The organism is Agrobacterium sp. ST15.13.015, assembly GCF_027871645.1.
Classification (GTDB): Bacteria; Pseudomonadota; Alphaproteobacteria; order Rhizobiales; family Rhizobiaceae; genus Agrobacterium; species Agrobacterium leguminum.
This window is the reverse complement of sequence record NZ_JAQAHF010000014.1, coordinates 56,623-112,913: the sequence shown is the minus strand read 5'-3', so window position 1 is coordinate 112,913 and position 56,291 is coordinate 56,623. Positions and strand designations below refer to the sequence as shown.

Genomic DNA, 56,291 nt, shown 5'->3' with positions numbered 1-56,291 from the left:
AAGGTAAAATCGGCAAGGCGCAGCACAGGAGTAAGAATGCCCGTCGTCCGTGGAAAAAACATCGAGCCGCTTTATACCGCCGAGCAGATCGCCGAGCGCAATCGCGACATGGCCAAGCACATCGCCAGCGGCCCGACCAAGGATTTACTGGTCATTGCCGTGCTCAAGGGATCGTTCATTTTCGCGGCCGATCTTATCCGCGCGCTGCATGACAGCGGCCTTGCCCCTGAAGTCGAGTTCATCACGCTTTCGAGCTACGGCACTGGCACGGTTTCGCAAGGCGTCAGGATCGTCAAGGATATCGACAGCGACGTGAAGGACCGCGATGTCCTCCTGATCGACGATATTCTCGAATCCGGCCGCACGCTGCGTTTCGCCAAGGAACTGCTTTACGAGCGTGGCGCCCGCAACGTCACCATCGCCGTGCTGCTCGACAAGAAGGTCAAGCGCAAGGAGGATCTGGAGGCCGATTATGTCGGTTTCGAATGTCCGGATTATTTCGTCGTGGGTTACGGCATGGATGTCGCTTATGCCTTCCGCGAACTGCCCTTTGTCGGCGTCGTGACCGGCGACGCCTGAGTACTTTGCCGTGCCGGAACGGCACAGGACGGAGACGCCTCATTAACCATTCACCCAGCGAAGGGCTGGGTGTTTACCTCTTGAAAAGAGGAGCCTGCGATGTTGCTCACGGCTGGAAATGATGCCCAGGAGCAATGAGTAATGGCGAAGATTCTGATTACCGAAGACGAGGATGCATTGCGGGCTTTCGTCGCTCGCGCGCTGCGTCTCGACGGTCACGAGACCCATGAGGCGGCGGATGGCGAGCAGGGGCTGGAAAAGCTTCAGGAAACCAGTTTCGATCTTCTTCTCTCGGATATCCGCATGCCGGTCATGGATGGCATCGAGCTGGCGCACCGCGCCGCCGAACGCTTCCCGGCCATGCGCATTTTGCTGATGACGGGTTATGCCGAGCAGCGCGAACGGGCTGACGATCTGGCGACGAAGATTGTGGACGTGGTTTCCAAACCCTTTGCGCTTCCCGATATTCGCAAGGCCGTGGCGCGGGCGCTTGCGGCCTGAGCTACAGGATTGCAGAGATTAAAGGGCGGCCGTCGGGCCGCCTTTTTTGTTGATCAGCCCCCTGGCTCAGCGCAGTTCCTGCCTCCGTCATTCCGGCCTTGAGCCGGAATCCAGCCAGCCCAAGTCCTTGGGCTGAAAGAACTCTTTCCGCCGCGCAGACGCGCGTCTGCTGGATGCCGGATCAAGTCCGGCATGACGGAAACTTCAGCTTCTGAAACAGGATGTAACGAGGCACGCCATTAGTTGTGCGAACCCTCACTGTATATCCAGCAACCGCTCCAGATAACGCCGCTCCACCTCGCCCGGCGGATTGTTGCCGAGCTTCTCACGGATCGCCTCGAGGATTTCGCGGGCGCGCTGCACGTCGATTTCGTCCGGCACCTTCACCTGATCGCCGAAATCCGGGCCGGTGGTGCTGCGCGGACGGCCAAGCGGATCACGGCCGTTCTGGCCGCCCTGGCCCGCCATGCCCTCCTGACCCTGTCCGGGTTGTTGGCCCTGCTGGCGCATGGCCTGCATGATCTGGCCCATCATGTCCTGTGCGCCCTGCCGCAGCGCATTCAGCGCATTGCCCTGTCCTTCGACAGCCTGTTCGCCCTGGCCCTTGCCCAGCGCCTCGCCGGCGCCTTGCATTTCCTGTTGCGCCTTGCCGAAGTTTTCACCCGGTTCCATACCGAGATCGCGCAGCCCCTGCTGCAATTCGCCCAGCTGCTTGCCGAGCGCATCCTGCTGCGCCCGCAGGTTTTTCAGCGCCTCGCGTAGCTGTTCAGCGGTCATCTGGTCGCTCGGCTGTTGTCCGCCCTGCTGACCATTTTGACCCTGTTCGCCTTGCTGACCCTGCTGCGGTTGTTGGCCATTTTCGCCCATCTGCTGGTCGTTTTCGCCTTCGCCGCCCTGTTGCGGGTCGCCGCGCTGCATGCGGTCGCGCAGCGCCTGATCGAGCTTGAAGGTCTCATCCATCAGCTTCTGCTGCTGTTGCAGGATTTCGCCCAGCTTGTCGATCTGCTGGCGCATCTTGCTGCTCTGCTGCTGCCCCTGCTGGCCCTGACGCTGCGGGCGGCCCGCCTGCAGATTGTTCATCATGCGCTGCAGCTGCGATAGCATTTCCTGCGCCGCGTCGCGATTGCCCGAACGGGCGAGGTTTTCGATCTGGTTCATCATGTTTTCCAGATCGCGCTGGCGCAACACGTTCTGCGTCTGCTGGTTCATGTTGGCCTGCGGCGCATTCTGCATGCGCTGGGCAAGCTCGCTCATGAACTGCTGCATGGCCTCGCGCAGTTCCTGCATCAGCTTGGCGATTTCCTCGTCGGAGGCATTGCGCTGAAGCGCTTCGGAAAGCGCATTCTGCGCATCGCGCAGGCGCCTTTCGGCCTGTGAAAGATCGCCATCCTCGATGCCGAGCGCGATCTCCCAGAGGTAATCGGCCGTATCCTTCAGCATTTCCTCATTATAGGCGAGGCGCATGCGGGTCTGCGCCGATTGCAGCAGGAGATAATGGGTGGTGTTGGGAATGGTCTCTTCCGGGCGCAGGCCCACCGCCTCGTTATAGGCGATCGCCTTCGGCATCTGGCGCGTATCGAGCGAGAAGATCTGCCGCTGCTCGGCAATGGAGGCGGCCAGCGGTTCGGAGAAGTTGCGGCCCGGCAGCACCATTTCATGCGCGGGGCTGCGGCCGGTCTGGCCGGCGCCGTCCGTCGCCACCAGCGTGATGCGCACGCGTTTTCCCGCCATCGGATGTTCGGTCAGGTTGCGGCTGGTCAGGCCCTTGATCTCGCGATTGTTCTGCCGCGGCAGATCGAGCTTGAATTCCGGCGGCGGATAAAGCGCGGTCGCACCTTCCGCAACGCCAATCGGCTCGATGATGGCGTGGGCTTCCTTCAGCCCATAATCGTCCTTGGCGGTAAAGCCCACTTCCAGCGCGCCATTGACGGCCCGGCGCGGCATGTTGTCGAAGGCGATGCTGGGCGGCTGGTCGGGGATGACGTTGAACACCCATTGTTCGCCATTCGCGGTAATCATGCCGCTTTCGGTAACATCCATAGCGAAAGTGCGCGGCGCGACCGGCTGATCCGCCGAACGAGCCGGCGTTTGAACGGCGATATCGCCGCTTGCGCTATCGGCACGTGCCGCTTCCGGCGCAAGCTTTTGCAGCGCGCCTGCCATTTCAGGCTCGAAAGTCACTTCCTCGCCGCCATCGCCGCCGGTCATGCGGATCGTCAGCTTGGAGGATTGCGGCACGGAAACCGCATCACGGTTGGTTGCATCGCGTCCGGTCAGGAAAATCGGCGCGCGGCCGGTATAGGATGGCGGCGTGACCCAGGCATCGAGACGGATATCCGGATTGAGCGGACCGACAGCCGGTCGGCTGCGGAAGGCATCGGCAATCGTGCCCGCGCCGTTGGAATAGGAGAAACCGAAGGCGGCGGCCAGAAGAAGGGCGGGGACGGCGCGCAGCGCCAGACGGTCATAACGGGCGATATCGGGTTTCGGCAGGCCGGCATTCAGCGCGGCGATGCGCTCCGCCATGCGGATCTGATGTTCTTTCCACAGCGTTCGGGAAAAAGGCGTGTCGAAGGCCGGTTCGTCCTCCTGCACGCCAACCGGCTGGTGCGCGAGACCGTTGCGGTCTTCAAGCAGGCGGGAGGCATCATTATCCGTCGGCCATTTCAGCCGCAGGATTGGCAAAAGCGTGGCGATGAAACTGAAAACAAGCACGAAAACAACGCCGAGCCGCAGGAAATCCGGCATCTGCCGGTAAAGACCGAACCAGGCAAGCGCCAGAAACACGGCGGCGATGGAGAGCGGCCACAGCGTTTTCGGCGCAATTTTTTCCGAAAGCAGTACGATTTTAGCGAAGAAGCGCTTGGCGGCAACCCGGCGGGCAAGGTCCGGCCGCTGCGCGAACGCGCCGGTCGGGCGCTTTCTGCCTGTCCTGTCCTCTCCGGCTGTGGTCATCAATCCGTTCTCCCGGTTCTGGCCACGTCGAACGCCATTCCCGGAACGGCGAGCTGTTTCATGTCACGGAGCAAGGATAACATTCTTTGTGGCGAAGACGAGGGCACCCAAGCCCTCACCCCCATTTTTTAGGCAGCTTCGCTTGATTGTGATCGACCAACCGGTGATGCAGGCGAGATCAATCGAGCCAGGCGGGCACGGAATCGAGCGCGATCAGCTCTTCATAGGTGCCGCGCGGACGGATGACGTGGAACTTGTCTTCCTTCACCAGCACTTCCGGCACCAGCAGGCGCGAGTTGTAGGTGCCGGCCTGCACCGCGCCGTAAGCACCGGCGGAACTGACGGCGATCAGGTCGCCCGGCTGCGGCGCAGCCATCTCGCGGTCGAGCGCCAGATAGTCGCCGGTCTCGCAAACGGGGCCGACGATATCGGCCTTGATGCGTGGCGTGTTCTCTGCCGGCTGCACCACCGGACGGATGCCGTGATAGGCCTCATAAAGCGTCGGGCGGATGAGGTCGTTCATCGCGCCGTCGACGATTACGAAGGTCTTTTCGCCGCCATCCTTCACATAAATCACCTCCGTCACCAGAATGCCGGCATTGCCGACAATCAGGCGGCCGGGCTCGGTGACGATCTTGCAGTTGAGGCTCTTTAGTTCGTTCTTGACGATATGCGCATAGGCATCCGGCAGCGGCGGCGGATTATTGTCATCGCGATAGGGAATGCCGAGACCGCCGCCAATATCGACGTGGCTGATCGTGTGGCCGTCAGTGCGCAGCGCCTCGACAAGTTCGCGCAGCAGCCGGAAAGCGTCCTCGAAAGGCTGCAATTCGGTGATCTGGCTGCCGATATGCATGTCGATGCCGGTCACTTCGATGCCGGGCAGGGTGGCGGCATGGGCATAGACCGCGCGGGCGCGCTCATAGGAAATGCCGAACTTGTTTTCTTTCTTGCCGGTGGAAATCTTGGCGTGGGTGCGCGCATCCACATCCGGATTGATGCGGAAGGACACATGCGCCCGCTTGCCGACTGTCACGGCGCGCAGGTTGAGGACTTCCAGTTCCGGCTCGGATTCGATGTTGAAACAGTAGATGCCGGCTTCCAGCGCGTAATCCATTTCCGCAACCGTCTTGCCGACGCCGGAAAACATGATGCGGCTTGCCGGAACGCCGGCTGCGAGTGCTCGGCGCAATTCGCCGCCCGAGACGACGTCGATGCCCGCGCCGAGCTTTGCCAGCGTCTTCAAAACCGCCTGGTTGGAATTGGCCTTCATGGCGTAACAGACCATGGCGTCCACATCCGCAAAAGCTCCGGAAAACACCTTGTAATGGCGCTCGAGCGTCGCAGTCGAATAGATGTAGAACGGCGTGCCGACCGCCTTGGCGATCTCGGGCACGGGCACGTTTTCGGCGTGCAGCACGCCGTCGATATAGCCAAAGTGGTTCACAGGCTTTTATCCGTCAGAGAAGCTTGTCGAGAATGAACGGCCGTTCCGCCGTTGCCGGCTTTGTCTCCGTTCCGTCGGCATTGCGCTTGTTGCGCATTTCGACCGGCGTGCTCGGCGGGTCGATGTCGCCCTTACGCCCGCAGGCGCTGAGAACAAGGCTGACGGCGAGCGTCATGCCGATGGGAACGATGAGTTTGCGCGCGGTTTTTGAAAGCATGGGCCTGTCCAAAGGAAATATGTGCCTCTCTGATAACGAAAAACAGGGCGCTTGTGCACCCTGTTTCTTGTGATCGCAGCGTAACGCGATTTTATCAGTTGCGTCCGCGCCACCAGGCGATCTGCTTCTTCACTTCCGAAGGCGCCGTGCCGCCGAAACTGGTACGGCTGGCAACCGATGCCTCGACGGACAGAACGTCGAAAACGCCCTTGGTGATGCCGGGGTGGATGGCCTGCAATTCCTCCAGCGAAAGATCGGCGAGGTCGCAGCCCTTCTTTTCCGCCAGCGCCACGGCATTGCCGGTCACGTGGTGGGCATCGCGGAAGGGCAGGCCCGCTTCGCGCACCAGCCAGTCGGCAAGATCGGTGGCCGTGGAATAACCTGAACCGGCGGCGGCGCGCATGCGGTCCTTGCGCACCTCGAGGTCGCGGATCATGCCCGTCATGGCGGCAATCGCCAGTTCCACGCTTTCGGCGGCATCGAAAACCTGTTCCTTGTCTTCCTGCATGTCCTTGGAATAGGCGAGCGGCAGGCCCTTCATGACCGTCAGGAGGGCGATCAGCGAGCCGTTGATGCGGCCGGTCTTGGCGCGCACCAGCTCGGCGGCGTCAGGGTTCTTCTTCTGCGGCATGATCGAGGAGCCGGTGGAGAAGGCGTCCGACAGGCGGATGAAGCCGAATTGCGGCGTCGACCAGATGACGATTTCTTCGGCGAGGCGCGACAGGTGCGTCGCGCAGATGGAAGCGATAGACAGGAATTCCAGCGCGAAATCGCGGTCGGAGACGGTGTCGATGGAATTGCGGGTCGGCTCGCGGAAACCGAGCGCCTTGGCCGTCATGTGGCGGTCGATGGGATAGCCGGTGCCGGCAAGGGCGGCCGCGCCGATCGGGCTTTCGTCCATATGCTCGATGGCGTGGCGCACGCGGGCGCGGTCACGGCCGAACATTTCCACATAGGCCATGCAATGATGGCCGAAGGTGACGGGCTGGGCGGTTTGCAAATGGGTGAAGCCAGGCATGACGGTATCGGCATTTTCTTCGGCGCGATCTAGGAAGGCGGCGATGAGGGTGGTCAACATACCCTCGGTCTTCTGCAGTTCTTCCTTGACCCACAGGCGGAAATCGAGCGCCACCTGATCGTTGCGCGAGCGTGCGGTGTGCAGGCGGCCGGCGGCGGGGCCGATCAGCGTCGCAAGCCGCGCTTCGATGTTCATGTGAATGTCTTCGAGCTTGCGCGAGAATTCGAATCTGCCGGATTCGATCTCTGACAGGATCGTGTTCAGGCCATCGGTGATCTTGTCTTTATCTTCCGGCGAAATAATGCCTTTAGATGCCAGCATGGCGGCATGCGCCATAGAGCCGCGGATATCCTGGGCGTAAAGCTTCTTGTCGAAGCCGATGGAGGCATTTATCTCTTCCATGATGGCAGACGGCCCGGAAGCGAAACGCCCGCCCCACATCTGGTTGGAGGATTTCTGATCTGTGCCGTCAGCCATGTTCGCAGTGCCCTGGAGTATTCGATGACAGAAAAAAGGCCGTTCAGGCTTCCTTCCGCCAAGTTGGTTGCAATTGCTGCCGTTGCCGGTGTCTTAAGCGGCGCGGGCGCGGTCTGGTTCAGGCATATTGGGTCTGAGAGCCCGGTTCAAGGGGCAGCGGTGACTGACGCCGGTTTATGTGAGGGGGCGGCGAACCGCATCGCCTCGCTGAAGCCGTTTCTGAAGGGGCAGGTGGCGGCCATGTCGGCCACGGACACGCCGCGCGTCATTCCCCTCTCCTTCAAGGGGCCGCAGGCGCAGGACATGACGCTTGCCGATCTCAAGGGTAAGACGGTTCTTCTCAACCTCTGGGCCACATGGTGCGTGCCCTGCCGCGAAGAGATGCCGGCGCTGAACGCGCTTGAAAAGGAAAAGGGCGGTAACGCTTTCGAGGTCGTGGCCGTCAACATCGATACCGGCGCGGATGAAAAACCGAAAGCCTTCATGGATGAATACAAGATCGATGCCCTGAAGCACTACCGTGACAGTTCCATGGGCGTCTTCAACGTTCTGAAAAAGGAAGGCCTAGCCTTCGGCCTGCCGGCAACCCTGCTGCTGGACGAAAACGGCTGCCTGCTTGCGGCCATGAACGGCCCGGCGGCGTGGGACAGCGAGGATGCCAAGGCGCTGGTATCGGCGGTGAAGGCTAAATAATTTTTAAATTCGTGCGGGAGGGTTTTCCCTCCCTCATCCGGCATTCGGTCAGCGCGTCGGAACCGGAGTTTCGCCGCGATAGTCGTAGAAGCCTCGGCCGGATTTGCGGCCGAGCCAGCCGGCCTCGACATATTTGACCAGCAGCGGGCAGGGGCGATACTTGCTGTCGGAAAGGCCGTCATGCAGCACCTGCATGATCGACAAACAGGTGTCGAGACCGATGAAATCGGCAAGCTGCAGCGGTCCCATCGGGTGGTTCGCGCCGAGCCGCATGGCGGTGTCGATGGCTTCCACCGAGCCGACGCCTTCATAAAGCGTATAGATCGCCTCGTTGATCATCGGCAGCAGGATGCGGTTGACGATGAAGGCCGGGAAATCCTCGGCAACGGTGATCGCCTTTTCCAGCGTCCGCACATAGTCCTTGGCCGCATCGAAGGTCTTTTCATTGGTGGCGATGCCGCGCACCAGTTCCACCAGCTTCATGACCGGCACCGGATTCATGAAGTGGATGCCCATGAACTGTTCGGGACGGTCGGTGGCGGATGCAAGCCGGGTGATGGAGAGCGACGAGGTATTGGTGGCGAGCAGCGCCTCGGGCTTCAGGATCGGGCAGACCTGCGCATAAATCTTGCGCTTGATTTCCTCGTTTTCCGTCGCGGCCTCGATGACGAGGTCCATGGCTGCCAGATCGTTGATGTCGGTCGAGCCGCTGATGAGCGCCAGCGCCTGCTTGCGGGCGTCGTCGGAAAGCTTGCCATTGGTGACCTGGCGGGCGAGATTGCCGTTGATCGTGGCAAGACCGGCCTCGATGCCTTCCTTGGAAAGATCGTAGATATGGACCTTGTAGCCGGCAATTGCGGAGACATGCGCAATGCCGCATCCCATTTGACCGGCTCCGATGACACCGATGTTCTTAAAGGGGGCGGTCATAGGCTGGTCTCCTCTCAGGGATTTTGTCTGCGTTATTGCCGGCGATGTTACGCATATCGCCGAAAAAGAGAAGGCAGCGCGTTTAAAAAACGCGCCGCCTCCTATTTATGCTTAAATTACAGCGATTTTTCGAGTTCGGGCAGCGCCTCGAACAGGTCTGCGACGAGGCCGTAGTCGGCCACCTGGAAGATCGGCGCTTCTTCGTCCTTGTTGATGGCGACGATGACCTTCGAATCCTTCATGCCGGCCAGATGCTGGATTGCACCCGAGATGCCGGCGGCGATGTAAAGCTGCGGTGCAACCACCTTGCCGGTCTGGCCGACCTGCCAGTCGTTCGGCGCATAACCGGCATCGACAGCCGCACGGCTGGCGCCAACGGCAGCACCCAGCTTGTCGGCGACGGGAAGGATGACTTCCTTGAACTTCTCCGAAGAGCCGAGCGCGCGGCCACCCGAGATGATGATCTTGGCCGATGTCAGTTCCGGACGGTCGGACGAGGCCAGAGCATCGGAAACGAAGCTGGAAAGGCCGGGGTTTGCGGCCGCGCCGATGGTTTCAACCGCTGCCGAACCGCCTTCGGCCGCTGCTGCAAAGGCGGTTGGACGCACGGTGATGACCTTCTTCGCATCGGTCGCCTGCACCGTCTGGATGGCGTTACCGGCATAGATCGGCCGCTTGAAGGTGTCAGGGCTGACAACTTCGATGATTTCCGAGACCTGCGCAACATCGAGAAGGGCGGCCACGCGCGGCGTCACGTTCTTGGCCGAGGCGGTGGCCGGGGCGATGATGACGTCATAAGAAGGGGCGAGCGAGACGATCAGCGCCGCCAGCGGTTCTGCCAGCGCATTGGCATAGGACGCGTCGTCGGCGAGCAGCACCTTGGATACGCCGGAGAGTTTCGCGGCAGCGTCGGCGGCACCCTTGGCGCCTGAGCCAGCGACCAGCACATGGACGTCGCCGCCGATTTGCGTTGCCGCCGTCAGCGTCTTTGCCGTCAGGTCGGAAAGGGTTGCGTTGTCGTGTTCTGCCAGAAGAAGAATGGCCATAAGAATATCTCCCTTTTCCGAAACCTTAGAGGACGCCGTCGGCTTTGAGCTTTTCGACCAGCTCGGCAACCGAGCCGACCTTGATGCCGGCCTTGCGGCCTGCCGGCTCTTCGGTCTTCAGCACCTTCAGGCGCGGCGAAACATCGACGCCGAAATCGGCCGGCGCCTTTTTGTCGAGCGGCTTCTTCTTCGCCTTCATGATGTTCGGCAGCGATGCATAACGCGGCTCATTGAGACGAAGATCGGTGGTGACGACAGCGGGAAGCTTCAGCTCCACCGTCTGCAAACCGCCATCGACTTCACGGGTGACTGCGACCTTGCCATCTGCGGGCACGACCTTGGAGGCAAAGGTGCCCTGGCCCCAGCCGAGCAATGCGGCCAGCATCTGGCCGGTCTGGTTCGAATCGTCATCGATTGCCTGCTTGCCGACGATGACGAGGCCAGGCTGTTCGGCTTCCGCCACGCCCTTCAGAAGCTTGGCGACGGCGAGCGGCTCAACCGTTTCATCGGTCTCGATCAGGATGGCGCGGTCGGCGCCCATCGCGAGCGCGGTGCGCAGCGTTTCTTCCGCTTTGGCCGGGCCGATGGAGACGACCACAACCTCTTCGGCCTTGCCGGCTTCCTTCAGGCGCAGCGCCTCTTCCACCGAGATTTCGTCGAACGGGTTCATCGACATCTTCACATTGGCAAGCTCAACGCCAGAACCATCGGCTTTCACGCGGATCTTCACGTTGTAATCGACGACTCGTTTAACGGGGACAAGGATTTTCATCGGCGGCTTTCCTCAAACTCCTGTCCGCTTTGGCCAGTTGACCGCGCGGACCTCCAAAAACAGGTTGGCGACATGGATAAGCATTTTTCCCGCAATTACAACGGAGCAATCTTCATTATCACATGCACGTAAGGCATATCTTACGTTGACGTTCACGTAAATACTCTATCTCTTTCACAAGAGCTCATCTGCTCCCGTCATAGCCCCGTTCGATTTGCGACAACCCCGCCGTTTGCGACGGATTCTTGAACTGCGCCGCCCTCGGCGGAACAATGGTGCGGTCAAACAGGGGAACGCCCCGCCTGCGCATGAAAATCACCATGATTGCGCCCGCCATGATGCCACCCACATGCGCGCCCCAGGAAACGTTTTCCTCGAGCCCGAGCGCCAGCATCAGGAACTGCTGGCCGATCCACAGCGCCAGCGGAATGAAGGCGGGCAAAGGAAGCGGAATGCGCATGAGAACCAGCACCCAGACGCGCACCCTGGGATGCAGCAGGAAATAGGCCGCGACGACGCCGGAAACCGCACCCGAAGCGCCGATCAGCGGCCCTTCGGAGGTGGGGGCGACGAAACCGTGAAACAGCGCGCCGGCGATGGCGCAGACGATGTAGAAAATCAGGAAACGGAAATGGCCGAGCGCATCCTCGACATTGTCGCCGAAGACCCAGAGAAACAGCATGTTGCCGGCCAGATGCCAGAAATCGAGATGCAGGAAAGCATAGGTGACGACGGTCAGGTCATCGGGTACGACCTGCAGGGCGGGTTCCAGATAGGCGTAGTCGAACACCACTGCCGGAATGAAACCGAGGCCGAGGGCTGCGGCATTGGCCTGGGTGTCGCTGGCCAGCACCCCGGTAAACAGCCAGACCAGCACATTGACCACGATCAGGCCGATGGTGACATATTGCAGCCGGATATGTTTGAGGGAATTCGTATCGTGCAGCGGTATGAACATCGAACGCCCTTTGGTTGCGTCATTGAAACGCGTTAGCGGTTCTTGCCGGGAACCCACAATATATCGGCCTTGCCGGCATCATTGGCGAAGCGGGCGGCGACGAACAGGAAGTCGGACAGGCGGTTGGCATATTTCAGCGCCGCCGGGCTGACGATCTCATTCTCAGTGGCGGAAAGTTCCACCATCAGTCTTTCCGCGCGCCGGCAGACGGTGCGCGCCATATGCAGGCTGGCCGCCGCAGCGCTGCCGCCCGGCAGCACGAAAGAGGTGAGCGGTTCAAGGGCGGCATTGAGATCGTCGATTTCGTTTTCCAGCCGCGTGACCTGGCTTTCGACGATGCGCAGCGGCTCGTAGGAAAGCGGTTCGCCGCTGTCCGGCGTGGCGAGATCGGCGCCGAGATCGAAAAGATCGTTCTGAATGCGGAAAAGCATGGCATCCAGCTTTTCCATCCCGCCCGTATGAAGTCGTGCGACACCGATGGCCGAATTGGTCTCGTCCACCGTGCCATAGGCCTCGACGCGAAGATCGTGCTTCAGGCGGCGCGGGCCGGAAACCAGAGCCGTGGTGCCCTTGTCGCCGGTACGGGTGTAGATCTTGTTCAGCTTCACCATGTCAGCGGCCACCGCCGGTCAGCCAGAGGGTGAACATGATCAGCACAATCGCTACGGCCTGCAAAAGCAGGCGAAGCTGCATCAGTTTGTTGGAGCGGTTGGCGTCCTGTCCCTTCAGCATGTTGAAGAGGCCGCGTATCAGCACGATGACGACGAGGCCCATGAAGATAAGGGCCAGAACGGTGGTGAAGCCGGACATGCGGTATTACTCCTCCTCAATCGAATCTGCGCAGCAGACGATAGAAAAGTCCGGCAGGCAAGAGCCGTTTCAGCACAAGCCCCTGTTTGGCGGGCACGGTAACGGGATAATGCGGTTTCGGCCTTTTGGCGGTCAGGGCATGTTTCAACACGGCATAAACGGCGTCCGGGCCGAGCTTGTGGCGGTTGACGGGGCCGGAACCATCCATGCGCGCCAGCTGGCGTTTATATTCCGCCGCATGGGCGGAATTTTCGAGATCGATGTGCTCGTTGATATGGGCAAGCGCCGTCGCGGTGAATTTCGAGGTGATCGGCCCCGGTTCGATCAGGCTCACATGAATGCCGCTGCCCTGGAGCTCCATGCGCAGCGTGACGCCCAGTCCCTCGAGGGCGAATTTCGATGCGGTATAGGCGCCGCGATAACGATAGGGAACGAGACCGAGAATGGAGGAGCAATGCACGATGCGCCCCGTACCCCGGGCGCGCATGAAGGGAATGACCCGCCGTGTCAGATCGTGCCAGCCGAAGACATTGGTTTCGAACTGCGCCCGCAGCGCTTCGACAGGCAAATCCTCCACCGCGCCCGGCTGGCCATAGGCGCCGTTGTTGAAAAGCGCATCGATGCGGCCGCCGGTCCGGGCTGCGACGGTGTCCACCAGCGCGGCAATCGTCTCCGGCTTGGTGTAATCCATGATCAGGGTCTCGATGCCCTGGTTTTCAAGCGCCGCCATGTCGGCGATGCGCCGCACGGTGGCGAAAACCCGCCAGCCGTCCCGGTGGAGCGCGCCGGCGCAATGGGCGCCGATGCCCGAGGAACATCCGGTAATGATGATGACGGGTTTTTCAGACATTTGCCGCTCCGGGAAACCGACTGTTGCTCTGGCCCGATTGCCCGGCCCGTTAAAATCCGATCGCGCGAAATCCGTGCCCTTCTGGAACCGAAAGGCCAGCTTGCGCGCTGTACAAAGCGAAGCTGATTTCCCATATTCGGCTCGAAGTTACAAATGAAATGCCGATGAATGGAGGTGACATGGTTGCCGCAGTGCGCCTGGCAGGCAAGGTTGCCTTCGATGCCTATTCCCATTTCGCCGAGGATGACGGCTGGGCGATGGCGAGCCATATGGCGCTGTCGATCCTGCTGGCCCTGTTTCCGTTCCTGATCTTCGGCACGGCTCTCGCCGGTTTTCTGGGGGCGGACCAGTTTTCCGAAACGGCGGTGCATCTGATTTTCGACACCTGGCCAGCGGCGATTGCCGGGCCGCTGGCGGCGCAGGTGCAGCAGGTGCTGACCATTCCGCGCGGCGGGCTGCTGACGATTTCGGTGCTGGCGGCGGCCTATTTTGCGTCCAATGGTGTCGAGGCGTTGCGCATTTCATTGAACCGCGCCTATCGTGTTACCGAAACGCGCTGGTGGTATGTCACCCGCCTGCTCAGCCTGCTTTATGTGCTTATCGCCGTCGTGGTCTTTGCCGGCATCAGCATCGTGCTGGTCGCCGTGCCGGTCGCCACATCTTTTGCCGAGCAGCGGTTTCCGTGGCTGACGGATGTGCTGAACACCATCTCCAGCCTCGGTCTTTATGGCACCATCGTCGTGCTGACGGCGGGGCTGGTGGCGGCGCATCTGTGGCTTCCGGCCGGCAAGCGTCGCATCTGGGATGTCTGGCCGGGCATTCTTCTAACGATGATCTTCTGGGTCATCGGCGCCGCGATCTTCGCCTATTACCTCTCCACCTTCGCCAATTATGCCGCTACCTATGCCGGTCTCGCCTCAGTGATGGTGGTGCTGGTGTTTCTTTATATGGTCGGCGTCATCTTCATGCTGGGGGCTGAGGTGAATGCCGCGCTGATGAAATACAAGGTCCGCCAGATCATCCGCCGCAATATCGGTGGCAACGGCGCGCGCCGCGGGCAGGTACTAGACGAGACCGACAAGCCGGCGGATATCTGAGGGCGCAGCACCTTCCGAACGAAGGGCAGAAAGCCCGGTGCTGCCTTCGCTTTTCGAGAGCTTGCGCCCGTCCGCGCCCAGGATCAGCCGGTGATGGTGATAGGCCGGCTGCGGCAGGTTCAGCAGGTGTTGCAACAGCCGGTGAATGGCGGTGGCGTGATAGAGATCCATGCCGCGCACCACATGGGTGATGCCCTGCAACGCGTCATCCACCACAACGGAAAGATGATAGCTTGAAGGCGCGTCGGAGCGCGACAGCACCACATCGCCCCAAAGCGCTGGCAGGGCCTCGATCTGCCCCGTCTCGCCGTCGCCGCTCTCTTCCCAGAATAGAGGGATGCCGGCGGCGCGGATCGCCTTTTCCATGTCGAGCCGCCAGGCGTGCGGACGGCCGGAGGCGAGCAGCACATCCCGCTCCGCCCTTGGCCTCTCCCGGTCGATGGCCGGGTAAAGCGGCGCGCCATCGGGATCGCGGGGCCAGAGCCCGCCCTCCGCCTCGAAAGTACGAACGATCGCCCTGGTTTCTCCACGGCTTAGAAAAGCAGGGTAAGCAAGTCCTGCCTCGATCAGCCTGTCCAGCGCCACGCGGTACTCTTCGAAATGCTCCGATTGCCGCCGCACCGGTTTCTCCCAGTCGAGACCCAGCCAGCCAAGATCGTCATAGATCGCCTGTTCCAGCTCCGGGGTGCAGCGCGTCTGGTCGATATCCTCGATGCGAAGCAGAAAGCGGCCGCCATTGTCTCGCGCCATATCGTGGTTCAGGAAGGCGGAAAGCGCGTGGCCGAGATGCAGAAGGCCATTGGGGCTTGGCGCAAAACGGTAAACCGGTTTTTGACGGAGAGGCGAAGGCATGGTTTCTTCTGCCATGTTTTAAAGCACCCTACCAGCCGGCTGGCGGCATATGGAATGACGGACATGAAAATCATTACCGGGATGGACGACATCAGCGAAGGGCTGGAGCATCTCGCCCAACTCGATCCGGCTCTCGGCCTCGTCATCGAAAAAGCCGGTCCGCTGGAACTGCGCATTCATGAGCCCGGCTTTGCCGGCCTTGCCCATATCGTCGTCTCGCAGATGGTGTCGCGCGCCAGCGCCAATGCCATATGGGCGCGTATCCTTGCCGGTACCGGCGGCGCGGTCACGGCGGAAAATTATCTGGCCGCACCGGAGGAATTGCGCGCCACTTTCGGCCTTTCGCGCGCCAAGGCGACGACGCTGGAAGGGCTGGCGCGCGCCGTCACGGAAGGGCAGATCGATCTTGACGGCGTGGTGCGCAAGGAGGGACGCGCTGCCCTTTCCGAGCTGGTTGCGCTTCGCGGTATCGGCCCGTGGACGGCAGAGGTCTATCTGATGTTCTGCGGCGGGCATCCGGATATTTTTCCGGTTGGCGATGTCGCGCTGAGATCCGCGGTGGCGCATGCGCTTGCCCTGGAGGTGAGGCCGGAAGCGAAATGGCTGGCGGAGCGGGCGACAATCTGGTCGCCATGGCGCTCCGTGGCCGCGCGGCTTTTCTGGGGCTACTACGCCAACATCATGCGGCGCGCCATGGTACCGCTGCCCTGAGCGGGTTAAAAATCGGCGATACTGTAGGGCAGCGCTCCGCGCGAGAGATGGTCGAAATGCAGCTTGCGTTTCAGCGGCGGCACGGCGCGTTGCACGCAATCCACCCTCTCGCAGACCCGACAGGAAATGCCGATCGGTTTGAAGGAGGCCGCATTGCCGAGATCGAGCGTATCGGCATAAACGAAATTCTGCGCATGGGAAATTTCGCAGCCGAGCGCGATGGCATAACGCGATCTTTCCGTATTGAAGCCGGCGCCGGCCTTTTCGATCTGCGTGGCGATGGAAAGATAGCGAACGCCGTCAGGTGTTTCCGCCAGCTGCCGTACGATCCTGTCAGAGCTTTCGAAGGCCTGGTGGATATTCCACAGCGGACAGGCCGCGCCGAAACGGGCAAATTGCAGCCGCGTGGCGCTGTGGCGTTTGGTGATGTTGCCGGCGCGGTCGATCTTGGCGAAAAAGATCGGCACGCCTTTCATGCCCGGCCGTTGCAAGGTGCTCAGCCGGTGGGCCACCTGCTCAAGGCTCGCGCCGAAACGAACGGCGAGAAGTTCGAGATCGTGGCGTAGCTCCTGCGCCGCCCGGTGAAATTGCCCATAGGGCAGAATGAGCGCTGCGGCGAAATAATTGTGAAGCCCGATGCGACAGATTTCCGCGGCTTCCGAATTGCGGAAACCGGCGCCGGCAAGCACCCTGTCCACCGTTGGACCGGCGTGAAGCTGGGCGATCTGCAATGCAAGCTGAAAACAGCGGGTCGGCGCGGCCATGTAGGAGCTGAGGGCAAGCGTCTTGCCGGCAGGATCGAAGTGCCGGATCAGACCGCCTGCCGCCTCGGTTCGGGTGATATGGATGCCGTAACGACTCTTCAGATGCGCCGCCAGAATGCCATAGGTCTCGCCGCCTTCAATCTCCAGTTCTTCCGCCAGCTCCTCGGCCAGAAGATCGATCTCGGCAACGTAATTGTCGACGAAGTGGAAGAAGTCGCGCACCTCCTCATAGGGGGTTCTTTCCACCTGCGCGGTGCCGCGGCCCAGCCGGTCATCCAGCTGCACCAGCTGCTCGCTGTTCTGGCGATAGGCCTGATGGGCGCGTAGCAGCGCATGGGCAAAACCCGGCGCGTTCTGGGCAATCAGCTTCAACTCTTGAAGCCCCGGCTCGTAATTCAGGAACAGCGGGTCTTTCAGCGCCTCGCGCACGGCGGAAACCAGCCGGTCGCTTTCACCGGTCGCTAGTTCCGCCATATCAAGCTGGAATTTTTCCACCAGCGTCACCAGAACGCTGGCCGAAACCGGGCGCTGGTTGTTTTCGATCTGGTTCAGGTAACTCGCGGAAATGCCGATCCGTTCGGCAAATTGCGCCTGCGTGGCGCGGGCGTTTTCGCGAAGGCCGCGAACCTTGCGGCCGATGAAGAGTTTTTCCGTCGCCATGTTGCAACTTTGCAAAATTAAACATTGCAAATATTTATGGCACGCATACGCGCACGATCAAGGCTTCTTGGCGAATGTTTTCTGGGCTATTGATCGTGGCACAACGCATGGAGGAAACATGCCCGGCATTCTGGAGCAATTGGAAACGCGGCGCGCTGAGGCGCGGCTCGGCGGCGGCGTCAAGCGCATCGAGGCGCAGCATGGCAAAGGCAAGCTGACGGCGCGCGAGCGTATCGACGTGCTCCTGGATGAAGGTTCCTTCGAAGAGTATGACATGTACGTCACCCACCGCGCGGTGGATTTCGGCATGGCGGAGCAGAAGGTGGCGGGTGACGGTGTCGTCACCGGCTGGGGCACCATCAATGGCCGGCAGGTCTATGTGTTTTCGCAGGATTTCACCGTGCTTGGCGGTTCGCTCTCGGAAACCCATGCCCAGAAGATTTGCAAAATCATGGATATGGCGGTGCGCAACGGCGCGCCGGTGATCGGCCTCAACGACAGCGGCGGCGCGCGCATTCAGGAGGGCGTGGCCTCGCTCGGCGGTTATGCCGATGTGTTCAAGCGCAATGTCGTCGCCTCCGGCGTCGTGCCGCAAATCTCTGTCATCATGGGGCCTTGTGCGGGCGGAGCGGTTTATTCGCCGGCCATGACCGATTTTATCTTCATGGTGCGCGATACCTCCTACATGTTCGTGACCGGGCCGGATGTGGTCAAAACCGTGACCAACGAGATCGTTACGGCTGAGGAACTGGGCGGAGCCTCCACCCACACGAAAAAATCCTCCGTCGCCGACGGCGCTTATGAAAACGACATCGAAACGCTGGAACATGTGCGGCTGCTTTTCGATTTCCTGCCGCTCAACAATCGCGAAAAGCCGCCGGTGCGGCCGTTCCACGACGATCCGGCGCGGCTGGAAGCACGTCTTGATACGCTGATCCCTGATAGTTCCAACAAGCCCTATGACATGAAGGAACTGATCCACGCGCTGGCCGATGAGGGCGATTTCTTCGAGTTGCAGGAGGCCTTTGCCCGCAACATCATCACCGGCTTCATCCGTCTCGAAGGCCAGACGGTGGGCGTTGTCGCCAACCAGCCGATGGTGCTGGCCGGCTGCCTCGATATCGACAGTTCGCGCAAGGCGGCGCGTTTCGTGCGCTTCTGCGATGCCTTCAATATTCCGCTGCTGACGCTGGTGGATGTGCCGGGCTTCCTGCCGGGAACGGCGCAGGAATATGGCGGCGTCATCAAGCACGGCGCAAAACTTCTCTTCGCCTATTCGGAGGCGACGGTGCCGATGGTGACGCTGATCACCCGCAAGGCCTATGGCGGCGCTTATGACGTGATGGCCTCCAAACATATTGGTGCGGACGTGAATTACGCCTGGCCGACGGCGGAAATCGCCGTGATGGGCGCGAAGGGTGCGGCGGAAATTCTCTATCGTTCCGAGCTTGCCGATCCGGAAAAGATCGCCGCGCGCACGAAGGAATACGAAGAGCGTTTCGCCAACCCCTTTGTGGCGGCGGAGCGCGGTTTCATCGATGAGGTCATCATGCCGCATTCCTCACGCCGCCGCATCGCCCGCGCGTTTGCGTCGCTGCGTAACAAGAACGTGGAAACCCGCTGGAAGAAACACGACACCATTCCGCTCTGATCTGCTGCAGGGCTGGAAAAATGCTTCGGCCACCTTACTATATGTTTGTTCAGGCGCCCGGATGTCCGGATGTCCTCCCGAAACGCACAAGGACACATTTTCATGGCCGAAAATTCCTCCGCAGATAATTTCCCCGCCGGATATGAGGTGCCCAAGGTCTGGACTTGGGACAAGGGTAATGGCGGCCAGTTCGCCAATATCAACCGGCCTATCGCCGGCCCGACCCATGAAAAGGAACTGCCCGTCGGCAAGCACCCGCTGCAGCTTTATTCGCTGGCGACGCCGAATGGCCAGAAGGTCACCATCATGTTGGAAGAATTGCTGGCCGCCGGCCACAAGGGCGCCGATTATGATGCCTGGCTGATCAAGATCGGTGAAGGCGACCAGTTCGGTTCCGGTTTCGTCGGCGTCAATCCGAATTCCAAAATCCCGGCGCTGATGGATCACTCGACGCCTGAGCCGACGCGCGTTTTCGAAAGCGGCTCGATCCTCGTTTACCTCGCGGAAAAATTCGGCGCCTTCCTGCCGAAAGAGGGCAATGCCCGCACGCAGGCGCTGAACTGGCTGTTCTGGCAGATGGGCTCCGCCCCCTTCCTCGGCGGCGGTTTCGGCCATTTTTATGCCTATGCGCCGGTGAAGATCAAATACGCCATCGACCGCTACGCCATGGAAGTCAAACGCCAGCTCGACGTGCTGGACCGGCATCTGGCCGAGAACCGTTATCTCGCCGGTTCGGAATATACGATCGCCGACATGGCCGTCTGGCCGTGGTATGGCAAGATCGCGCTCGGTCAGGCCTATGGCGATGCCGGTGCGTTCCTTGAGGCGGACGGTTACAAAAACGTCATGCGCTGGACGCTCGAAATCGGCGAACGCCCGGCGGTCAAGCGTGGCGTGATCGTCAACAAGACCTCGGGCGATCCGTCCGAACAACTGCATGAACGCCACGATGCCTCCGACTTCGAGACGAAGACGCAGGACAAGGTCGGCAAGGCGTAAGGAAAGATTAGAGCGCCAAAAGCGCTCTAACTATTTGAATTGGCGCATTTCCGGACGTAAAAGCAAGGCAGCTTTTACTGGAAATGTTCTGGAAGGACAAAAGATGGCGAACCTGCCCGAAATGACCAAACACAAGGGATTTCCCTCCGGCATGCCGAGCACGGGCGTCCAGTTCACCATCCGCCGCGCCAACCCCAAAGGTGTAACGCCTATCAAGATGATACCCCGCCGGGCGCGCAACGACACCAAGGAGCATCGCATCGATGCCGCCTTCCTGCACTCGCTCTGGCACCATTTCGGTGCCGAGCCCTTCGAGCGCGGCAATCTCGACGCCGCCCGCCTCAACCTGCTCTTCGGCCGCGAGGTGGTGCCGGCGGAGAAGAATTTCGATCCGCTTTCCTATCAGGCGATGCTGGTGATTGACGAGCGCGTCGCGCGGCAGAACTTCCCGGAATCCTTCGAGAATTTCTTCGAAATTTGAGGGCAGGCGGCGACATTTTTCCTGAGGGGGGAGGAGCATGATTGTCGACATACTTCATATGGACCTGCAATGGCTGCGACGCTGGCTGGAACAACGTCGTGGTGGCAACGTAGCGAGGGCATCCGGCGGTCGTGCTCCGAAACCAAAGATGACGCCGGAAGCCGCCCGGCTCGATCACCGGCAGATGTTGCGTTTCATGGCGCTCAATGCGGCAGTTGGCGTGCTGATCGGCGTCTGCGTCGGTGCAGCGCTGATCTTTCTCGACATTGGCGGTTTGGGCGCGCGCATCGGCCGTGCGGCAAATCCGGTCGTGCCCGTGCTGCTGGTCGTCATGCCCATTGCATCCCTGTTCGGCGCGGCCGCCACCGCCTCGGCGATCCTGATGATGCCCTATGAAAAGAAATTCCGCGACGACGATGACGATGCGAGGGGAGAATAACCGCATGATCAAGAAAATCCTCATCGCCAATCGCGGCGAGATCGCCTGCCGGGTCATCAGGACAGCGAAGAAGATGGGCATCGCCACTGTCGCGGTCTATTCGGATGCGGATGCCAATGCGCTGCATGTGAGACAAGCGGATGAAGCCGTTCATATCGGCCCGGCCCCCTCGTCGCAGTCCTATATCGTCATCGACAGGATTCTCGAGGCAATCGCGAAGACCGGGGCGGATGCTGTTCATCCCGGCTACGGTTTCCTTTCGGAAAATGCTGCCTTTGCCGAGGCGCTGGAAAAGGCGGGTGTCGTCTTCATCGGTCCGCCTGTTGGCGCCATCAAGGCCATGGGCGACAAGATCACCTCCAAGAAACTGGCCGCGGAAGCGGGTGTTTCCACCGTTCCCGGCCATATGGGGCTGATCGAGGATGCGGATGAGGCGGTGAGGATCGCCTCGCAGATCGGTTATCCCGTCATGATCAAGGCGTCGGCCGGTGGCGGCGGCAAGGGCATGCGCATCGCTTTCAACGATGCCGAGGCGCGCGAGGGTTTCCAGTCTTCGAAAAACGAGGCGAAATCCTCCTTTGGCGATGACCGCATTTTCATCGAGAAATTCGTCACCCAGCCGCGCCACATTGAAATTCAGGTGCTGGGCGACAAGCACGGCAACACACTTTATCTGGGTGAACGCGAATGCTCGATCCAGCGCCGTAACCAGAAAGTCATCGAGGAAGCGCCGTCGCCCTTTCTGGACGAAGCGACCCGCAAAGCCATGGGCGAGCAGGCCGTGGCGCTGGCGAGAGCCGTCGGTTACCATTCGGCCGGCACGGTGGAGTTCATCGTCGATGGCGAGAGGAATTTCTACTTTCTGGAAATGAACACCCGCCTGCAGGTGGAGCATCCGGTGACGGAACTCATCACCGGCATCGATCTGGTCGAACAGATGATCCGTGTGGCATCAGGAGAAAAGCTCTCCTTCGGGCAGGCGGATGTGAGGTTGAACGGCTGGGCCATCGAAAGCCGGCTTTATGCCGAAGATCCCTACCGCAACTTCCTGCCCTCCATCGGCCGGCTGACACGATATCGCCCGCCGCAGGAGGGTGCGCAGGAGAACGGCACCGTCATCCGCAACGATACCGGTGTCTTCGAAGGTGGCGAAATTTCGATGTATTACGATCCGATGATCGCCAAGCTGTGCGCTCTAGGCAAGGATCGCGAAACCGCCATCGACGCCATGGGGCAGGCGCTGGACCGTTTCGAGGTGGAGGGCATCGGCCATAATCTGCCTTTCCTGTCGGCCGTCATGCAGCATGAGCGTTTCCGCGCCGGCCGCCTGACGACGGGCTTTATCGCTGAAGAATTTCCGGAAGGATTTTCCGGCGTGGAACCGGATGAGGCCACGGCGCGCCAGCTCTCCGCCATCGCCGCCATCATCCATCAGCGGCTGCAGAGCCGTGCGGTCGAAATTTCCGGCACCATCGGCAATCATCGCCGCATCGTCGGCCAGGACTGGGTGGTGTCATCAGGCGCATCCCGCCACAGGGTTGCGGTTGAAATCGGCACGGATGGCACGGCGATCCGTTTTGAAGACGGGGCGGCGCTCACCGTCGATACCGGCTGGCTTCCCGGCCAGAGCCTTGGCCTGTTCACGGTAGCGGGTGAGGTTATCGCCGCCAAGGTCGATCTTGCAGGTGCTGCTATCCGCCTGCGCTGGCGCGGCATGGATATTCGTGCCCATGTGCGTAGCCCGCGTGTGGCGGAACTGGCGCTGCTGATGCCGGAAAAGCTGCCGCCGGATACATCTAAACTGCTGCTTTGCCCCATGCCGGGCGTCATCACCGGCATTTCGGTGGGTGAGGGCGATGAGGTGGAGGCCGGGCAGGCGCTGGCGACGGTGGAGGCCATGAAGATGGAAAACATCCTTCGCGCGGAAAAACGCGGCCGCGTTGCCAGAGTGGCGGCAAAACCGGGCGACAGCCTCGCGGTGGATGAAGTCATCCTCGAATTCGAGTGATGCCGCTGCCGTTTTTTCGGGAACGCATGCGGGCCGGAGCTGTTTACGGGGTCGGCCCGGCGGGCGGATCGTTCGATTTTTGTCACGATCACCGGCCACAGTGCTAAAATGAAATGCAGAAGGGGAGAGATGCATGTCGGGTGAAAAAACGGTGCGGGATTGGCTGCAGCTTGCCGAGAAAGAGCTGAAGCGTTCACCGGAAACGCTCGTCTGGCACACACCCGAAGGCATTGAGGTGAAGCCGCTCTATACCGCTGACGATCTTCAGAAGATTTCCCATCTGGACAGCCTGCCGGGCTTTGCGCCTTTCACGCGCGGCCCGCGCGCCACCATGTATGCCGGGCGGCCCTGGACCATCCGCCAATATGCCGGTTTTTCCACGGCCGAAGCCTCGAACGCCTTTTACCGCAAGGCGCTCGCCGCCGGTCAGCAGGGTGTTTCCGTTGCCTTCGATCTTGCCACCCACCGCGGTTATGACAGCGATCATCCGCGTGTGGAGGGCGATGTCGGCAAGGCGGGCGTGGCGATCGACAGCGTCGAGGACATGAAAATCCTGTTCGATGGCATTCCGCTCGAAAAAGTCTCGGTGTCGATGACCATGAATGGCGCGGTCATTCCGGTGCTCGCCAGTTTCATCGTTGCGGGGGAAGAACAGGGTGTGCCCCGCGCCGCCCTTTCCGGCACCATTCAGAACGATATCCTCAAGGAGTTCATGGTCCGCAACACCTATATCTATCCGCCGGAACCTTCGATGCGGATCATTGCCGACATCATCGAATATACGGCGAAGGAGATGCCGAAATTCAATTCCATCTCCATTTCCGGCTATCACATGCAGGAAGCGGGCGCGACGCTTACGCAGGAGCTGGCCTTCACGCTGGCGGATGGCCGCGAATATGTGCGGGCGGCGCTGGCCAAGGGGCTGAACGTCGATGATTTCGCCGGGCGCCTGTCGTTCTTTTTCGCTATCGGCATGAATTTTTTCATGGAGGCTGCCAAGTTACGCGCAGCGCGCCTGCTCTGGTCGCGCATCATGGAGGAGTTCAAGCCGCAGAAGGCGTCGTCGCTGATGCTGCGCACCCATTGCCAGACGTCGGGCGTCTCGCTGCAGGAGCAGGATCCCTATAACAACATCGTCCGCACCGCCTTTGAGGCCATGTCCGCCGTGCTGGGTGGCACGCAGTCGCTGCACACCAATTCCTTCGATGAGGCGATTGCCCTGCCGACGGAGTTTTCCGCCCGCATCGCCCGCAATACCCAGCTCATCCTTCAGCACGAAACCGGCGTCACAAAAGTCGTCGATCCGCTGGCCGGCTCCTATTATGTCGAAAGCCTGACGGATGAACTGGCAGAGAAGGCCTGGGCGCTGATCGAGGAGGTCGAGGCGCTTGGCGGCATGACCAAGGCGGTGGCGGAAGGTCTGCCGAAACGGCTGATCGAAGAGGCGGCAACGCGACGGCAGGCGGCGGTGGACAAGGGCGAGGAGGTTATCGTCGGTGTCAACCGTTACCGTCTAGAAAATGAAGAGGATATCGATGTTCTCGATATCGACAACGCCGCCGTGCGCGCCGCGCAAATCCGCCGCATCGAAGAAACGCGCCGCCGCCGCGATGGCAAGGACGTGACCGCCGCTTTGGCAGCACTTTCCGAGATCGCCCGCAGCGGCAAGGGCAATATTCTCGAGGCCGCGGTTGTCGCCGCCCGCGCCCGCGCGACGGTGGGAGAGATTTCCGATGCGCTGCGTGCGGCCTTCGGCGACCATGCCGCCGTGCCGGAGGTGGTGAGCGATATTTACGGCGAGGCCTATAAGGACGAGCCGGAACTTGCCACGCTCGCCGCCCGGCTTTCCGGTGTGGCTGAGAGGATCGGCACCAAGCCGCGCATCATGGTCGCCAAGCTCGGGCAGGATGGGCATGATCGCGGCGCGAAGGTCATTGCCTCTGCCTTCGGCGATATCGGTTTCGATGTGCTGGCCGGACCCCTGTTCCAGACTCCCGTTGAGGCGGCTGATCTCGCCGTTCAGAGCAGGGTGCATGTGGTCGGCATGTCGTCGCTCGCCGCCGGTCACAAGACGCTGGCGCCGCAGCTGGTCGAGGCGCTGAAACAGAAGGGCGCGGAAGATATCATCGTCGTCGTCGGCGGCGTCATTCCGCGGCAGGATTATCAGTTCCTGCTCGACCACGGTGTCTCGGCGATTTTCGGCCCCGGCACCAATGTCATGGATGCTGCGAACAAGGTGCTCGACCTGCTAGAAGGCATCAGGCGCAACGCGTGAGGGAAAGACGGCCATGTTCGGAAGATTGAATCACGTCGCCATCGCGGTGCCCGATCTTAATGCCGCAATCGCCCGCTACAGGCTGTTGGGCGCAGATGTCTCGGAACCGCAATCGCTACCCGAACACGGCGTGACGGTGGTTTTCATTCAGGCTGACAATACCAAGATCGAGCTTCTTTATCCGCTTGGCGAAAATTCGCCGATTGCCGCTTTTCTCGAGAGAAATCCGGGCGGCGGCACGCATCATCTCTGCTTTGAAGTGCCTGACATTGTCGCGGCGCGCGACGATCTCGTCAAAAAGGGCGTTCGAATTCTGGGTGATGGCGAGCCGAAGATCGGCGCGCATGGCAATCCCGTTCTTTTCCTGCATCCGAAGGATATGGGTGGCGTGCTCTATGAGCTTGAGCAGGTTTCCCAAACATACGGCTGAAACACAGACCCCGTAAGAGGCTGGCATACGGTGAACGGCGCGCAGCTGCCGTTCGCCTTTGCCGGAAGGTGTTTCGTTTGTTTTCTTTTGACATTCGTTTTATTTTCGTTTTTATGGCAATTGTCTTTCAACGATGGGGGTGCGATCCCCCGACGCTGTCGTGGAGGCTCTATGTCCGGCGAGAATATTTTCGATCTTTTTGTCATCGGTGGCGGCATCAACGGCTGCGGCATTGCCCGCGATGCGGTGGGCAGGGGCTATTCCGTCGCGCTTGCGGAAAAGGGCGATTTCGCTTCCGGCACGTCTTCCGCCGCCACCAAGCTTATTCATGGTGGCCTGCGTTATCTCGAGCATTACGAGTTTCGTCTGGTGCGCGAAGCGCTGATGGAGCGGGAAATCCTCTGGGCCATGGCGCCGCATGTCATCTGGCCCATGCGTTTCGTCCTGCCCATCCAGAAAGGCGGCGTGCGCCCGGCCTGGATGGTCCGGCTCGGCCTGTTCCTTTATGACAATCTCGGCGGCCGCAAGCTTTTGCCGGCGACCCGCACGCTCGACCTTCGCAGGGACCCGGCGGGCAAGCCGCTGAAGCCGGCTTTCGCCACGGCTTTCGAATATTCCGACGGCTGGGTGGATGATGCCCGTTTCGTGGTCCTCAACGCGCGCGATGCGGCCAATCGCGGCGCGACGATCATGAACCGCACGCGGGTCGTTTCCGCACGGCGCGAAGGCGAGCTGTGGCTCATCGAGACGCTGGACGAAAAAACCGGACGCGCGGCCACGTACAAGGCGCGTATGCTGGTGAATGCCGCCGGCCCATGGGTGGACAAGGTGCTTTCCGGCGTCTTCGGCCGCAACGACGTGCACAATGTCCGGCTCGTTCAGGGCAGCCATATCATCGTGCGCAGGAAGTTTTCCGATCCGCGCGCCTATTTCTTTCAGAACCCGGATAACCGCATCATCTTCGCCATTCCCTATGAACGGGATTTTACGCTGATCGGCACCACGGACCGCGATTACAAGGGCGATCCGGCCAGCGTTCGCATCTCCGAAGACGAGATTTCCTACCTCTGCAACGCGGCCAGCGACTATTTCAGTGAGCCGGTCCGGCCGGAGGATATCGTCTGGAGCTATTCCGGCGTGCGGCCCCTCTTCGATGACGGTGCATCGAAAGCGCAGGAGGCGACGCGCGATTATGTGCTGAAGGTTGAAGAGACAGAGGGTGAGGCTCCACTCCTCAATATTTTCGGCGGCAAGCTCACTACCTATCGGCGGCTGGCGGAACATGCGCTGGAAAAGATCGGTGCGGCGATTGGTGAAAAGGGCAAGCCGTGGACGGCGGGCTCCCACCTGCCGGGCGGCGATTTCGATGCTCAGAGATATGAGGCGCAGGTGCGGGCGCTCGTCTCCCGTTATCCCTTCCTTGACGGACGCCATGCCGAGCGACTTGTCAGAAACTACGGCACCAAGGCGGCGGAACTGTTGGGCAGCGCCACCGATATCTCCGGCCTCGGCCGGCATTTCGGCGGCACGCTCTATGAATGCGAGGTGCGCTGGCTGGTTGAGCACGAATGGGCCTGCGCGGCCGAGGACATTCTCTGGCGGCGCACGAAACAGGGCCTGCGCCTCAGCAAGGATGAGGCCGCTGATCTCGATGACTTCGTTGCTGTGCTGATTGGTGGCGGGCAAGAGGCCGAGGCCGTGGCGGAGCGGGCCTGAAAATCCGCCGGTTGCCCCGTCAGCTCCCGGAATTCCTCACCGGCTTCTCCGGGCCGTCGGCGCTCAGGATATAATCGTCGGCGGCTGAAAGGGCGTGTTCCATGTGCCCTTCGAACACCAGTTCCGGCTCGTTGGGCGCTAAAGCGATTTTCGGCATGCCGCCGAAACGCACCGCCTGCGATTGCGCCAGACCGTCGCGCAGGCCGCTTTCCAGAAGATCGAAATAGCGGGTGCCGGGGCCGGTGATGAAGACCGGCATATGGCCATGCAGGCTGAAGAGACGTGAAAGGCCGTTGCCGAGCGCAAGTCCGGCGGTTCGGAAGGCGAACCGCGCCATGCGCGCGCCGGTGCGGGCTGAAGCGGCGATCTTGTCCACCTCGGCGATCGGCACGAATTTCGCCGGTTCCGCCTGCGGCGGGGCTTCGAAAGCAGAACGCAGTATGGCGTAAAACCCGGAATAGGCCTCGATGCAGCCTTTGGTGCCGCAACGGCACAGCGCGCCATCGGCCAGATGCAGCATGTGGCCGAAATTGGGAGCGCTGACATCGATTGCGTCGCCCGTCGAGCGGGCGATGCCAAGACCGATGCTGTGGCCGAGCGACAGGGTGACGAGGGCTTCCGGCGCTGAGTTTTCCCGTGCCTGCTCCCGCATCCAGATGGCTTTTGCGGCCAGCAGCGTCTCGTTGTTCAGCGTCACGCGAATGCGCCCATCCCCGGAAACGAGCCGGTGGAAATCAATCCTTTCGTCACCTAGAACCGGCGACCAGACAAGCGTTGCCGTGGCCGCATCCACCAGCCCCTTGCTGCTGATCGACACCTGGAGGATATCGTGACGGTCGATGCGCGAGCGATCGGCAAGTCTTGCGAGGCCAGCGAGGATCGCGCCGCCGAATGTGCCTTTTTCAGCTGTAATCCTCTGTTCGGTGAAGCGGTCCACCAGCTTGCCGGCATAATCGACCAGCGAATATTGCACGCTGTCGGAAGAGATGATGACGATGGCGACATGGCAGAAAGCGCCGCGCGGGCCGAAGAGAATGCGTGGCCGGCCGCGGCCGGCAGTCGCGAGCTGCTCTTTCCGCAGAATGAGACCGGCCCGCTCAAGCTCGGTGGTGATGGCGGAGACGGTTGCGGAGGCAAGCCCGGTGAAGGACGACATGTCGGTATGGGAAAGGCTGCCGTGCAGGCGCAGCGCCGCCATCACCGACAGGCTGTTTTTCTGGCGCACCAGTTCCGTACTTGCAATGGCGGACATGGGCTGGGGCATGCTCCCTGAACGGCCTTTTTCCTGTCGTGCTGATCCACTCTGATGGCGCATGCCAGAGCGAAGATCAAGGCACCCGGATGCTGCCCGCAGCCGTTGTTGACAGCATGGGGAATCTCTGACATTAATTTTCTCGACTGTCGAGAAAATTGTGAAACCACAGAGACCGGCAGCTTTTTCCGGGCGTTTTTCCTGCATGGAGGTGCGGGGCTTCGCCCTTACCGGGAGGACATCATGAATTCTTTTGCCAAGCTTTTGGCGGGTACAGCCGTACTCGTTTCCCTGCATACCGCGGCTATTGCGGCCGATCTCGTCGTCGGCGTTTCCTGGTCGAATTTCCAGGAAGAACGCTGGAAAACGGATGAGGCGGCCATCAAGGCGGCGCTCGACAAGGCCGGCGCGAAATACATCTCCGCCGATGCGCAATCATCCGCCGCGAAGCAGCTGACCGACGTGGAATCGCTGATCTCGCAGGGCGCCAATGCGCTGATCATTCTGGCGCAGGACAGCGACGCGATCGGTCCGGCCGTTGAAAAGGCCGTTGCCGAGGGCATTCCGGTCGTGGGTTACGACCGCCTGATCGAAAACCAGAACGCCTTCTACATCACCTTCGACAACAAGGAAGTCGGCCGTCTGCAGGCTGCCGAAGTCTTCAAGGTGAAGCCGGAAGGCAATTACGTCTTCATCAAGGGCTCCTCTTCCGACCCGAATGCGGACTTCCTGTTCGCCGGTCAGCAGGAAGTGCTGAAGGCGGCCATTGACGGCGGCAAGATCAAGAATGTCGGCGAAGCCTATACCGATGGCTGGAAGCCGGAAAATGCCCAGAAGAACATGGAACAGTTCCTGACCAAGAATAACAACAAGGTCGATGCGGTCGTCGCCTCGAATGACGGCACGGCCGGCGGTGCAATCGCCGCTCTCGCCGCGCAGGGCATGGCAGGTTCGGTTCCCGTTTCCGGTCAGGATGCCGATTTCGCCGCGCTGAACCGCGTCGCGCTCGGCACGCAGACGGTGTCGGTCTGGAAGGACAGCCGTGAACTCGGCAAGGAAGCGGCCGGCATCGCGCTGGAACTGGCCGGCGGCAAGAAGATGACCGAGATCAAGGGTGTCTCCACCTTTGAAGGCGGTCCGAAAAAAGTGAAGATGCAGTCGGTCTTCCTCAAGCCTATCGCCATCACGAAGGACAATCTGAACGTCGTCATCGACGCTGGCTGGATCAAGAAGGAAACGGCCTGCCAGGGCGTGAAGGCTAAAACGGTCAAAGCCTGCGATTGATCGAATAGGTCCCGGTTCGGGCGCTGCGCCATGGTTCATGGCGCGGCGCCTTTAGAGCATTTCTAGGAAAAGTAGGCCCCGGTTTTCCGTCCGGAAATGCGCCAAAAAAAGCGAAAACGCTCTAAGATGTGAGGAGCACCGGCAGTTCATGGCCGATATGACCCAGTCCAATACTACAGCGTCGCAAAAGACGGAAAAAACAGGCTCGATAACGCGCTTCATCAACGCCACCGAGCTGGATACCAGACTGCTCGGCATGGTCGGTGCGCTTCTTCTGATCTGGATCGGATTTCATATCCTGTCCGGCGGGCTGTTCCTGACGCCGCGAAACCTCTGGAACCTCTCCGTGCAGACCGCGTCCGTGGCCGTCATGGCGACCGGCATGGTGCTCGTCATCGTCACCCGCAATATCGACCTGTCGGTCGGCTCGATCCTCGGTTTTTCCGGCATGATCATGGGTGTCATGCAGGCGGAAATCCTGCCGCAGATCCTCGGCTTTGAACATTGGGCCACGTGGATCGTCACGCTTATGGTCGGCATTCTCGTCGGCGGCGCCATCGGCATGTTGCAGGGCTCCATCATCGCCTTCCTCAACGTCCCGTCCTTCATCGTCACGCTGGGCGGCCTGCTCGTTTGGCGCGGCGGTACCTGGTTCATCACCAGCGGCCGCACCGTGGCGCCGATGGATTCCACCTTCCGCCTGATGGGCGGCGGCACCAGCGGTTCGATCGGCGCGACATGGAGCTGGATCGCCGCTGTCATCGCCTGCGTCGCCATCATTGCGGCCATCCTGAACTCCCGCCATCAGCGCCGCCGTTTCGGCTTTCCGTTGCGGCCCGTCTGGGCGGAATATTTTCTGGCCGCGCTGGGCTGCCTTGTCGTCATCGGTTTCGTGGCGGTGGTCAACAGCTATCCATGGCCGGTCAACATCGCCCGCAACTATGCCGATGCCAATGGCATCGCCTGGCCTGAAGGCGGTCTGTTCATTTCGCATGGCATCGCCATTCCGGTGCTGATGGCGCTCGCCGTCGGTGCGGTCATGACTTTCATCGCCACACGGCTGCGTTTCGGCCGTTATGTCTTCGCTATCGGCGGCAATCCGGAAGCGGCCGAACTCGCCGGCATCAAGACCCGCTGGGTGACGGTGAAGATCTTCACGCTGATGGGCGTTCTGTGCGCCATCGCCGCCGCCATCTCCACCGCCCGCCTCAATGCAGCCACCAATGCCCAGGGCGAGTTGGACGAGCTTTACACCATCGCGGCGGCCGTCATCGGCGGCACTTCGCTTGCCGGCGGTGTCGGAACCATAGCGGGCGCGATGCTCGGCGCGCTCGTCATGCAGTCGCTGCAATCCGGCATGGTGCTGGTGGGCATCGATACGCCCTTCCAGCGCATCGTCGTCGGTGTGGTCCTGGTCGTCGCCGTCTGGCTCGACACCATCTACCGCGCCCGCGCCAAGTAAGAACCGAGGAGAACTCCTATGACGGACCAAGTCACGCCCCTCGTGGAAATGCGCAATATTTCCATTTCCTTCGGCGGTATCCATGCGGTGGAAAACGCCTCTGTCGATCTTTTCCCCGGTGAGGTGGTCGCCCTTCTCGGCCACAATGGCGCGGGCAAATCGACGCTGATCAAAATCCTCTCCGGCGCCTATCGGCGCGATGGCGGGGATATTCTCATCAATGGCGAGGATGCCGATATCCGCAATCCGCGCGACGCCAAGAAATACGGCATCGAAACCATCTACCAGACACTGGCCGTGGCCGATAACGTCGATGCGGCCGCCAATCTTTATCTCGGCCGCGAGCTGAAGACGAAATGGGGCACGCTTGACGATGTCGCCATGGAAGCCTCGGCCCGCGAGGTCATGGGGCGTCTCAACCCCAATTTCCGGCGGTTCAAGGAGCCGGTGAAGGCGTTGTCCGGCGGCCAGCGGCAATCCGTCGCCATTGCCCGCGCCATTCTGTTCGATGCCCGCATCCTCATCATGGACGAGCCAACGGCCGCACTCGGGCCGCAGGAAACGGCGCAGGTGGGCGATCTCGTCAAGGAGCTGAAACGGCAGGGCATCGGCATCTTCCTCATCAGCCACGATATTCACGATGTCTTCGATCTGGCCGACAGGGTTTTCGTGATGAAGAACGGCAAGGTGGTGGGCCATGCCCGCACGCAGGATGTCACCAAGGACGAGGTGCTTGGCATGATTATTCTGGGCAAGGTGCCGCCCGGTGCGGTGCCGGGGCCGGGTGCGGTCGCGCTCTGAGTTCAGTGAAATAAAGATATAAAGATTTCTTTATGTCTATTGACATCGTGGTGCCCGTGGTGAGAAATGCGGGTGTCATGGTTCTCCGGGCTCGTTTGTTCGATCCCGGAGCTAAGAGGGAATCCGGTGCGCCGACGATCGGCAAGACCGGAGCTGCCCCCGCAACTGTAAGCGGCGAGCCTTTGTCCAACACGTCACTGGGGTAAACCCCGGGAAGACGGACAAAGGCGACGACCCGTAAGCCAGGAGACCTGCCAGGACAAAATAACGTCCACGGGCGGGGTGTCCCGGTGGTTGCTGCAATGGTCCGGCACAGGCCGGGCCCGCACGCGTCCGCTTTACCCATGCCCCCACAACCAAATGGGGTATGAAAATGCCAGACAAGTCCATTCCAGTCGCATCGCTCGGTTTTCCGAGGATCGGACGCCATCGTGAACTGAAGTTCGCGCTTGAAGGCTTCTGGTCCGGCAAGATTTCCGAGACGGAACTGCTCGAAACCGCAGCTAGGCTGCGCGCCGAAAACTGGGCGCTTCAGCTTGAGAAGGGGATTGCCCATATCCCTTCCAACGATTTTTCCCTTTACGATCATGTCCTAGATACAGCCGTGATGGTGGGCGCCATTCCATCCCTCTATGGATCGGCGGGCGGAGATGTTTCCCTCTCCACCTATTTCGCCATGGCGCGCGGCAGCCAGAGCGAAGGGCATGCAGGCTGCGGCCATGGGCATGAAGGACATTCGCATCATGGTCAGGGCGTTCCGGCGCTGGAAATGACCAAATGGTTCGACACCAACTATCACTACATGGTACCGGAGGTTTCAGAGGATCAGCATTTCGTGCTCACCTCGCAAAAGCCGGTCGACCACTTCCTTGAGGCGAAGGCGCTCGGCGTCCATACGCGTCCGGTCATTCTCGGCCCGGTCACGTTCCTGAAACTCGCCAAGGCGCGCGAGGCAGCCTTCAAGCCGCTCGATCTGCTGGCGAGGCTGCTGCCCGTCTATGAAGAGCTGCTGCGTCGCCTGCGCGTGGCCGGTGCGGACTGGGTCCAGATCGACGAGCCGGTCGCCGTGCTTGATCTTTCCGAGGGGGAGCGTCACGCGCTGGCCGTGGCCTATCAGGCTTTGTCGAAGGCCGCGCCGGATCTGAAAGTCCTGCTCGCCACCTATTTCGGTGTGCTTGAGGACAATCTCGAAGCCGTCGCGTCGCTTCCGGTCGCGGGCCTTCATATCGATCTGGTGCGAGCACCCGATGCGCTGGAGGCGGCGTTAAAAGCGTTGCCGGAAAATCGCGTCCTGTCGCTGGGTGTCATAGACGGCCGCAACATCTGGCGCGCTGATCTCGCTGCAATCATTACCCGATTGGAACCCGCCATCGCGGCACGCGGTGCGGCGGCGTTTCAGATCGCGCCCTCCTGCTCGCTGCTGCATGTCCCGGTCGATCTCGAACTGGAAACCGGCCTCGATGCCGATCTCAAAAGCTGGCTTTCCTTCGCCACCCAGAAGCTCGGCGAACTTGCCACGCTCGGCAAGGCTCTCGGTGAGGGCAAGGTTGCTGTCGCGACGGAACTGGCGGCTGCCTCCAAGGCCGTTGCCGCGCGCGCATCCTCACCGAAGGTAACGGACGCCGCCGTGCAGAAGCGTATTGCGACGATTGGCGAGGCCGACAGGAAGCGGGCGAGCCGGTTTGCCGAGCGGCAGAAAGTGCAGTCGCAGGCCATCGCGCTGCCGCTTTTCCCGACGACGACCATCGGCTCCTTCCCGCAGACGCCGGAGGTGCGCAAGGCCAGATCGGCACATTCCAAGGGCGCGCTGACTGATGCGCAATATGAAAAATTCCTGGAGAAGGAAACCGAAGCGACCATTCGTTGGCAGGAGGAAATCGGTCTCGACGTTCTTGTGCATGGCGAGTTCGAGCGCAATGACATGGTGCAATATTTTGGCGAACAGCTTTCCGGCTTCGCTTTCACCCAGCATGCCTGGGTGCAGAGTTACGGTTCGCGTTATGTGCGCCCGCCCATCATTTTCGGCGATGTGTCGCGTCCGAAAGCGATGACGGTTCGCTGGTGGGAATATTCGCAGTCGCTCACCGACAAACCCGTCAAGGGCATGCTGACCGGGCCGGTGACGATCCTCAACTGGTCCTTCGTGCGCGACGATATCGCCAGAAGCCTTACATGCCGCCAGATCGCGCTTGCCATCCGCGATGAGGTCAATGATCTCGAAGCAGCCGGCGCGCAGATGATCCAGATCGATGAGGCGGCTCTTCGTGAAGGACTGCCGCTTCGGCACCGGGACTGGCAGGATTATCTCGGCTGGGCGGTGGAATGCTTCCGCATTTGCTCCAGCGGCGTGCGCGACCGCACTCAGGTTCACACGCATATGTGCTATTCCGAATTCAACCAGATTATCGATGCCATTGCTGCCATGGACGCCGATGTGATCTCCATCGAGACCTCGCGTTCGAAGATGGAATTGCTGGATGCGTTTCGGACCTACAAATACCCGAACCAGATCGGTCCCGGCGTTTATGACATCCACTCGCCGCGCGTGCCGGCGGTTGGAGAAATGGTCGATCTTCTGGCGCTGGCGCGAGAGCAGCTTGACGACCGGCAGCTCTGGATCAATCCGGATTGCGGCTTGAAGACCCGTAAATGGGAAGAAGTGAGGCCCGCTCTGGTCAACATGGTCGCCGCCGCTGCCGAGCTTCGACGCGCGGTGCTTTGATATGAATGGAGGCCCGGCGAGAACCGGGCCTCCATCATGGCTTACGCCTGAAAAATTTGGGGGAGGGCATATGAATGCCTCTCCGGGAGGATGGAGCCAGCCGGACAGGCAGAGAGACCGTTTCCGGGCTGCGACTGGAGATCGGTATGGAAACGCTCAATCCCGGCGAATCTAGGCCGTTGCGAAAGCGCTCAATGCAGATCGGCCTGAGCGAAGGCGCCGACATTCAGCTCTGCGCTTACCGGCGGCAGACCCTGCTGATTGATGTCCTGGGCCAGCGACAACAATGCCATCTCAAGGAAATAGGTCGACATGCCCAGTTCCAGAGATTTCGAGCGCTGGCAAAGATAGGAAACCATCCGCCCGAGCGCCAGAATCTCGTCTGCATTGTCCTGTTCAAGTATATCTGTGGTAGACGCCGCCATGATTCCCTCTCGACAGTCGACAGTATGAAAACGCGATGATGTTGCGTTGTTCATTTTCGACCACATCGAGCGTCACGCGAGCGTCACACCTGCGTCAATCGTCGTTTTTGTCCGCCGGCGCGGCGGCATTTTCCGCCGCTTCAGTGGCGGCGAGCGATGTCACGAGAGCGACGATGCTTCTACGCACGGCGGCGCTCTTGATGCGCGAAAAGGCCTGGTTGAGCGAAAAGCCTTCATTCGAGGCCACGAAGGTCTGCATGGCATTGATCGTGCCAAGGGCCGGATTGGCCGGGTCGCCATCGGGCGTGGCATTGGCGAACAGGGAGCTGACCTCAACGCCGAGAATCGACGCAATGGCCTGCAGACGGGACGCGCCGACACGATTGGCACCCTTTTCATACTTCTGGACCTGCTGGAAGGTGATGCCCAATCGCCCGGCCAGTGCACTCTGGCTCATGCCGAGCGACTTGCGGCGCATTCTGATTTGTGCGCCGACATGGACGTCGATCGGGCTGGGTAGTTTGGCGTGCATTACAAATTCCTCCGGTTGAGGTTCCTAAATCCGATGATCAATTAATATCGTTGAAGGTATACATTCAACACAATTTCCACGGGTATTATGACGCTTTATTGACGAGATTGCACGATTTTTCGTTCATAATCGCGTGTCCGGCCCGCGATTTATTATTTTTGTTGCACAACGCAACGCCCCGTTGCGGCTGGAAAGATGGCTCCATCCGGCCACGCCGATGGTCTGAAAGCCCATTCTGTCCCAAATTTCTCGGTTCATTGCATCGAATTCCTCAAGCGACTCGGTATCGCCGAAATGCGGAACCCAGACGAATGGCCGTTTCTGACCGGAACGTATGACATTTTCAAGAAGGACATTGTTGTAAAGTCTGGGCAGGCATTTGTTGGTGTCGATGGCCGGCGAAAGCGGGATGGGATTTCGTTCTATCGCAAAGCCCTGCCGCGCGAGCCAAAGTGCAGAGGCGTCCAGTTTTCGTTTCAGCTCGGTTGCGGCGCGGGTATTGCATCCGCCATGCGCGACAGGGTCGGCAACGAGCAATAGGGGCCGGCCGCCGCTTCTCAGACCGGTGACGGAAACGAACTGGTCAACGTGGAAGCCGCATTGGTGCATTTTTTTGCCGGCCATTTCAGCTTCGCAGGTCTCCGTCGCGGAAAAATCGGAAGAGACCGGGACTTTGCCGAGATCTTCCGGCCGATATCCGAAACTGAAGATGTTTCTGCCGTCGAGAGCCTGAATTTTTCGCCACCGTTGCGAAGGGATGGCCGCATTCCTTCCAAGCCCCCTGTCGTCCTGTAGGCTGGAATGGCCCACCAGCCGAAAATCCGGGCCGACAAGCTGGTTGCCGCCTGCCAAGGCGACATCCGAATGCGTGGTTGCCGCTCCCAGATATTCGGCCAGGCTGACGCCGATGACCTTCTCCGCCACCAGGACGAATTCTGTCGCGGGATCAACCGCACGCACATGGAACATGTCCTGTATCCACGGATGCGAAACGCCGTCATTTCCGACAAGGGGTATCAGTTCGGCGCCGCAGGAGGCTGGCAGACTGCCGAGCCAGTCTCGCGCTGACGCGAGACTGGCTTGATCGGTCACGATAAAAGCGGTGATATCTGCGGGCAGGGCCGAGAGCAGGTTTCCGATTGGAATGAGCGGTGAAACAGTGGCAGCGGCCCTGTTTTTCGCAAAAAAAGCGGCGGGTATTGCGAGCGCAATCGTGCGGATCAGCCCGCCGCAATCGGGCATAAGAGGCAGGGGCTGGATGGCGCTCAAGACCTTTTGTCCCCTGCCGCCTGCCTTGCTGCCAATTGCTGGAAAAACATCGTATTCTGAAGCTTCCATGATGGCGGCGGTGGGGATGGCAACGTTTCTCCCGTGAGCGTTGCCAGAAGCCTTGCCGCATCGTTTCTTTTGATGGAAACCGCATTGGCCGCGAGCAGATTTGCCGTCTCGGAGCCGAGGCCCGCTTCCGCGGCGACGGCGCGCCATGTCCTGCGGGTAAAATGCAGATTGTTGGCAGCGCGGGTGAGCGCGTCATATTCCTCTGGAGCGACCGTATCGCGGCAGGCGGCAAGCGTCGCCTCGGCATCGACCAGCGCGACTGTCAGCGGGCGGTAATCGAGGGCGCCGGGTGCATGGCTCACCGCCACATCGGCATCGGAAAAACGCTGCCCGTCGCGATAGGCCTCGAAAATCTCGCCGATGCCGATCATGCCGAAGGGGGCGCATTCCGCCGCCCTGAGCGCCCCCATGCTGGCGGCGCCGAAAACGGTAACGCCGCTCGCCAGTGCAAACAGGATTTCCTTGTGCCAGACGGCGGCGCAATCGCCGTAAAGCCCGTCGATCAGCCCGATTGTCCCGACACCCTGCCGAACTGCATCGAAAATATCGCCGCAGGCGGCCGGACCGCGAAGATCGAGACCGGACATATGTTCGCCTGCGATGCCGTGGATGGACGGGCCTGCAAAAACCACCGGCTTCATCCGAGGCCCCCGACGGTCAGCAGGTGATCTAGGGTGCGCTGCGAGATGTGTTGCAGGCCGCCGCCGGCCGGAGCAAGGCCGCTTGCCAGAACCCGCACCACATGCAGGCCGGATACCTCCGTTTCCAGCGGAAAGAGATAGATATCCTCGATACCGCCGGCGAACAGGTGCGTCGCAAGCTGGTGCCATGGCGGCGAAGACGCGTCAGATATAAAATCGAGATTGGCCGGCACCCTTTCCATCGGCTGCACGCCGGAGGCCGAAGACCCGGCCGCAACCATATCCCGCTGATAGCGGAGAGGGGAAAGATCGTCCCTCGCGCCGCTGATATCGGTCAATCGCGACTGGATCGCCTCCAGCAAGGCTGCAATGGCAGCACCATGGATATCAGGCCGGCAGGCGGCGCCCGCGGCGCTGCGGGTGGCTGGCCCGTCCTGCGCCTGAAGCGACCGGGGCAGGCTCGCCATCACCACTGGCACGCCTAGCCCATTCGTCATGTCGAAGAAGGACGGCGGCAGACCGATATCCGATAGATGCTGAACAAGAACGTCGAAGGAAGGATCGACGCCCGCCGGAATGAGGACCGGTCGCGGTGCGATCGCGCGCGTCTCGAAAGTGTCAACGAGAAAGCAGGCATCGTTTTCAATGAGTTCGAGCAGCGCATGGAGGACCGAATGGTCATGGTCGAACCCCGCCGCGAGCCCTTGGGAACTCATGCGGAAGGCCTGCCGGTCCCATGGGAAATCCACCCGGAAATCCATGCCGACAAGTTCGTAAGGCGCAAAAACCTCCCCATGCCGGCGAATGGATGTGCCCTTCACCCAGGCGCGTTCTTTTCGCGGATCGAGCGCGTCGCAATCGACCCTGCCGATGGTTTCGAAAGGAATGAGAGGAGTTCCCTTATCCCGCATCTCCTGAACGGAGCTGAAGGCGGCGATATGTTTACGGGTTTCTTCCGCGACCGCGCCTTCGATCGCCTCCATGATCGCCGATAGCCGGGCGTGTTCCGCGACAAGCCCCTTGCCCTGCGAGACGGACAGCCCGCGCGAATTGGGCCGGGCTGCGAACCAGATGGGAATGCCGATAATATCGAGGCCGGTCACGTCGCCGACACGGGTAATCCCGAACCGCCGAAGCAGTCCGGGATCGAAGAACGAAGCGTCGACATGCCTTGAAGCCGCTGTCGCTGACATGGGAGCATCGTCGCCGGTCAAGGCTGCGCGACCGCGATCAGGGCGCCGTGTTGCTGTCGTCGGCAAGGATGGCGTCGAACAGCTCGCCGGTGACGGAGCCGGCCGGGCCGACAGCCTTCAGGGCCGCTTCGATCGGCGCCTGTACCATGCGGTTGAAATCCCAGCCGGCATCGTTCACTTCGCCGATGAAGGCGAAATCGGCTTCGGAAACCACTGCGCCGCCGGAGACGAGGGCTTCGATGCCCTGGATCTGAACCTGGTCCAGTTCCGCTTCCGGCTGGCCGTTCTGGCGAACGAGCATGGACTTTGCGGCGGCTGCCACGCGGGCATAGCCATCCACGCCGGGATGGCTGACTTCATAGGCGGCAATCGTCTCGTGCGACACGGACGCGACCCTGAGCGGCGCCGTGCGAATGAAGAGAACGCCGAAACCCTTTTTTCCGACAATGAAGAAATGCGAGGACATAGTATCTCCTATTTAATCCCAGCTAATCGAAGTGCGTGATAGAATTTTTCATTCGCTATCGGGTCCCGGTCTGGAGACAGGCTGCTGATCTCCCTCGCCGTCATACCCGGATAGTTTTCCTGAAGCCTGTTGCCGGATTCCCGGGCGGAGGCCAGATCGCCATGCAGCGCTTGGCTTGCGGTTAGGACGCGCAGCGCAGGCTCGTCATTTTCCATCCGCCCGCACAGTTCCACCGCCGTGCCGTAATCCTCGCGCTTGAAAGCGATGCTGGCGCCGGCCCACCAGTAGATGTCGGGCGCCAGCGGATTGAGGTCGATGGCCTGCTGGAACTTCTCCCAGGCGATTTCCGCATCGCCGAAATGAGCGAGCGCATCGGCATGCTGGAGCAGGAGGTCGGCCGAATTGGGCGCCAGCGCCTCCGCCTCGAAGAATTTTTCGGCGGAGATGTCGAAGTCGCGCTGGTAGAGCGCCACCACCGCGCACATCCAGTGGCCCACACCGAGGGCGGGGTCGATCTCGACGGAAGAATCGGCCTCCGCCTTGGCGCGGTGCAGGAGATGGGGGTCATTGCCGCCCAGCATCAGCCATTCCAGTTGCAGGCTCTGTGCCACGCGGGCGCGGGCAACCGCCATGCTGTGGTCGAGATCGACGGCCTTGCGGAACATCGAACGGGCTCTTCTGAGAAGCGGCAGATCGCATTTGCCGCGCAGAAGCTGCTGGCCTTCCAGCAATTGCCGGTAGGCCTCGCCGCTGTGGTTGCGGTCGGGCTCCACCTGAAGCCGTTCGATTTCGCGGGCAAGCGCCGCCGCCACCTGTTTGGAGAGCAGCCGGAAGGCGGCGTGAATATGCCGTTCGGTCAGGACCGCTTCCAGTGACCAAACGATTTCACCGCTCGCATCCTCGATCAGCGCAACCGACATGCGGGTTTCGTCGAACACGGTCGAAATGATGCGGTAATCCGCCCGCAGCATGGCGTAGCCGTCATCGGCCCGGTCATGCGCCAGCGCAAAGGTGCTGTGCGGCGAAAGAACGGTGAAGGTGCGGTATCGGACAAGGCTGTTGGCGACATCCTCGACGAAGGCATGCATGACCGGCGAGACCGGCTGCCCGTCGACCCGTGCCGGGCGGACGAATGCGACACGCGGTTTTGCCATTGATTTGCGGCGACTGCCTTCTTCCGGCTCGGCGGGGGCCGTTATCGTGGCGGCCAGACTTTGTATTCTGCGCCTCAGCGCCACGGTTTCGGCTTCCGGCGAACGACCCTCCTGACGAAGCTGCTCCATCAGAAGCTGGTACATGCCCTCGCAGGCGCTGATATTTCCGATCCGCGCATAGGCCGCCATGGCGGCGCGGTAGGTTTCTTCGCGCTCCGGTTCGATCTTGCAGGCGCATTCGGCAAGTCTGGCGATGTCGTTCGAGCTAGCGCGGCCGAAGCGGGTCAATTCCTCCAGAAGCTGGGTGTAGCTCGAAAAAAACAGGTCCCTGAGACGGCGGCGCTCCGAAAGCAGCCAGAGATAAAGATGGTCCTGCCCGGCCTCCAGCCCCTCCAGCAACTCGCCGCCGAATTCGAGCAGCGCGTTGAGCCGCCGCATCGGGTCTTCGGCCCTTGCGCCGGCAAGGAAGATGGCAAGGTCGGTGCGCTGAGCCAGCTTGCCGGCCTTCAGGTCGTTTCCTTCGGTCAGAAGGATGGCATCGTCCTCATTGGGCAGTTTCTGTAGGCGGAGAATGAGCTGCCGCAAATTGCCGAGAGCCCTTTTCTGCTCGACATTTTCCCACAGCAGCGATGCGGCATGCTGGCGGGAAAGGGACTGGTTCGGCGCAAGGATGAGGGCGGCGGTAAGGGCGAAGCCCTTGGACGGGAAAAATGCCTCCCGCACCGCATCACAGCGCGGGGTGCCAAAAAGCCGGATCGGTATCAGTTCAGCGTTCCCAGCCACTTTCGTCCCCTCATGAATCATCATCTAACAACGTGTCCGGGAAATTGAAAGTCATCATAGCGTTCCATTTGACGCTGGTGTGACGCGGCCTGCCTATTGTCGCAGACAGAAGCATGAATGACGGGTGGAAAACAGCGGACATGCGACGGGCAGGCATCGGGAATTTTCGACAGTGATAGCGTTTAACGGAAGCTACATGGCCTTCGAGCCGCGTATCGAGCCTTACCAGCGTGCCGACGATGTCGGATATGCGGTCAGTGAATTCATGTGGTTCAAGGGCCGTCCGTTCTATCCGGTCTCGGCGCTGGTCCATGCGAAGGTCGCGCATGCCAGGCTGTCGGCGGAAAAGGGCGACGAAGAGGACGAGGATAATCTCGATATTCTCTTTCGGATGCCGTTGGTGGCGGGCGGGCACTTTTTCGAGATCGTGCTGCGTTCGAATGAGGGGACGTCCTACGGCGGCTGGGTGTGGGGAGAAGAACTGGAAATCCTGAATGAATTCGTCAACGGCTATCGCGTTCTGGCGGGCAAGTTCGACGACAGGCTCATCCGGTTCGAATATTCCAGGCGGTTTCAGCGTTACCGGACGATCGAGCCGCTGCCGGTGGAAAAATCCGTCTTCCTGATCCAGCGGGAGGCAAAACCCTATGCGGGCAGGCGTGGTTTGCCGGGGGTCCCGGTGGCCTGACCGCGGGGGCGCTCTTTGGGTCAACGGGCGGAAGGCATGGATGCGCGTATTGCGGCATGTCCGGTAAAGCACGGCTTTATCGGAATTCACCCGGGAATATTTTTATTTTTATTGTGTGGAACATTATGATGCCCAATAGAGGTCAAGTGCGTAACGGGGGGATGTCATCGCAGCTTGTGGCGGTGAATTGCGTTTCCGACGACGATATTCTTTCCGATGCGGAGAGCGTTGAGGACGAGCCGCGCCCGCTTCTGCGCAGCGACAGGCTCTATGTTGTCAGCGAGCCCGTTTTCCAGACATTGCCCGCATCCGCCGTCGGCGATGATCGAGCCGGAAAAGAAGCGTCGGGCGGGGCCGAAATCCGAAACAGGATTGTCGATGCCGATATCAGGGCCGCAAAATGGGCGTGGGCGATATTGGCCGTCGCGCATTGCTGGCTGATTTATTTCATGGTGCACAATCTAGGTTAGCACCTCCCACCGGAAGACATCCGGTGTCGACGTTCTGGCGCGCAGGCCTATCACCGCAATTTGCGGCCATTTCGCCGTTTGAGCGGACCCGAGTGTCCGCAACCTGACCTTTTGACAGCCTCCCGCGCACTTCTTCACGATGCCGCCGCCTGTCCGGCCGCGAACGCCCGCTCTCCCTGCTGTTTGCCTGCGGAAATGTCATAAAGCTGTAAATGAAGAAACTTAATTGAGTGATCGGTTTCAACGGAAACGGATCATCATGTCCCGGTCGCTTTTTACCAACACGGCGGCGACCTGGGACTTTCTTACGACATCGCATCGCCCGGGATAGACGACGTCAATATCGACCGCCCGGACCTGTTTGAAGTGGCGTCGCATGTGCGGCGTCTGAACTCCCATGACCTTCTTGCCCTGGAGATGACGAAGTGAGCAATCTTATAGGTACCGGCTTCAACGCCGGCTCGGATGATGGCGAACTGGCCACCCTCGAAAACGATCTGCGTGCGCTTGCCGAAATTGGCTGCGATACCGTGGAAATCGCCGCAACAAGCCTCGACATGATCGCCGGCGGCCGGATCATCGAAGAGCGCGCCGACCGTTTCGTGTCGCTCGCAAAGCAGTTCGACTTCCGCTACACCGTGCACGGTCTCGTCTCTTCGAATTTCATGGATCCGGTGACATGCCGTTACCAGATCGATGCGGCCAAGGCGCTTGCCGTTCTATGCGACCGTATCGGCGCGGGCATCCTCGTCCAGCATAGCGGCGCGCTGCGTGCCGACCAGATCGCCGAACGGGCCGATGCAGACAGCCGCGAGCGGGAAGCGCTTTTCGAACTGGCGGAATTCTGCCGGCCCTATGGCGTGCGCATCGCCCTTGAGAATATCTTCTCCACCGAACCCGGCCAATATCGCCAGACGCCGGCCGAAGTGGCAGAGACCGTGAAGGCTGTCGGTCACGACAATCTCGTTGCGCTGATCGACTTCAGCCATGCCTATCTCGAATCCACCTATCGTGGCCTCGATTTCCGCCATGAACTTCGCGCCATGGCGCCGGTTGCCGGCCATCTGCATGTGCACGATTCCTTCGGCCGCCCGCAGGGCTTCTATCAGCCCTATTTCCCGCAGGAAAACACAGCACTCGGCATCGGCGATCTGCACATGCCGCTCGGCTGGGGCGATATCGACTGGCAGGACATCTTCTCGGAACTTTCCTTCCTGCCCGATACCGTACTGATGATGGAAATCGGTCGCCGTTATCGCGCCGAACAGCCCGCAAGCCTGGAAACGGCGCGGCATCTGATCGCGCTAAATAGCGCCCGCACCCAGCTCGCGGCCGAGTGATGGGCCTGGACGAGGCGTAAGCCGACAGGCTGATGTTTGAAACACCGGCAGTCCCCATGCGACTGCCGGCGTTTTAATTCATGCGGCCCAGTCGGAGAGTGAATAGGCCCTGATGTAATCGATCATCATCTGCGAGCCGTCGCTGAAATCCGCGTCCGATGGCGTTCCCGCAGTACCGCCGACGGCAAGGTTGACGACCATATACATGGGGTCATGCATATCATCGGGCGTATCCGTCTGCGCCACGGCGACATCGTCGAAATACCAGGTTATGTGCTCGGCATCCCACAACAGGCCGTAAGTGTGAAACCCTTCGGTGCTCGGCACGCTGACATTGTTGATGACCGATGTCTGTTCACCGGAGGCGTTGGAATGGGCGGACATGATGAGCGTATTGGGGTTCTGACCGCGCATTTCGATGACATCGAGCTCCGGCGGCCAGGAACCGTCTTCGGGCAGGAGCCAGAAGGCAGGCCAGGCGCCCCGGTCGGTCGGCATATCGGCGCGGATTTCGAAATAACCATAGGTCTGGCTGAAGGAGGAATAGGTGTTCAGCATCCCCGAGGTGTAATCATACCCCTCGACCTCGTCGGCAATCGACTGCGGGGTCTCCTCGGCGGTAATGGTCAGGACGCCGTTCTCGACGCTGAAAGGGTTGACCTCCGATGTGCCGGCATAAGTGGGGTTGATATACCATTGCGCCTCGCCATTCGTCGTCAGCGAGCTTCCCTTTTCCGGCGCCCACCAATATTTGGCGTCCCAGGTGCCCTGATCGCCGCTGCGCAGCGACAGCGTATCGAATTCATCGGCAAAGGTCTGGGTGAGGGACGATCGGTCGAGGCTGAGTTCGAACTGGTCGGCCTGAAGGTCGTCTATGGTCGTTCCAGCAAGAACGATGGCCTCGCCATTCGAAAAATTGAGCCACAGGTCGCTGCCTTGCTGCGTGGCGCTGCCGACAAGCTGATCGAAAGAGGTGATGCCGTAGCCATTGAGCCGTATCGTGTCATTGGCGCTGAAATCCGTGATGAGATCGGTGCCGTTGCCGCTCGTGAAAACAAAGGTGTCGGCCCCGCCGCCGCCGAACAGCACGTCGTTGCCGGCCCCGCCATCGATCGTCTGGCTGCCGGACCCGCCGGTGATGATATTGTCGAGCGAATTGCCGAAGGCATAACGCCCGTCACCCGTTACCCGCAGATTCTCGAAGTTGTCGGGCAGGGTGTAACTCATCCAGGTATCGATGGTATCGATGCCTTCCCCGGCATTTTCGGCGGCGCGATTGATGCTGGAATAGAGATAATAAATATCGTCGCCCGTGCCGCCCGCCATGGTCACATTGACGGAACTGTCGCCCCACATGGAATCATTGCCTGCGGTGCCGGTGAGCAGCGGGCCGGAACCCGTGGCGGAGAAAAATCCCGTGGAACTGCCGCTGTAATAGAGTGTGTCTCCAAGCGCATTCACTACTGTCCGGGCCATGAACCGTCTCCTGTCCGTTAGCGTTGGTGTCTCCTCACTCCTCCTGCTGCACACCCTAACAGGGCAAAAAGCCTCATGTTAGGCCGAAATATGAGGGGTATGTTCCGTTGCGGTTGCATTCAGCTGTTGAGGGGGTGCGTTGTCATGACCCGCTTCCGCCTGTTACATATTCGTTTTTGAACTGGCGCAGCGCGGTCTTGCGGTGCCCCTGCGGGCGGTGGCAGGATTGGGTATATCGGGAACGGAGTGTCAGGATTGAGCGTAGCCTTTACCAAGGAAGACAGTGCGGAAACCGCAGCCGAAACCGTTCTGCCGGATCGGGTAATCTCGTCTCATCCCAATCTGGTAACGCAGTCCGGGCTGAAGGCGCTGGAAGAGCAGTTGCGTCTGGCGCGCGAAGCTTGTGAGGCGGCCAATGCCATTGAAGACATCAATGAAAGACGACGCATTTCCGCCAGCCCGCTTCGCGATCTGCGATATTTCTCCGAGCGGGTCCGCACCGCGCAGTTGATGCCTGATCCGCCAGCGGATGGCGTCGTCGCTTTCGGCAGCCTGGTGACATTCAGCCGCGATGACGGGCGAACGCAACGGTTCCGGATCGTGGGCGAGGACGAGGCCAATCCTGCGGCGGGAACAATGTCCTATGTTTCCCCGGTTGCAAGGGTGCTGATGGGAAAAGCGGCCGGCGATCTCGTCAGTTTGGGCGGGAGGGAGATCGAGATCCTCGACGTCGCCTGAAGCGTTCGGTCAGAACATAGGTGGATTTAGACCAGGTCTGTTGCCGATGAGGCTTCCTTCTTCCCGGTTGCGGGCATTGTCTGCCGTTCCGAGCATCCGCATCATCGTGTTTTTTAGGAAAAGCCTGAAGTCCAGATCAATGGCGGCATAGGCAAGCGCAAGTCCCACATGGGCCATGAAGACGGGGTTGAAATTCAGCTCTTCAAATTGATAGCCGATAATGACGCCGATTGCCGAATAGGCGAAAAAGCCGATTTTCCGTTTTCGGAAAATTACATAGAAAAGCGCGAAGGCGCTCATGATGCAAAATCCCAATCCGGAAGCATAGGCGGTGGCTATAAAACCATTATGTGGTGTGCCGATCCTCGATATCCGCGCAAGTTCCTCATATCGCGCGGTAAATCCTATGCCCAAAGGATGCTGGAACATGACCTGAAAGCCGCCGGTGATCGTCTCCCACCGCTCATGCAAGTTGTTGCTACTATTGCTGTCCTCGAGAAAACGTTTCGAAAAGGCCTGTTCCGCAAAGTCGAAAGCGCCGAGCGGCAAAACGGCGGCGATGGCGAGGGCGCACAAGGCAAAACCGAAATAGGTGCTGAGCAGCATTTTGACCGAAAAATTCCGGACGTAGAAATAGAGTCCGATTGCAAGGACGGCAAATACTCCCGAGCGGTTAAGCGTAAGGGTAAAGCTGGCAAGATATACGAGCAGAAACACGGCAAACAACGCGGGGCGCTTGTGGCGTTCGGCGACATAGGCCACTGCTGCTCCGGCCAGCGCGAAGGCCGGTCCAGCCGTGTTGCCGACGGGCCAGATGCCGCCTGCCTTTTCGACGCGCAAAAGCAGCGGGGTTATCTCACCTTTTGCCGCAAGCTCCAGCACGCCCGCCTCATCGAACATGAACGACAATCCGAGGGAGGCGAGCTGGTCATGGATGACGATGTCCAGGAAAAGCAGGATCGTCACCGCTATGAAGCCCGCAAATACGCCCCAGCAGAACAGTTCGAGCAGGTTTTCCTTGAACAGCATATAGGCAAAGAACAGAAAATAGACCGCATAAAAATAGGTCATCGCCGTCGTGTAAAACTCGCCATCACCGCGCGCATCTGCAAAGAGCGTCGTAAGAACAAACAGCACCGTCAGCGGGAGAAGATAAAACAGGATAATCGACGGCGTCAGGCAGCGAATGTAAAGCAGGGCGATGACGGGCAGCGTCATCAGCACCAGCATGTCGGTAATGTTGAGGAAACGCAGGCCGATATTGCTGGTCGCCACATTGCATTGAATGAAGAAACCAATAGCGAAAACGAATGTCGTGAGAAGGATGCCGGGAATGTTGATTGTCTTTGAAGGGTAAAGCGGCATTGCCAAAACAAAACCCGGTATAGCGGGCTGGCGCGATGCCGCATGATTTGCTGGTCTTTTCATCCGCGGTCTCAATCTGTGGGCGGATTTCGACCGTCCACAGGACAGCGCTACCGCGTGGCAATCAATATAATATGGCGGTTATTAGTGGGCTCGATGACGTCGCCGCGCAAGCTATTTTATCGTTTCTTCATGAGATCAGATTGCCTTTCGGCAAATCCCCTTCGACCGCGATGATGCGCTGAATGTGAACTGGTTCATTCGAGGTGGGCGCGCTGGTACCGAATGCCGGAAGGATTCGCAGATAGAAACTATACCCCGCCGGGTTGATGTCAGGGTCGATGGCGACCCCGTTGGCGATCGCCCACATCCAGCCGCTATTGCCGGCGATGTTGGCACCTCCGAATTGCAGGGCGGAGCAAACGATTGTCCGGACTGCGCCACCGCTTTTTGCAATCAAAGTGATGTATGGCAAGCGCTGCCTCTCGTTATTCTTGTAAAGTACGGCAAAAGAAACGGTCCTGCCTATCATCGATATGGCTTCCGCGTTACGGAAATTGCGCGTAAGCCCGGCGATCTGGCTGCCATTTGGATAGAGGGCGAGGCTGCTTGCGAAGGACGGGGAGAAGGTGATGTCGGTAGCTTTGGTGGCGGAACCTGGCGAGGTCATGCCCCAACCTGTCGGAACGGAACCAGTCCAATCGGTGAAATCGCCATTGCCGATGAGATTGGCAGCAGGCAGCTTTGGCCAGCAAGGTGTCTGGAAGTTGTTATCGCTTGCCGATCCCAGATAGGAATTGAACAGGGTCCGGGCAATCAGCCGGGATCCCGCCTCGTTCGGGTGAATATTGTCCCGATAAAGGGCGGCGTCCTTGCCCTTCGCCAGAAATGCGGCATGCGTATCCACCAGCGTGAGGTTCGGATGGGCTCGGCCCAGGTCGAGGATTGCCTGATAGACCTTGTCGTAACCCGTCCCATCCCGCCACGGGTTCTGGGTGGTGATGAGTTGTGGAGCGTTTGGCCACTGCCATTCAGTCATTCCCAGCGGTCCGAGCAGGGTGGATCGTCCGGAGCTCAAAATGCCGCCGGACGCTTCGAAGGTCTGCATATTGTGGCCCTGATGCATGATGCAGAGATCGGGACGGGGAATCTTCAGCGCTGCTGCGCGCTGTTCCGCAAGCATGTAACCCGCCATGCCGCCGGGCAGCGTCGCAAGATAGAGCGTCAGCGTCGCCTCCTTACCGGCGCGCAGCGTGACCGGGGCCGCATAGGTTTTTGGCCCGGTGGTGGCGCTCGTCTCCCATTCCGCCCAACGGTATAAAACAACAGTCGTATCGTGCAGATCGCCAAGCATCATCGCAAATTGTTGAAATGGTCCGGCTTCGGCATGGGCGGTGCTGTCGCCGTTCACGAAGATCGTGGCATTCTGGCCGGCCGCCAGACGGGCCCGCAAGGGCGAGAACGCGGTCAGGGAAAAACCGATGTCACCCATGTTTCGGGGACGTATGCCGAGCGTTAAGCCGATCATGCCACCACCTCTTCCGTTCGCGCCGTATATATGCATATGTTGTGTTCGGGCGGTGTCATCGTTCGTTCTCCTGGTCTGGCTTCAGAATAGTTCCGCCACGAGGACCGGGGAAAAATGCCGGGCGCGAAACAGAAAACAGTGCGTGAAAACGAGCGTCAGGAATTTTTCTCTGATTTCGCTTGAAGTATAAAAATAGAATATTATTCTAGAATTATTGTTATTATTGAATTTTATTACAAGAAAAGGTTTAAGGCTGGTGTTTTTATCTGGCGACATGCGGTTCCACGCGGTTTTCGGTGAAGATATTCACGTCGCTTTCGGGCAGGTTCGTTCTTTTTGCCGGCCGGCTGTTCATGCCCGCAATCACAGACAGGTGCATCGTCGGTCCTCTCATCCGGCAGGAGAGACGCCATGACATCCGCTCTTTTCGTCAGCCATACCGGAGAGAAGGGCGGCGCCGAACTTTTTCTGACGGACCTCGTCAAGGCGGGCCCGCACTCCTGGCGCGCCTGTTTTCTCAGTGGCGGTGCGGCCGCAGATGATCTCGTTGATGCAGGGCGGGCTCCGATCATGCTGTCTGCCGGAGAAAAAATGCTGTCGATCCGCCGCAACGCGTCCTTCGGGGCCCTGTTGCACGGGGCGGCCGACGTGATGGCGGTTGCCTGGCAATTGAGCCGGGAGGCGAGGCACTATGATGTGATCTGCGCCAACTCGCAAAAGGCGCTTTTTGTCTGTGCCTTGGCCGCGAAGCTCAGCCGCCGGCCGCTTGTCTGGATTTTACACGATATCGTCACCGATCCGGCTTTCAGCGCCACCAATCGCCGCGCCTCGCTGGCATTTGCGCGCCTTTTCGCCAGGCTGGTGGCTGTCAATTCCGAAGAGACGGGCCGGGCTTTCATCGAGGCCGGCGGCGAGGCGGATAAGGTTCGCATCGTTTACAATGGCTTCGACCCTGCGAAAGCAAGGGTTTACGAGCCTGGCACCGCCGCGCGGCTGCGTGCGGAACTGGGCCTTGGTCCGCAACCGCTTGTCGGCCTTTTTGGCCGGCTGAGCGAATGGAAGGGACAACATGTGTTTCTGGACGCGATTGCGGCGATGGAGGGCGTGCAGGCGGTCATCGTCGGCGGTGCGCTTTTCGGGCAGGAGGCCTATGAGGCGCGCATCCGCAAACAGGCGTCCCGTCTCGGTCTCGAGGGTCGCGTCCGTTTTCTCGGTTTCCGCCCGGATGTGCCGGAACTGATGGCGGCGATGGATGTGGTTGCTCATACCTCGATTGTTGCCGAGCCCTTCGGCCGTGTGGTGGTGGAGGCCATGATGTGCGGGCGTCCGGTTGTCGCCACGCGCGGCGGCGGTGTTACCGAAATCATCCGTGACGGCGAAACCGGCCTTCTCGTGCCGCCGGGGGATGCATCGGCGCTGGCAGCGGCGATCGGCTGTGTCCTGTCGCAACCAGCACTGGCGGAAAGGCTGGCGCAAAAGGGGCGGGAGGATGTGAGCCAGCGTTTCTCGCTGGAGGAAACCTGCCGCTCCGTTTCCGCGCTACTGACGGAGGCGGCGTGAAGTTTCGTCCGGCGATCGACAGGAACAGGCAATGCCGGCAGGCGGAAGGGTCAGGATGCGCATTCTCGTAAACATGCCGAGCCAATATGGTGGCAAGGCCTCTGGTGTGGCCCGCGTGACCTTCAGCCTGCTGGAGCGGCTGCTGGAGCAGACGGGTGATGACTATGTTCTGCGCTCTCCCTGGACGCGGGCGCAACTGCCTGAAAACCTGCGCGACAGCCGCTTGCAGCTCATCCAGATCCCACGGCCGCGCGTCATGGTTTTCGATGTGGTGCGTCAGGCCGCGATGCTGCCCGCGCTCTGCCGCCGGCACGGTATCGATGTACTGTTTAATGCCGATCCTTTCGGAAGTCCCCTCGGCGGCAAACGGCGTCTCACCCTTGTTCATGATCTTTATTTCAAAACCATTCCCGAACAGATCGGCTGGCGGGCGACCCTGACGACCGATTTCATCTTTAAGCTGATGATGGCCGGTTCGGATCGGGTCATCTGCGTATCCGAAGCGACGCGGAAGGATCTGGGGCGTTTCTATCCAGCCGCTGCCGATAAGAGCATCACCATTCATTCCGATAGCACGCTGAATGTCGATCCCGGGGTTTTCGACACGCTGCCGCCTGTTCCCGGACGCTACATACTGGCGGTCGGAAACGCGACGTCCAATAAGAATTTCGCTCTCCTGGGCAAAGCCTTTGCCATACTCGGTAAAAAATGGCCGGATTTGCGCATCGTGCATGTTGGCCGCGACGAGGCGGAGGAAATCGCCGGCGCGCTGGACGATCCGGAATTGAAGGCCCGGCTGATCCGGCTTTCCGGCATAGATGACCGGCAACTGGCCGAACTTTACCGTCACGCAGCCTGCCTTTGCGTCCCCTCCACCTATGAAGGCTTCTGCCTGCCGGTGCTGGAGGCGCAGCAGCTGGGATGCCCGGTCGTCTGCTCCAATCGTTCGGCAACACCGGAGATTGCCGGCGAAGGCGCCCTGACTTTCGATCCGGCGGATGCCCAGAGCCTTGTCGACACGCTCGAGAGACTTTTGGATAATCCGGAATTGGCAGAAAATCTCCGCCTGGCGGGTCATGAAAACCGCAAATTATATTCGTGGCGGAAGGCGGCGGAGAGCTACGCGCGGCTTTTCAAGCAAGGAGCCGCAGCCTGAAGAGGGGCGCTGTCGTCACGCTCATGCGGTTTTGCACACATCCGCATAGAGCTTCTCATACGCCGCGACGACCCCTTTGGGCTCAACGCCTTGACGAATTCGCTCCCGGGTTTCAGGTGTTTCCGCAAGCATGGCGGGATTGCGCATCGCCTCTGCCATGCGTGCGGCCAGTTCGGCGGCATTGCCCGGGGCGAACAGGTGTTCCGGCCTGTCCGCGCCGATCTGTTCGGCGACACCCGCAAGATTTGAGCCGATGACGGGTACGCCGCGCAAAATGGCTTCAGCGACTGTGCGGCCGAAAGCCTCCGGCCATAGGGGCGGCACGATGAGGCAATCTATGCCGGCGAAGAAACGATCAGCCTCCACATAGCCCGGAAATTCGACAGGCAGGCCGGCTGCCTTTTGCTGATAGGCCTCGATGCCATCCGGCGCGCGGCCCGCCATGACCGCTCGCCAGCCCTGCGGCGGCAAAAGCCGCAACGCTTCTATCAGCAAGTCAGCCCCTTTCGCCGCTTCGATGCGGCCCAGATAGCCGAAAACCAGCGGCTCGCCGGGCGTGCGGGGAATGCGCGGTTCTGGCGAATCGGGTGGTGAGATGGCATTCCAGATCACCGTGCGGCGGTTTTCGGGAACATGGGTAAAAAAGCCTGCCCGCACGTGGCGTTCGACGATATCGCGACCGACGCCGGCGAGAGCATCGACCGCGCATTGGCAACGCCGGTGGAGATAAGAAAAGGCACGGCATTTTTTGCTGCTGCCATCGCAGATATGCCCGTCATGAAACAGGGAGCCATTGGTGCACATGCTCGTGAAATCATGCAGCGAATGAACCAGTGGAACGCCACGCTTGCGGATCATCGGCCAGATCAGCGGCGTCAGTTCCGATAGCGAATGGGTATTGACCACGTCCGGCCGGAAATCATCGATGACACGCGCAAGCCGGCGAACGAGGCGCGGATCCAGCTGCACCGCGATCTTATAGTATTTTCGCTTCCATTCCGGTTGTTGCCCCCAGTCGCCGATAAAGAACGGCGTGGTATGCCCGAGGCGGTGAATGGTGAAACCGTCGCGTTGTTCCGCTGCCTGCTCTTCACGCGAGATGGCGGCCACCGCGACGGTGTGCCCCTTATCCGCAAGTCCACGCGCGAGGTCTTCCACGAATACTTCCGCGCCGCCCACCCGATCGGGAGAAAACAGCGAGGTTATTTGCAATATCCGCATGCTCAAATTCCTGCGCCTTCAAGATCACGAAACCTGTTTTGCATTCATAAAATCCGTTATTGCAGACGAAGCGGCGTTTGGACTGTCTGGCCTGAATGTCCCGGCGCCGGCATTGCAGCGTCTTCCGGAAATTGTCTCCGCCGTTTGCGGCCTTCCCGCTCCATTCCGGGCGGGTTCAGGCAAAGCGTGACGACCGGGGCGAGGAAAACGGCATAGGCCATGGCAAAGCCTGGAATCTGCAGCGAAAAATCAAGCGTCGAATGCAGCAGGACGAGTAGCAGCGCGGCAAGGCCGAGATGAGAGGCATAACGATAATTTCTGCGTTTCAGTGCCCCGCGAATGAAAATCACCAGTTGGATGAGCACAAAAAAAGCGAGATAAAACGGGAAGGCCGCGCCGAGTGTCAGCAGCCCTTCGGCGTAGACGTTGTGGGCATGGGTGACGACGGCGTCCACCCCGCACCGCGCCACATGATAGGGCGCGTAGATTTCCGTAAAGCTTGCAAGGCCCGACCCTTGCGGCCAATTGTCGGCGATGGCGCGGGCGATGCCCGGCATATAACAAAAGCGCATGTCATCTTCCAAACGCGTTTCCATGCGAAGCGCCACCCGACTGGCGAAAAGCGCGAAGAGGGCGATGGCGATTGCGATCAGGAGCGCGGCACGACGTCTCGTCCCGCGCTGCCTACGCCGGCTGAAGGCCCCATTGCGGCCGGCTCTGGGGGGAGAGTTGAACACAATCAGCAGGATCAGGACAATCAGCGCTGCGAGGCTTGAGCCGATCCCCGCACGCGATCCCGTCAGCATCAATGCGATGAAACAAAAGCCCGCGAGGACGCCAAGAAAAGCGGCCCTGCGGATGAGCTGTTTCTGCTCCGCCGGCACGGTGAGGCGATTTGCAACGAGCGCCTTTACCCTGGCCCAATCCGGAGCGAGGAGGCTTTTGTGTAATAGTACGGCGAGCGTGAGAAGGATGAGACCGAAGAAGGTCGCGGCGGTATTGCGATTGACAAAAAGGCCGGTAAGGCTGCCGAGGTAGAAGCGCTTCTGGATGAGGCCGAGAGCTTCGGGAAAAAGCACGAATTGCACGATGGAAAACAGCGCGAGCCAGCCACCGGCGATTGCGAACCATCGCAGCGTCTTTGCCGCACGCTCGTCGCTATCGAAAAGCACAAGGCCGGCCATGAAGGCGCCGAAGGGCAGGGCGGCGCTCATGAGGCCGAGCCGGTCATCCGCCGGCGTCAGTGAGATTGTGGCGGCTGGCGCAGTCTGCATGAACATGGCGGCGGTGGACCATGCCGGATTGAGGCGCGCGATGCCGGGTATGTAGGAGGTCTGCAACAGCACCTGAACGATGAGCGCTCCCAATAAAAGGCAGGCTGCTGCGAGTACCTTGCCCGCACCGGCCTTCGGTGGTCCGAACAGGAGGATTCCTGGCACCAGCAGGAGATAGATCCCGGCCGTGACGACGATGCGACTTTCTATTTCCGTTGCGCCCCTATTGAGAAGCGCCAGCAGAAATATTGCCCAGAATGCGGCTATTGCGACCGGCCGGACATAGTCCCGAACCGCCACGAGTGGGGGCTGCGAGGAGGAGAGCGGTTCTGATCGGGCTTCGGTGAGCGACATATCTTTGGGCTTTGTCGGAATTGTTTGTGGTGGCTATGCCGCGAATATCGACGAGGCTCAGCCGTTTCATTGTTTCAGATCATGACAGCGGCGCGGGACGTTTTGTGTCTGCCGACGGTGGCTTTGGGCAGACTTCCGCCAGGGTCCATCGCAGGATTTCCCCCTGCCTGCCGCAGACGACGGCCGTATCCGCCTCGCGGGTCGTCTCGGCCTCGGGCAAGGTGTTCTTCGGAAACTGCTGCCACATCACGAAACGCCCACGGATCAGATTGGCATCGGCAGGCCCATAGAGCTGGGAGAAATTCATCAGCACGGCGACTTCCATCGGCGAGGCGTTGCGCAGCGAGCGAACCATGGCAAGACGCAGCCAGACATCGCCATTTGCGGGAAAACAAGAGAGCGAATGGCGAATAAAGGTTTCGGCAAAACCGAGACGCGTCGCGCCGGGATCGGATGCCGGATCGACGCCATTTGCATCGAGATCGGCTAGAACGAGCCTTAGTCCGGCTTTGACGATATCCGAACGGCAGATTTTTTCGCTAACGATGGGCTGGAGTTCAGGGACCGTTTCCGCAAGGAGATCTGGCGCGAGGCCATTATTGTCGTCGGCGATCCGCGCCAATGCGACAATATCGGAAAACCGCCGGCTTTGCGAAAAGGCCTGCGCCGCCACGGACAGGACAAAGATGGAAATGACGAGGACCGGTACGACCGCGAGGATTTTCCGCAGGCGCACCACACCGTCACGCCTGGTCATGGTAATATCGTGTATAGCGCGAATGATAATATTCGCTCGACCCATAGGCGCGATAAAGCTTCAGCTTTTCGGTGTCCACCTTGTTGAGGACGACGCCGAGGCACTTCTTGCGGATATGAACCTCATTCTCCACCGTGTTCCGCACTGCCCTGCGGGCGGTTTTGCCCCATTCCGTGACGAAGATGAAACCGTCGATCCGCCCCGCCATGGCGCGTGCATCGACCACCGGCCCGAGCGGGGGGAGGTCGACGATGATATAATCGAAAGCATTGCTCACTTCGGCCAGCAGCTTGTGCATTTGCGCCGAGGTCAGCAGTTCGGAGGAATGAGGGACACGCTGTTTGACCACCGTGGGCAGGAAAGCGAGCCGTGTCTTTTCGTCACGAAGCAGCACATCCTGCACGCTGCGGCCTTCCAGCAATACTTCGAGCAGGCCTTCGCTCGCGTGACGCGCCATGGCGCGCGTTGCGCCGGGATTGCGAATATCGGCATCCAGCAGCAGGACCCGCGCACCCTGCCCGGCAAGCAGCTGCGCCAGATTGATGGAGATCGTGGATTTCCCTTCGCTCGGCAAGGCTGAGACGACACCGACAATCCGCGCTCCGCTTTTGGCGGGAATACCGAGATCGATGGCGAGCCTAGTGCTGCGCAGGGTTTCGGCGAAGGAGGAGAGCGGATGGTCGACCGCGTAACGCGCAACGCTGGTGGGGCGCGTAAGGGCCGGATGGCCGCCTTCCTGATCTTCTATTATGGCCTTGTTGTTCTGGATGAGCGGGGTATTGCCGAGGAATTCCAGCCCGAGAACGTCTCGAACCTGTTCCCCGGTGCGGAAAAACCGGTCGCGGAATTCACGGAACATGGCGATGCCGCCACCGGCCGCAGCGCCCATGATCATGAACAGGGCCAAAATGAGGGGCTTGTTCGGCTTGCTCGGAATTCTGGGCGGCATCGCCTTGGAAATCACGCGCGCTTCCG

Annotated in this window: 51 protein-coding genes and 1 riboswitch (1 of these 52 running past the window's edge); of the genes, 23 read left to right on the top strand and 28 right to left on the bottom strand. The window is 60.4% G+C overall.

Translation table 11 applies throughout. From position 1 onward, the window contains the following. Nucleotides 1–36: 36 nt before the first annotated feature. Nucleotides 37–579, top strand: a complete 543-nt coding sequence (gene hpt / locus PIB16_RS20785) for a hypoxanthine phosphoribosyltransferase (RefSeq protein WP_004445644.1) — start codon at nt 37–39, stop codon at nt 577–579. A 141-nt stretch (nt 580–720) separates the two neighbouring features. Then, nucleotides 721–1,080, top strand: coding sequence for a response regulator (locus PIB16_RS20780; protein WP_046799828.1), 360 nt, complete (start codon nt 721–723; stop codon nt 1,078–1,080). A 255-nt stretch (nt 1,081–1,335) separates the two neighbouring features. Here PIB16_RS20780 and PIB16_RS20775 read toward each other — a convergent pair whose 3' ends face one another. From PIB16_RS20775 to argH, 4 genes are all read right to left on the bottom strand, one after another. Next, nucleotides 1,336–4,035, bottom strand: a complete 2,700-nt coding sequence (locus tag PIB16_RS20775; RefSeq protein ID WP_271046299.1) for a TIGR02302 family protein — start codon at nt 4,033–4,035, stop codon at nt 1,336–1,338. 178 nt (nt 4,036–4,213) lie between these two features. Further along, complete coding sequence (gene lysA, locus PIB16_RS20770) at nt 4,214–5,482, bottom strand: diaminopimelate decarboxylase (protein ID WP_271046298.1); 1,269 nt, start codon at nt 5,480–5,482, stop codon at nt 4,214–4,216. Nucleotides 5,483–5,495: 13 nt separating this feature from the next. After that, a complete protein-coding gene (gene lptM, locus PIB16_RS20765; RefSeq protein ID WP_003497438.1) occupies nt 5,496–5,699 on the bottom strand; it encodes an LPS translocon maturation chaperone LptM in 204 nt (67 codons plus the stop codon). Between the two features lie 94 nt (nt 5,700–5,793). Then, nucleotides 5,794–7,194 (bottom strand): argininosuccinate lyase, encoded by a 1,401-nt coding sequence (argH, locus tag PIB16_RS20760; RefSeq protein WP_271046297.1) that lies wholly within the window; start codon nt 7,192–7,194, stop codon nt 5,794–5,796. Nucleotides 7,195–7,218: 24 nt separating this feature from the next. On the opposite strand from argH, the gene tlpA reads away from it, so the two are divergent. Beyond that, nucleotides 7,219–7,887, top strand: coding sequence for a thiol:disulfide interchange protein TlpA (gene tlpA, locus PIB16_RS20755; RefSeq protein WP_065657062.1), 669 nt, complete (start codon nt 7,219–7,221; stop codon nt 7,885–7,887). 48 nt (nt 7,888–7,935) lie between these two features. Here the strand turns inward: tlpA and PIB16_RS20750 are convergent, their stop codons facing one another. The 7 genes from PIB16_RS20750 to PIB16_RS20720 all read right to left on the bottom strand — a co-directional run bounded on the left by PIB16_RS20750 (nt 7,936) and on the right by PIB16_RS20720 (nt 13,253). After that, on the bottom strand, nt 7,936–8,817 hold the full coding sequence (locus PIB16_RS20750; protein WP_003523331.1) for a 3-hydroxybutyryl-CoA dehydrogenase: 882 nt from the start codon (nt 8,815–8,817) through the stop codon (nt 7,936–7,938). Nucleotides 8,818–8,933: 116 nt separating this feature from the next. Then, nucleotides 8,934–9,863, bottom strand: coding sequence for an electron transfer flavoprotein subunit alpha/FixB family protein (locus tag PIB16_RS20745; RefSeq protein WP_078053341.1), 930 nt, complete (start codon nt 9,861–9,863; stop codon nt 8,934–8,936). Nucleotides 9,864–9,888: 25 nt separating this feature from the next. Continuing rightward, nucleotides 9,889–10,635, bottom strand: coding sequence for an electron transfer flavoprotein subunit beta/FixA family protein (locus tag PIB16_RS20740; RefSeq protein WP_022563006.1), 747 nt, complete (start codon nt 10,633–10,635; stop codon nt 9,889–9,891). Nucleotides 10,636–10,819: 184 nt separating this feature from the next. Next, nucleotides 10,820–11,593, bottom strand: coding sequence for a rhomboid family intramembrane serine protease (locus PIB16_RS20735; RefSeq protein WP_271046296.1), 774 nt, complete (start codon nt 11,591–11,593; stop codon nt 10,820–10,822). Nucleotides 11,594–11,625: 32 nt separating this feature from the next. Then, the gene (locus tag PIB16_RS20730) at nt 11,626–12,204 is read right to left on the bottom strand and encodes a cob(I)yrinic acid a,c-diamide adenosyltransferase (protein WP_174045498.1); all 579 of its coding nucleotides are present in this window, start codon (nt 12,202–12,204) and stop codon (nt 11,626–11,628) included. A 1-nt stretch (nt 12,205) separates the two neighbouring features. Further along, the gene (locus tag PIB16_RS20725) at nt 12,206–12,403 is read right to left on the bottom strand and encodes a twin transmembrane helix small protein (protein WP_065657065.1); all 198 of its coding nucleotides are present in this window, start codon (nt 12,401–12,403) and stop codon (nt 12,206–12,208) included. A gap of 16 nt (nt 12,404–12,419) precedes the next feature. After that, the gene (locus PIB16_RS20720; protein WP_271046295.1) at nt 12,420–13,253 is read right to left on the bottom strand and encodes an SDR family oxidoreductase; all 834 of its coding nucleotides are present in this window, start codon (nt 13,251–13,253) and stop codon (nt 12,420–12,422) included. A gap of 179 nt (nt 13,254–13,432) precedes the next feature. Between PIB16_RS20720 and PIB16_RS20715 the strand changes: the two genes are divergently transcribed. Then, on the top strand, nt 13,433–14,350 hold the full coding sequence (locus PIB16_RS20715; RefSeq protein WP_078053512.1) for a YihY/virulence factor BrkB family protein: 918 nt from the start codon (nt 13,433–13,435) through the stop codon (nt 14,348–14,350). Here PIB16_RS20715 and gluQRS read toward each other — a convergent pair. Further along, nucleotides 14,318–15,217, bottom strand: coding sequence for a tRNA glutamyl-Q(34) synthetase GluQRS (gluQRS, locus tag PIB16_RS20710; protein ID WP_080857433.1), 900 nt, complete (start codon nt 15,215–15,217; stop codon nt 14,318–14,320). The two genes, PIB16_RS20715 and gluQRS, sit on opposite strands and share 33 nt — an antisense overlap. A gap of 39 nt (nt 15,218–15,256) precedes the next feature. Between gluQRS and PIB16_RS20705 the strand changes: the two genes are divergently transcribed. Then, a complete protein-coding gene (locus tag PIB16_RS20705; RefSeq protein WP_271046294.1) occupies nt 15,257–15,913 on the top strand; it encodes a DNA-3-methyladenine glycosylase family protein in 657 nt (218 codons plus the stop codon). A 5-nt stretch (nt 15,914–15,918) separates the two neighbouring features. Here the strand turns inward: PIB16_RS20705 and PIB16_RS20700 are convergent, their stop codons facing one another. Further along, a complete protein-coding gene (locus PIB16_RS20700) occupies nt 15,919–17,337 on the bottom strand; it encodes a helix-turn-helix domain-containing protein (RefSeq protein ID WP_271046293.1) in 1,419 nt (472 codons plus the stop codon). Nucleotides 17,338–17,455: 118 nt separating this feature from the next. On the opposite strand from PIB16_RS20700, the gene PIB16_RS20695 reads away from it, so the two are divergent. The 8 genes from PIB16_RS20695 to PIB16_RS20660 all read left to right on the top strand — a co-directional run bounded on the left by PIB16_RS20695 (nt 17,456) and on the right by PIB16_RS20660 (nt 27,336). Next, a complete protein-coding gene (locus tag PIB16_RS20695) occupies nt 17,456–18,988 on the top strand; it encodes an acyl-CoA carboxylase subunit beta (protein ID WP_142844774.1) in 1,533 nt (510 codons plus the stop codon). Nucleotides 18,989–19,090: 102 nt separating this feature from the next. Further along, nucleotides 19,091–19,987, top strand: coding sequence for a glutathione-dependent disulfide-bond oxidoreductase (gene yghU, locus PIB16_RS20690; RefSeq protein WP_220317455.1), 897 nt, complete (start codon nt 19,091–19,093; stop codon nt 19,985–19,987). 103 nt (nt 19,988–20,090) lie between these two features. Beyond that, a complete protein-coding gene (locus PIB16_RS20685; protein WP_003520841.1) occupies nt 20,091–20,468 on the top strand; it encodes a hypothetical protein in 378 nt (125 codons plus the stop codon). A 37-nt stretch (nt 20,469–20,505) separates the two neighbouring features. Further along, on the top strand, nt 20,506–20,907 hold the full coding sequence (locus tag PIB16_RS20680; RefSeq protein ID WP_220317454.1) for a hypothetical protein: 402 nt from the start codon (nt 20,506–20,508) through the stop codon (nt 20,905–20,907). Nucleotides 20,908–20,911: 4 nt separating this feature from the next. Beyond that, nucleotides 20,912–22,915, top strand: a complete 2,004-nt coding sequence (locus tag PIB16_RS20675) for an acetyl-CoA carboxylase biotin carboxylase subunit (RefSeq protein ID WP_271046292.1) — start codon at nt 20,912–20,914, stop codon at nt 22,913–22,915. A gap of 133 nt (nt 22,916–23,048) precedes the next feature. Continuing rightward, entirely contained in the window at nt 23,049–25,190 is a 2,142-nt protein-coding gene (gene scpA, locus PIB16_RS20670; RefSeq protein WP_271046291.1) for a methylmalonyl-CoA mutase, read from the top strand. A 13-nt stretch (nt 25,191–25,203) separates the two neighbouring features. Beyond that, entirely contained in the window at nt 25,204–25,620 is a 417-nt protein-coding gene (gene mce / locus PIB16_RS20665) for a methylmalonyl-CoA epimerase (RefSeq protein ID WP_020813427.1), read from the top strand. Between the two features lie 171 nt (nt 25,621–25,791). Beyond that, the gene (locus PIB16_RS20660; RefSeq protein WP_271046290.1) at nt 25,792–27,336 is read left to right on the top strand and encodes a glycerol-3-phosphate dehydrogenase; all 1,545 of its coding nucleotides are present in this window, start codon (nt 25,792–25,794) and stop codon (nt 27,334–27,336) included. A 19-nt stretch (nt 27,337–27,355) separates the two neighbouring features. Here PIB16_RS20660 and PIB16_RS20655 read toward each other — a convergent pair whose 3' ends face one another. Continuing rightward, complete coding sequence (locus tag PIB16_RS20655) at nt 27,356–28,588, bottom strand: ROK family transcriptional regulator (RefSeq protein ID WP_271046289.1); 1,233 nt, start codon at nt 28,586–28,588, stop codon at nt 27,356–27,358. A gap of 243 nt (nt 28,589–28,831) precedes the next feature. Between PIB16_RS20655 and xylF the strand changes: the two genes are divergently transcribed. The 4 genes from xylF (at nt 28,832) to metE (ending at nt 34,857) form a co-directional block, all read left to right on the top strand. Further along, entirely contained in the window at nt 28,832–29,872 is a 1,041-nt protein-coding gene (gene xylF, locus PIB16_RS20650) for a D-xylose ABC transporter substrate-binding protein (RefSeq protein WP_065657077.1), read from the top strand. Between the two features lie 148 nt (nt 29,873–30,020). Beyond that, nucleotides 30,021–31,334 carry a sugar ABC transporter permease gene (locus PIB16_RS20645; RefSeq protein ID WP_078053353.1) on the top strand — a complete coding sequence of 438 codons (1,314 nt, stop codon included), beginning with the start codon at nt 30,021–30,023 and terminating at the stop codon, nt 31,332–31,334. A gap of 18 nt (nt 31,335–31,352) precedes the next feature. Next, entirely contained in the window at nt 31,353–32,135 is a 783-nt protein-coding gene (locus PIB16_RS20640; RefSeq protein WP_078053354.1) for an ATP-binding cassette domain-containing protein, read from the top strand. A 61-nt stretch (nt 32,136–32,196) separates the two neighbouring features. After that, a riboswitch (cobalamin riboswitch) is annotated at nt 32,197–32,408 on the top strand. A 100-nt stretch (nt 32,409–32,508) separates the two neighbouring features. Beyond that, entirely contained in the window at nt 32,509–34,857 is a 2,349-nt protein-coding gene (gene metE / locus PIB16_RS20635) for a 5-methyltetrahydropteroyltriglutamate--homocysteine S-methyltransferase (protein ID WP_271046288.1), read from the top strand. A gap of 191 nt (nt 34,858–35,048) precedes the next feature. Here the strand turns inward: metE and PIB16_RS20630 are convergent, their stop codons facing one another. From PIB16_RS20630 to PIB16_RS20600, 7 genes are all read right to left on the bottom strand, one after another. Continuing rightward, nucleotides 35,049–35,282 (bottom strand): hypothetical protein, encoded by a 234-nt coding sequence (locus tag PIB16_RS20630; RefSeq protein WP_065657079.1) that lies wholly within the window; start codon nt 35,280–35,282, stop codon nt 35,049–35,051. Nucleotides 35,283–35,376: 94 nt separating this feature from the next. Further along, nucleotides 35,377–35,814, bottom strand: a complete 438-nt coding sequence (locus PIB16_RS20625) for a helix-turn-helix domain-containing protein (protein WP_003520859.1) — start codon at nt 35,812–35,814, stop codon at nt 35,377–35,379. 123 nt (nt 35,815–35,937) lie between these two features. Beyond that, entirely contained in the window at nt 35,938–37,083 is a 1,146-nt protein-coding gene (locus PIB16_RS20620; RefSeq protein WP_271046287.1) for a hypothetical protein, read from the bottom strand. After that, nucleotides 37,080–37,793 (bottom strand): TfuA-like protein, encoded by a 714-nt coding sequence (locus tag PIB16_RS20615; RefSeq protein WP_271046286.1) that lies wholly within the window; start codon nt 37,791–37,793, stop codon nt 37,080–37,082. The genes PIB16_RS20620 and PIB16_RS20615 overlap by 4 nt, the downstream gene beginning before the upstream one ends. After that, nucleotides 37,790–38,986 (bottom strand): YcaO-like family protein, encoded by a 1,197-nt coding sequence (locus PIB16_RS20610; RefSeq protein ID WP_271046285.1) that lies wholly within the window; start codon nt 38,984–38,986, stop codon nt 37,790–37,792. Before PIB16_RS20610 ends, PIB16_RS20615 begins: the two co-directional genes overlap by 4 nt. 37 nt (nt 38,987–39,023) lie before the next feature. Continuing rightward, on the bottom strand, nt 39,024–39,452 hold the full coding sequence (locus PIB16_RS20605; protein ID WP_271046284.1) for a hypothetical protein: 429 nt from the start codon (nt 39,450–39,452) through the stop codon (nt 39,024–39,026). An 8-nt stretch (nt 39,453–39,460) separates the two neighbouring features. After that, nucleotides 39,461–41,413 (bottom strand): BTAD domain-containing putative transcriptional regulator, encoded by a 1,953-nt coding sequence (locus PIB16_RS20600; protein ID WP_271046283.1) that lies wholly within the window; start codon nt 41,411–41,413, stop codon nt 39,461–39,463. 172 nt (nt 41,414–41,585) lie between these two features. On the opposite strand from PIB16_RS20600, the gene PIB16_RS20595 reads away from it, so the two are divergent. The 3 genes from PIB16_RS20595 (at nt 41,586) to PIB16_RS20585 (ending at nt 43,887) form a co-directional block, all read left to right on the top strand. Continuing rightward, a complete protein-coding gene (locus tag PIB16_RS20595) occupies nt 41,586–42,077 on the top strand; it encodes a hypothetical protein (protein WP_065657082.1) in 492 nt (163 codons plus the stop codon). Nucleotides 42,078–42,133: 56 nt separating this feature from the next. Further along, entirely contained in the window at nt 42,134–42,547 is a 414-nt protein-coding gene (locus PIB16_RS20590; protein ID WP_271046282.1) for a hypothetical protein, read from the top strand. Nucleotides 42,548–42,972: 425 nt separating this feature from the next. After that, entirely contained in the window at nt 42,973–43,887 is a 915-nt protein-coding gene (locus PIB16_RS20585) for a TIM barrel protein (RefSeq protein WP_065657285.1), read from the top strand. A 78-nt stretch (nt 43,888–43,965) separates the two neighbouring features. On the opposite strand, the gene PIB16_RS20580 is transcribed toward PIB16_RS20585, so the two are convergent. Continuing rightward, nucleotides 43,966–45,363 carry a family 16 glycosylhydrolase gene (locus PIB16_RS20580; RefSeq protein ID WP_271046281.1) on the bottom strand — a complete coding sequence of 466 codons (1,398 nt, stop codon included), beginning with the start codon at nt 45,361–45,363 and terminating at the stop codon, nt 43,966–43,968. 255 nt (nt 45,364–45,618) lie between these two features. On the opposite strand from PIB16_RS20580, the gene greA reads away from it, so the two are divergent. Next, the gene (gene greA / locus PIB16_RS20575; protein WP_271046280.1) at nt 45,619–46,101 is read left to right on the top strand and encodes a transcription elongation factor GreA; all 483 of its coding nucleotides are present in this window, start codon (nt 45,619–45,621) and stop codon (nt 46,099–46,101) included. A gap of 9 nt (nt 46,102–46,110) precedes the next feature. Here the strand turns inward: greA and PIB16_RS20570 are convergent, their stop codons facing one another. Beyond that, complete coding sequence (locus PIB16_RS20570; protein ID WP_271046279.1) at nt 46,111–47,529, bottom strand: O-antigen ligase family protein; 1,419 nt, start codon at nt 47,527–47,529, stop codon at nt 46,111–46,113. Nucleotides 47,530–47,656: 127 nt separating this feature from the next. Further along, entirely contained in the window at nt 47,657–48,994 is a 1,338-nt protein-coding gene (locus PIB16_RS20565; RefSeq protein WP_271046278.1) for an SGNH/GDSL hydrolase family protein, read from the bottom strand. 411 nt (nt 48,995–49,405) lie between these two features. On the opposite strand from PIB16_RS20565, the gene PIB16_RS20560 reads away from it, so the two are divergent. Both PIB16_RS20560 and PIB16_RS20555 read left to right on the top strand, forming a co-directional pair. Beyond that, complete coding sequence (locus tag PIB16_RS20560; RefSeq protein ID WP_125144891.1) at nt 49,406–50,554, top strand: glycosyltransferase family 4 protein; 1,149 nt, start codon at nt 49,406–49,408, stop codon at nt 50,552–50,554. Between the two features lie 55 nt (nt 50,555–50,609). Further along, complete coding sequence (locus PIB16_RS20555; RefSeq protein ID WP_080857416.1) at nt 50,610–51,710, top strand: glycosyltransferase family 4 protein; 1,101 nt, start codon at nt 50,610–50,612, stop codon at nt 51,708–51,710. Nucleotides 51,711–51,731: 21 nt separating this feature from the next. Here PIB16_RS20555 and PIB16_RS20550 read toward each other — a convergent pair whose 3' ends face one another. The 4 genes from PIB16_RS20550 to PIB16_RS20535 form a co-directional block, all read right to left on the bottom strand. Next, nucleotides 51,732–52,931, bottom strand: coding sequence for a glycosyltransferase family 4 protein (locus PIB16_RS20550; RefSeq protein ID WP_271046277.1), 1,200 nt, complete (start codon nt 52,929–52,931; stop codon nt 51,732–51,734). 56 nt (nt 52,932–52,987) lie between these two features. After that, complete coding sequence (locus PIB16_RS20545; RefSeq protein WP_271046276.1) at nt 52,988–54,559, bottom strand: O-antigen ligase family protein; 1,572 nt, start codon at nt 54,557–54,559, stop codon at nt 52,988–52,990. Nucleotides 54,560–54,638: 79 nt separating this feature from the next. Continuing rightward, the gene (locus PIB16_RS20540; protein WP_271046275.1) at nt 54,639–55,316 is read right to left on the bottom strand and encodes a hypothetical protein; all 678 of its coding nucleotides are present in this window, start codon (nt 55,314–55,316) and stop codon (nt 54,639–54,641) included. Beyond that, nucleotides 55,303–56,291, bottom strand: the final stretch of a protein-coding gene (locus tag PIB16_RS20535) for a polysaccharide biosynthesis tyrosine autokinase (protein ID WP_271046274.1). It continues 1,270 nt past the right edge of the window; only the last 989 of its 2,259 coding nucleotides appear in the window; its start codon lies beyond the right edge, outside the window; its stop codon occupies nt 55,303–55,305. Before PIB16_RS20535 ends, PIB16_RS20540 begins: the two co-directional genes overlap by 14 nt.

Excerpts from the sequence above, each read along its gene's own strand:
- PIB16_RS20545 (WP_271046276.1), bottom strand. The coding sequence starts at position 54,559 with ATGTCGCTCACCGAAGCCCGATCAGAACCGCTCTCCTCCTCGCAGCCC.
- PIB16_RS20715 (WP_078053512.1), top strand. The coding sequence starts at position 13,433 with ATGGTTGCCGCAGTGCGCCTGGCAGGCAAGGTTGCCTTCGATGCCTAT.
- PIB16_RS20615 (WP_271046286.1), bottom strand. The coding sequence starts at position 37,793 with ATGAAGCCGGTGGTTTTTGCAGGCCCGTCCATCCACGGCATCGCAGGC.
- tlpA (WP_065657062.1), top strand. The coding sequence starts at position 7,219 with ATGACAGAAAAAAGGCCGTTCAGGCTTCCTTCCGCCAAGTTGGTTGCA.
- PIB16_RS20675 (WP_271046292.1), top strand. The coding sequence starts at position 20,912 with ATGATCAAGAAAATCCTCATCGCCAATCGCGGCGAGATCGCCTGCCGG.
- PIB16_RS20700 (WP_271046293.1), bottom strand. The coding sequence starts at position 17,337 with ATGGCGACGGAAAAACTCTTCATCGGCCGCAAGGTTCGCGGCCTTCGC.
- PIB16_RS20605 (WP_271046284.1), bottom strand. The coding sequence starts at position 39,452 with ATGTCCTCGCATTTCTTCATTGTCGGAAAAAAGGGTTTCGGCGTTCTC.
- PIB16_RS20630 (WP_065657079.1), bottom strand. The coding sequence starts at position 35,282 with ATGGCGGCGTCTACCACAGATATACTTGAACAGGACAATGCAGACGAG.
- PIB16_RS20610 (WP_271046285.1), bottom strand. The coding sequence starts at position 38,986 with ATGTCAGCGACAGCGGCTTCAAGGCATGTCGACGCTTCGTTCTTCGAT.
- yghU (WP_220317455.1), top strand. The coding sequence starts at position 19,091 with ATGGCCGAAAATTCCTCCGCAGATAATTTCCCCGCCGGATATGAGGTG.
- PIB16_RS20580 (WP_271046281.1), bottom strand. The coding sequence starts at position 45,363 with ATGGCCCGGACAGTAGTGAATGCGCTTGGAGACACACTCTATTACAGC.
- gluQRS (WP_080857433.1), bottom strand. The coding sequence starts at position 15,217 with ATGGCAGAAGAAACCATGCCTTCGCCTCTCCGTCAAAAACCGGTTTAC.
- PIB16_RS20745 (WP_078053341.1), bottom strand. The coding sequence starts at position 9,863 with ATGGCCATTCTTCTTCTGGCAGAACACGACAACGCAACCCTTTCCGAC.
- PIB16_RS20570 (WP_271046279.1), bottom strand. The coding sequence starts at position 47,529 with ATGAAAAGACCAGCAAATCATGCGGCATCGCGCCAGCCCGCTATACCG.
- mce (WP_020813427.1), top strand. The coding sequence starts at position 25,204 with ATGTTCGGAAGATTGAATCACGTCGCCATCGCGGTGCCCGATCTTAAT.
- xylF (WP_065657077.1), top strand. The coding sequence starts at position 28,832 with ATGAATTCTTTTGCCAAGCTTTTGGCGGGTACAGCCGTACTCGTTTCC.
- PIB16_RS20775 (WP_271046299.1), bottom strand. The coding sequence starts at position 4,035 with ATGACCACAGCCGGAGAGGACAGGACAGGCAGAAAGCGCCCGACCGGC.
- PIB16_RS20550 (WP_271046277.1), bottom strand. The coding sequence starts at position 52,931 with ATGCGGATATTGCAAATAACCTCGCTGTTTTCTCCCGATCGGGTGGGC.
- hpt (WP_004445644.1), top strand. The coding sequence starts at position 37 with ATGCCCGTCGTCCGTGGAAAAAACATCGAGCCGCTTTATACCGCCGAG.
- PIB16_RS20660 (WP_271046290.1), top strand. The coding sequence starts at position 25,792 with ATGTCCGGCGAGAATATTTTCGATCTTTTTGTCATCGGTGGCGGCATC.
- PIB16_RS20590 (WP_271046282.1), top strand. The coding sequence starts at position 42,134 with ATGTCCGGTAAAGCACGGCTTTATCGGAATTCACCCGGGAATATTTTT.
- metE (WP_271046288.1), top strand. The coding sequence starts at position 32,509 with ATGCCAGACAAGTCCATTCCAGTCGCATCGCTCGGTTTTCCGAGGATC.
- PIB16_RS20540 (WP_271046275.1), bottom strand. The coding sequence starts at position 55,316 with ATGACCAGGCGTGACGGTGTGGTGCGCCTGCGGAAAATCCTCGCGGTC.
- lptM (WP_003497438.1), bottom strand. The coding sequence starts at position 5,699 with ATGCTTTCAAAAACCGCGCGCAAACTCATCGTTCCCATCGGCATGACG.
- PIB16_RS20780 (WP_046799828.1), top strand. The coding sequence starts at position 721 with ATGGCGAAGATTCTGATTACCGAAGACGAGGATGCATTGCGGGCTTTC.
- PIB16_RS20750 (WP_003523331.1), bottom strand. The coding sequence starts at position 8,817 with ATGACCGCCCCCTTTAAGAACATCGGTGTCATCGGAGCCGGTCAAATG.
- scpA (WP_271046291.1), top strand. The coding sequence starts at position 23,049 with ATGTCGGGTGAAAAAACGGTGCGGGATTGGCTGCAGCTTGCCGAGAAA.
- PIB16_RS20720 (WP_271046295.1), bottom strand. The coding sequence starts at position 13,253 with ATGTCTGAAAAACCCGTCATCATCATTACCGGATGTTCCTCGGGCATC.
- PIB16_RS20645 (WP_078053353.1), top strand. The coding sequence starts at position 30,021 with ATGGCCGATATGACCCAGTCCAATACTACAGCGTCGCAAAAGACGGAA.
- PIB16_RS20565 (WP_271046278.1), bottom strand. The coding sequence starts at position 48,994 with ATGATCGGCTTAACGCTCGGCATACGTCCCCGAAACATGGGTGACATC.
- PIB16_RS20595 (WP_065657082.1), top strand. The coding sequence starts at position 41,586 with ATGGCCTTCGAGCCGCGTATCGAGCCTTACCAGCGTGCCGACGATGTC.
- PIB16_RS20600 (WP_271046283.1), bottom strand. The coding sequence starts at position 41,413 with ATGATGATTCATGAGGGGACGAAAGTGGCTGGGAACGCTGAACTGATA.
- PIB16_RS20730 (WP_174045498.1), bottom strand. The coding sequence starts at position 12,204 with ATGGTGAAGCTGAACAAGATCTACACCCGTACCGGCGACAAGGGCACC.
- PIB16_RS20740 (WP_022563006.1), bottom strand. The coding sequence starts at position 10,635 with ATGAAAATCCTTGTCCCCGTTAAACGAGTCGTCGATTACAACGTGAAG.
- PIB16_RS20680 (WP_220317454.1), top strand. The coding sequence starts at position 20,506 with ATGATTGTCGACATACTTCATATGGACCTGCAATGGCTGCGACGCTGG.
- PIB16_RS20655 (WP_271046289.1), bottom strand. The coding sequence starts at position 28,588 with ATGTCCGCCATTGCAAGTACGGAACTGGTGCGCCAGAAAAACAGCCTG.
- PIB16_RS20685 (WP_003520841.1), top strand. The coding sequence starts at position 20,091 with ATGGCGAACCTGCCCGAAATGACCAAACACAAGGGATTTCCCTCCGGC.
- argH (WP_271046297.1), bottom strand. The coding sequence starts at position 7,194 with ATGGCTGACGGCACAGATCAGAAATCCTCCAACCAGATGTGGGGCGGG.
- PIB16_RS20555 (WP_080857416.1), top strand. The coding sequence starts at position 50,610 with ATGCGCATTCTCGTAAACATGCCGAGCCAATATGGTGGCAAGGCCTCT.
- PIB16_RS20560 (WP_125144891.1), top strand. The coding sequence starts at position 49,406 with ATGACATCCGCTCTTTTCGTCAGCCATACCGGAGAGAAGGGCGGCGCC.
- PIB16_RS20640 (WP_078053354.1), top strand. The coding sequence starts at position 31,353 with ATGACGGACCAAGTCACGCCCCTCGTGGAAATGCGCAATATTTCCATT.
- PIB16_RS20725 (WP_065657065.1), bottom strand. The coding sequence starts at position 12,403 with ATGTCCGGCTTCACCACCGTTCTGGCCCTTATCTTCATGGGCCTCGTC.
- PIB16_RS20735 (WP_271046296.1), bottom strand. The coding sequence starts at position 11,593 with ATGTTCATACCGCTGCACGATACGAATTCCCTCAAACATATCCGGCTG.
- PIB16_RS20705 (WP_271046294.1), top strand. The coding sequence starts at position 15,257 with ATGACGGACATGAAAATCATTACCGGGATGGACGACATCAGCGAAGGG.
- PIB16_RS20625 (WP_003520859.1), bottom strand. The coding sequence starts at position 35,814 with ATGCACGCCAAACTACCCAGCCCGATCGACGTCCATGTCGGCGCACAA.
- PIB16_RS20695 (WP_142844774.1), top strand. The coding sequence starts at position 17,456 with ATGCCCGGCATTCTGGAGCAATTGGAAACGCGGCGCGCTGAGGCGCGG.